General features: G+C 64.8%; 52 protein-coding genes and 2 pseudogenes (2 of these 54 running past the window's edge). 25 read left to right on the top strand and 29 right to left on the bottom strand.

The window, feature by feature from the left end; genetic code table 11:
- Positions 1-427 carry the 5' portion of an exodeoxyribonuclease III gene (locus tag BcanWU425_RS23460; protein ID WP_204510983.1) on the bottom strand. Its footprint begins 344 nt before the window's first position, so the window shows 427 of its 771 coding nt (coding positions 1-427); the start codon lies at positions 425-427; its stop codon lies off the left edge, out of view.
- A 40-nt stretch (positions 428-467) separates the two neighbouring features.
- On the opposite strand from BcanWU425_RS23460, the gene BcanWU425_RS23455 reads away from it, so the two are divergent.
- Entirely contained in the window at positions 468-686 is a 219-nt protein-coding gene (locus BcanWU425_RS23455) for a hypothetical protein (RefSeq protein ID WP_018459128.1), read from the top strand.
- Positions 687-698: 12 nt separating this feature from the next.
- Here the strand turns inward: BcanWU425_RS23455 and alr are convergent, their stop codons facing one another.
- From alr to BcanWU425_RS23440, 3 genes are all read right to left on the bottom strand, one after another.
- Positions 699-1,979: an alanine racemase gene (gene alr, locus BcanWU425_RS23450; protein WP_204513927.1), complete on the bottom strand. Its 1,281-nt coding sequence runs from the start codon at positions 1,977-1,979 to the stop codon at positions 699-701.
- 51 nt (positions 1,980-2,030) lie between these two features.
- Positions 2,031-3,539: a replicative DNA helicase gene (locus tag BcanWU425_RS23445; protein WP_018459126.1), complete on the bottom strand. Its 1,509-nt coding sequence runs from the start codon at positions 3,537-3,539 to the stop codon at positions 2,031-2,033.
- Between the two features lie 756 nt (positions 3,540-4,295).
- The gene (locus BcanWU425_RS23440) at positions 4,296-5,546 is read right to left on the bottom strand and encodes an SAM-dependent methyltransferase (RefSeq protein WP_204510984.1); all 1,251 of its coding nucleotides are present in this window, start codon (positions 5,544-5,546) and stop codon (positions 4,296-4,298) included.
- 281 nt (positions 5,547-5,827) lie between these two features.
- Here BcanWU425_RS23440 and BcanWU425_RS23435 point away from each other — a divergent pair, with 281 nt between their 5' ends.
- Together BcanWU425_RS23435 and BcanWU425_RS23430 are read left to right on the top strand one after the other, a co-directional pair.
- Complete coding sequence (locus tag BcanWU425_RS23435) at positions 5,828-6,856, top strand: hypothetical protein (RefSeq protein ID WP_204510985.1); 1,029 nt, start codon at positions 5,828-5,830, stop codon at positions 6,854-6,856.
- 26 nt (positions 6,857-6,882) lie between these two features.
- Positions 6,883-7,121, top strand: a pseudogene (locus tag BcanWU425_RS23430) (PaaI family thioesterase); the annotation flags it as partial.
- A gap of 37 nt (positions 7,122-7,158) precedes the next feature.
- On the opposite strand, the gene rplI reads toward BcanWU425_RS23430, so the two are convergent.
- The 4 genes from rplI to rpsF form a co-directional block, all read right to left on the bottom strand.
- Positions 7,159-7,764, bottom strand: a complete 606-nt coding sequence (rplI, locus tag BcanWU425_RS23425) for a 50S ribosomal protein L9 (RefSeq protein WP_007609316.1) — start codon at positions 7,762-7,764, stop codon at positions 7,159-7,161.
- 63 nt (positions 7,765-7,827) lie between these two features.
- Entirely contained in the window at positions 7,828-8,805 is a 978-nt protein-coding gene (locus BcanWU425_RS23420) for a hypothetical protein (RefSeq protein WP_204510986.1), read from the bottom strand.
- Between the two features lie 128 nt (positions 8,806-8,933).
- On the bottom strand, positions 8,934-9,173 hold the full coding sequence (rpsR, locus tag BcanWU425_RS23415; protein ID WP_007592020.1) for a 30S ribosomal protein S18: 240 nt from the start codon (positions 9,171-9,173) through the stop codon (positions 8,934-8,936).
- 5 nt (positions 9,174-9,178) lie between these two features.
- Entirely contained in the window at positions 9,179-9,694 is a 516-nt protein-coding gene (gene rpsF, locus BcanWU425_RS23410) for a 30S ribosomal protein S6 (RefSeq protein WP_085352909.1), read from the bottom strand.
- Positions 9,695-10,037: 343 nt separating this feature from the next.
- Between rpsF and BcanWU425_RS23405 the strand changes: the two genes are divergently transcribed.
- From BcanWU425_RS23405 to gmk, 9 genes are all read left to right on the top strand, one after another.
- Complete coding sequence (locus BcanWU425_RS23405; protein ID WP_204510987.1) at positions 10,038-10,742, top strand: TetR/AcrR family transcriptional regulator C-terminal domain-containing protein; 705 nt, start codon at positions 10,038-10,040, stop codon at positions 10,740-10,742.
- A gap of 3 nt (positions 10,743-10,745) precedes the next feature.
- The gene (locus tag BcanWU425_RS23400) at positions 10,746-11,771 is read left to right on the top strand and encodes a fatty acid desaturase family protein (RefSeq protein ID WP_204510988.1); all 1,026 of its coding nucleotides are present in this window, start codon (positions 10,746-10,748) and stop codon (positions 11,769-11,771) included.
- A gap of 187 nt (positions 11,772-11,958) precedes the next feature.
- The gene (gene fabD, locus BcanWU425_RS23395) at positions 11,959-12,918 is read left to right on the top strand and encodes an ACP S-malonyltransferase (protein ID WP_204510989.1); all 960 of its coding nucleotides are present in this window, start codon (positions 11,959-11,961) and stop codon (positions 12,916-12,918) included.
- Positions 12,919-13,020: 102 nt separating this feature from the next.
- Complete coding sequence (gene fabG / locus BcanWU425_RS23390) at positions 13,021-13,758, top strand: 3-oxoacyl-[acyl-carrier-protein] reductase (protein WP_085396013.1); 738 nt, start codon at positions 13,021-13,023, stop codon at positions 13,756-13,758.
- 307 nt (positions 13,759-14,065) lie between these two features.
- A complete protein-coding gene (locus tag BcanWU425_RS23385; RefSeq protein WP_006020277.1) occupies positions 14,066-14,305 on the top strand; it encodes an acyl carrier protein in 240 nt (79 codons plus the stop codon).
- A gap of 108 nt (positions 14,306-14,413) precedes the next feature.
- Entirely contained in the window at positions 14,414-15,679 is a 1,266-nt protein-coding gene (gene fabF, locus BcanWU425_RS23380) for a beta-ketoacyl-ACP synthase II (protein WP_026233736.1), read from the top strand.
- A 125-nt stretch (positions 15,680-15,804) separates the two neighbouring features.
- On the top strand, positions 15,805-17,079 hold the full coding sequence (mltG, locus tag BcanWU425_RS23375; protein ID WP_204510990.1) for an endolytic transglycosylase MltG: 1,275 nt from the start codon (positions 15,805-15,807) through the stop codon (positions 17,077-17,079).
- Positions 17,080-17,197: 118 nt separating this feature from the next.
- Positions 17,198-18,085, top strand: coding sequence for a YicC/YloC family endoribonuclease (locus tag BcanWU425_RS23370; protein WP_018459114.1), 888 nt, complete (start codon positions 17,198-17,200; stop codon positions 18,083-18,085).
- 3 nt (positions 18,086-18,088) lie between these two features.
- The gene (gene gmk / locus BcanWU425_RS23365; RefSeq protein ID WP_018459113.1) at positions 18,089-18,748 is read left to right on the top strand and encodes a guanylate kinase; all 660 of its coding nucleotides are present in this window, start codon (positions 18,089-18,091) and stop codon (positions 18,746-18,748) included.
- On the opposite strand, the gene BcanWU425_RS23360 is transcribed toward gmk, so the two are convergent.
- The 5 genes and pseudogenes from BcanWU425_RS23360 to BcanWU425_RS23335 all read right to left on the bottom strand — a co-directional run bounded on the left by BcanWU425_RS23360 (position 18,681) and on the right by BcanWU425_RS23335 (position 24,288).
- Positions 18,681-19,892 carry a hypothetical protein gene (locus tag BcanWU425_RS23360; RefSeq protein WP_231188585.1) on the bottom strand — a complete coding sequence of 404 codons (1,212 nt, stop codon included), beginning with the start codon at positions 19,890-19,892 and terminating at the stop codon, positions 18,681-18,683. The genes gmk and BcanWU425_RS23360 overlap by 68 nt on opposite strands.
- Before the next feature lie 150 nt (positions 19,893-20,042).
- Positions 20,043-20,531, bottom strand: a complete 489-nt coding sequence (locus tag BcanWU425_RS23355) for a hypothetical protein (protein ID WP_204510992.1) — start codon at positions 20,529-20,531, stop codon at positions 20,043-20,045.
- A 28-nt stretch (positions 20,532-20,559) separates the two neighbouring features.
- A pseudogene (locus BcanWU425_RS37440) lies at positions 20,560-21,905 on the bottom strand (caspase family protein).
- Between the two features lie 791 nt (positions 21,906-22,696).
- Complete coding sequence (locus BcanWU425_RS23340; protein ID WP_026233735.1) at positions 22,697-23,308, bottom strand: dioxygenase family protein; 612 nt, start codon at positions 23,306-23,308, stop codon at positions 22,697-22,699.
- Positions 23,308-24,288 carry a Bug family tripartite tricarboxylate transporter substrate binding protein gene (locus BcanWU425_RS23335; RefSeq protein ID WP_085395982.1) on the bottom strand — a complete coding sequence of 327 codons (981 nt, stop codon included), beginning with the start codon at positions 24,286-24,288 and terminating at the stop codon, positions 23,308-23,310. The genes BcanWU425_RS23340 and BcanWU425_RS23335 overlap by 1 nt, the downstream gene beginning before the upstream one ends.
- A 113-nt stretch (positions 24,289-24,401) precedes the next feature.
- Between BcanWU425_RS23335 and BcanWU425_RS23330 the strand changes: the two genes are divergently transcribed.
- Both BcanWU425_RS23330 and BcanWU425_RS23325 read left to right on the top strand, forming a co-directional pair.
- On the top strand, positions 24,402-25,394 hold the full coding sequence (locus BcanWU425_RS23330) for a LysR family transcriptional regulator (protein ID WP_018459107.1): 993 nt from the start codon (positions 24,402-24,404) through the stop codon (positions 25,392-25,394).
- Between the two features lie 166 nt (positions 25,395-25,560).
- Entirely contained in the window at positions 25,561-26,175 is a 615-nt protein-coding gene (locus BcanWU425_RS23325) for a hypothetical protein (protein WP_018459106.1), read from the top strand.
- Between the two features lie 63 nt (positions 26,176-26,238).
- Here the strand turns inward: BcanWU425_RS23325 and BcanWU425_RS23320 are convergent, their stop codons facing one another.
- Positions 26,239-26,940: a Crp/Fnr family transcriptional regulator gene (locus BcanWU425_RS23320; protein WP_018459105.1), complete on the bottom strand. Its 702-nt coding sequence runs from the start codon at positions 26,938-26,940 to the stop codon at positions 26,239-26,241.
- 17 nt (positions 26,941-26,957) lie between these two features.
- Positions 26,958-27,197, bottom strand: coding sequence for a hypothetical protein (locus BcanWU425_RS23315; protein ID WP_204510993.1), 240 nt, complete (start codon positions 27,195-27,197; stop codon positions 26,958-26,960).
- A gap of 158 nt (positions 27,198-27,355) precedes the next feature.
- Here BcanWU425_RS23315 and BcanWU425_RS23310 point away from each other — a divergent pair, with 158 nt between their 5' ends.
- The gene (locus BcanWU425_RS23310; RefSeq protein ID WP_204510994.1) at positions 27,356-28,093 is read left to right on the top strand and encodes a Crp/Fnr family transcriptional regulator; all 738 of its coding nucleotides are present in this window, start codon (positions 27,356-27,358) and stop codon (positions 28,091-28,093) included.
- A gap of 9 nt (positions 28,094-28,102) precedes the next feature.
- Here BcanWU425_RS23310 and BcanWU425_RS23305 read toward each other — a convergent pair whose 3' ends face one another.
- From BcanWU425_RS23305 to lptF, 10 genes are all read right to left on the bottom strand, one after another.
- Entirely contained in the window at positions 28,103-28,819 is a 717-nt protein-coding gene (locus BcanWU425_RS23305) for a Crp/Fnr family transcriptional regulator (RefSeq protein ID WP_085352920.1), read from the bottom strand.
- A 361-nt stretch (positions 28,820-29,180) separates the two neighbouring features.
- A complete protein-coding gene (locus tag BcanWU425_RS23300; protein ID WP_018459101.1) occupies positions 29,181-29,417 on the bottom strand; it encodes a hypothetical protein in 237 nt (78 codons plus the stop codon).
- A 71-nt stretch (positions 29,418-29,488) separates the two neighbouring features.
- Complete coding sequence (locus BcanWU425_RS23295; RefSeq protein WP_018459100.1) at positions 29,489-29,650, bottom strand: Flp family type IVb pilin; 162 nt, start codon at positions 29,648-29,650, stop codon at positions 29,489-29,491.
- Between the two features lie 90 nt (positions 29,651-29,740).
- The gene (locus BcanWU425_RS23290) at positions 29,741-30,799 is read right to left on the bottom strand and encodes an alcohol dehydrogenase (protein ID WP_018459099.1); all 1,059 of its coding nucleotides are present in this window, start codon (positions 30,797-30,799) and stop codon (positions 29,741-29,743) included.
- Positions 30,800-30,815: 16 nt separating this feature from the next.
- Positions 30,816-31,676 (bottom strand): 16S rRNA (adenine(1518)-N(6)/adenine(1519)-N(6))-dimethyltransferase RsmA, encoded by an 861-nt coding sequence (rsmA, locus tag BcanWU425_RS23285; protein WP_018459098.1) that lies wholly within the window; start codon positions 31,674-31,676, stop codon positions 30,816-30,818.
- Positions 31,673-32,689 (bottom strand): 4-hydroxythreonine-4-phosphate dehydrogenase PdxA, encoded by a 1,017-nt coding sequence (pdxA, locus tag BcanWU425_RS23280; RefSeq protein WP_085352922.1) that lies wholly within the window; start codon positions 32,687-32,689, stop codon positions 31,673-31,675. Before pdxA ends, rsmA begins: the two co-directional genes overlap by 4 nt.
- A complete protein-coding gene (locus tag BcanWU425_RS23275; protein WP_026233734.1) occupies positions 32,689-33,615 on the bottom strand; it encodes a SurA N- domain family protein in 927 nt (308 codons plus the stop codon). The genes pdxA and BcanWU425_RS23275 overlap by 1 nt, the downstream gene beginning before the upstream one ends.
- 69 nt (positions 33,616-33,684) lie before the next feature.
- Positions 33,685-36,174: an LPS-assembly protein LptD gene (locus tag BcanWU425_RS23270; protein WP_204510995.1), complete on the bottom strand. Its 2,490-nt coding sequence runs from the start codon at positions 36,172-36,174 to the stop codon at positions 33,685-33,687.
- Positions 36,174-37,271, bottom strand: coding sequence for an LPS export ABC transporter permease LptG (lptG, locus tag BcanWU425_RS23265; RefSeq protein WP_018459094.1), 1,098 nt, complete (start codon positions 37,269-37,271; stop codon positions 36,174-36,176). The genes BcanWU425_RS23270 and lptG overlap by 1 nt, the downstream gene beginning before the upstream one ends.
- Positions 37,268-38,437 carry an LPS export ABC transporter permease LptF gene (gene lptF / locus BcanWU425_RS23260; protein WP_018459093.1) on the bottom strand — a complete coding sequence of 390 codons (1,170 nt, stop codon included), beginning with the start codon at positions 38,435-38,437 and terminating at the stop codon, positions 37,268-37,270. The genes lptG and lptF overlap by 4 nt, the downstream gene beginning before the upstream one ends.
- Before the next feature lie 340 nt (positions 38,438-38,777).
- Here lptF and BcanWU425_RS23255 point away from each other — a divergent pair, with 340 nt between their 5' ends.
- From BcanWU425_RS23255 to BcanWU425_RS23225, 7 genes are all read left to right on the top strand, one after another.
- A complete protein-coding gene (locus BcanWU425_RS23255) occupies positions 38,778-40,277 on the top strand; it encodes a leucyl aminopeptidase (protein ID WP_204510996.1) in 1,500 nt (499 codons plus the stop codon).
- A 6-nt stretch (positions 40,278-40,283) separates the two neighbouring features.
- Positions 40,284-40,736 carry a DNA polymerase III subunit chi gene (locus tag BcanWU425_RS23250; protein ID WP_204510997.1) on the top strand — a complete coding sequence of 151 codons (453 nt, stop codon included), beginning with the start codon at positions 40,284-40,286 and terminating at the stop codon, positions 40,734-40,736.
- A gap of 166 nt (positions 40,737-40,902) precedes the next feature.
- Positions 40,903-41,394: a hypothetical protein gene (locus BcanWU425_RS23245; protein WP_018459090.1), complete on the top strand. Its 492-nt coding sequence runs from the start codon at positions 40,903-40,905 to the stop codon at positions 41,392-41,394.
- A 440-nt stretch (positions 41,395-41,834) separates the two neighbouring features.
- Complete coding sequence (locus BcanWU425_RS23240) at positions 41,835-44,681, top strand: beta strand repeat-containing protein (RefSeq protein ID WP_204510998.1); 2,847 nt, start codon at positions 41,835-41,837, stop codon at positions 44,679-44,681.
- Between the two features lie 29 nt (positions 44,682-44,710).
- Complete coding sequence (locus tag BcanWU425_RS23235; RefSeq protein ID WP_204510999.1) at positions 44,711-46,843, top strand: type I secretion system permease/ATPase; 2,133 nt, start codon at positions 44,711-44,713, stop codon at positions 46,841-46,843.
- Positions 46,830-48,284, top strand: coding sequence for an HlyD family type I secretion periplasmic adaptor subunit (locus BcanWU425_RS23230; protein WP_204511000.1), 1,455 nt, complete (start codon positions 46,830-46,832; stop codon positions 48,282-48,284). Before BcanWU425_RS23235 ends, BcanWU425_RS23230 begins: the two co-directional genes overlap by 14 nt.
- 167 nt (positions 48,285-48,451) lie before the next feature.
- Positions 48,452-49,417: a tripartite tricarboxylate transporter substrate-binding protein gene (locus BcanWU425_RS23225; RefSeq protein WP_204511001.1), complete on the top strand. Its 966-nt coding sequence runs from the start codon at positions 48,452-48,454 to the stop codon at positions 49,415-49,417.
- A 159-nt stretch (positions 49,418-49,576) separates the two neighbouring features.
- On the opposite strand, the gene BcanWU425_RS23220 is transcribed toward BcanWU425_RS23225, so the two are convergent.
- The 3 genes from BcanWU425_RS23220 to BcanWU425_RS23210 form a co-directional block, all read right to left on the bottom strand.
- On the bottom strand, positions 49,577-51,439 hold the full coding sequence (locus BcanWU425_RS23220; RefSeq protein ID WP_018459084.1) for an ABC-F family ATP-binding cassette domain-containing protein: 1,863 nt from the start codon (positions 51,437-51,439) through the stop codon (positions 49,577-49,579).
- Positions 51,440-51,510: 71 nt separating this feature from the next.
- Complete coding sequence (locus BcanWU425_RS23215; RefSeq protein WP_007609361.1) at positions 51,511-51,684, bottom strand: hypothetical protein; 174 nt, start codon at positions 51,682-51,684, stop codon at positions 51,511-51,513.
- A 217-nt stretch (positions 51,685-51,901) separates the two neighbouring features.
- Positions 51,902-52,165, bottom strand: coding sequence for a sulfur globule protein precursor (locus BcanWU425_RS23210; RefSeq protein ID WP_204511002.1), 264 nt, complete (start codon positions 52,163-52,165; stop codon positions 51,902-51,904).
- Between the two features lie 333 nt (positions 52,166-52,498).
- Here BcanWU425_RS23210 and BcanWU425_RS23205 point away from each other — a divergent pair, with 333 nt between their 5' ends.
- The 3 genes from BcanWU425_RS23205 (at position 52,499) to BcanWU425_RS23195 (ending at position 54,708) form a co-directional block, all read left to right on the top strand.
- Entirely contained in the window at positions 52,499-53,125 is a 627-nt protein-coding gene (locus BcanWU425_RS23205; protein WP_204511003.1) for a glutathione S-transferase family protein, read from the top strand.
- A gap of 255 nt (positions 53,126-53,380) precedes the next feature.
- The gene (gene ndk / locus BcanWU425_RS23200; protein WP_018456271.1) at positions 53,381-53,803 is read left to right on the top strand and encodes a nucleoside-diphosphate kinase; all 423 of its coding nucleotides are present in this window, start codon (positions 53,381-53,383) and stop codon (positions 53,801-53,803) included.
- Between the two features lie 44 nt (positions 53,804-53,847).
- Positions 53,848-54,708, top strand: a complete 861-nt coding sequence (locus BcanWU425_RS23195) for a TerC family protein (protein ID WP_018456272.1) — start codon at positions 53,848-53,850, stop codon at positions 54,706-54,708.
- Positions 54,709-54,743: 35 nt separating this feature from the next.
- On the opposite strand, the gene ppx is transcribed toward BcanWU425_RS23195, so the two are convergent.
- Positions 54,744-55,968 carry the 3' portion of an exopolyphosphatase gene (gene ppx, locus BcanWU425_RS23190; RefSeq protein ID WP_018456273.1) on the bottom strand. It continues 278 nt past the right edge of the window, so only the last 1,225 of its 1,503 coding nucleotides appear in the window; its start codon lies beyond the right edge, outside the window; its stop codon occupies positions 54,744-54,746.

Genomic DNA, 55,968 nt, shown 5'->3' with positions numbered 1-55,968 from the left:
CCACGGGCAGCTCCTGCTTGAGCAAGGTTCTGGCATGGCGCTTGAGCCGCGCGAACCAGTCGAGCTTGTAGTCGAATTTCGGTCCCGGCTGCGGATTGCCGTTCGGCAGGTAGATGCTGGTGACGATGACACCGCGTACCGCGGCCTCGATGTAGCGGGCTTCGTGATCGGCAGGTTTTCCCGGCAAGCGATCGCGGGTGAGAATGGGCTCGGCATTGCGGGCCAGGATGGCGACGCCGTTCCAGGTCTTCTGTCCACACCACACTGCGCCGTAACCGGCCTTTTCGATCGCGGTCGCCGGAAATTCGCCATCACTTGCCTTCAACTCCTGAAGTGCGACGACATCTGGCTTCGCCGTTCGCATCCATGCCAACAGATTGGGCAGGCGGCGATTGATGTTGTTGATGTTGAATGTCGCGATCTTCATGTAGAGCTACCGGCTCCTGCCTTCCGCTACCGGAGAAACAATGTCCAAGTTGAGCTTTGCCGTCATCGCCGTCGCCGTTGCGTTCTCCGGGGTTGCCTCGGCACAATCATCCGATCCGCGCGGCGCGTGCAAGGCGGACTATGACAAATTCTGCGCCGGCATTGCGCCGGGCGGCGGCATCGTCGCCTGCCTCAACGCCAAGCGCGACAAGCTCAGCGCAACCTGCAAGACGGCGCTGGACAGCAGGAAAAAGAAGTAGGCGGCAAGCCGCTCAGCCCGGCAGCGGCGGCGGGCTTGTGGGCTGTTCGACCGATGGCGGAGCGGGCGTCTGCTGCTCGACCGCCTGCGCGGAAGCCGGCCTGGCCAGCGGCTCCACCACGTTCCCGCCCTTGTAGATGCGGGCGTAGCGGCGGCCGAGGCTGGTCAGCACCTCGTAGCCGATCGTTCCGAAATGATGCGCGAGCTCGTCGACGGTGATGCCCTCGCCGAGCAGCGTGACCATGTGGCCGCGCCGCGCCGCGTTCGGCGGCAGATCGGTGATGTCGATCGCGATCAGGTCCATCGAGACGCGGCCGGCGACCGGACAGCGCTTGCCGGCGACGATGACCTCGGCGCCGCGGGTGCCGTCATTGGAGCTTGCGGCGCGGAAATAGCCGTCGGCATAACCGACCGCGATGATCGCGAGTTTCGTCGGCCGCCGTGCCGTCCAGGTGCCGCCATAGCCGACGCTCTCGCCGCGCTCGACATTGCGGATCTGCACGATGCGGGCCTTGAGATCGACCACCGGCTGCATCGGATTGTCGGCCTCGGGCGTCGGGTTGACGCCGTAAAGCGCGGCGCCCGGCCGCACCATGTCGAACTGGAAGGGCGCGCCGAGGAAGACGCCGGACGAATTGGCGAGCGCCGCCGGCACGCCGGAGAATTCGCTGGCGATGCCGCGAAAGGCCGCGAGTTGCTTGGCATTCACCGGGTTGTTGAGCTGCTCGGCCGAAACCAGATGGCTCATCACCAGCGTAATGCCGTGATCGCCGGCGTTGATGCGGGGGATGATAGCCTGCGCTTCCGCAAGCGTCAGGCCGAGCCGGTTCATGCCGGTGTCGATGTGGATGGCGGCGCCACCGGTCCAGCCGGTGCGGCGGCAGAACACGTCCCATTCGGCGAGCTCGTTGAGATCGCCGATCACGGGGCGGCAGTTGATCTGGGCGTAGTGTTCGCCGGTGTTCTGGAAATAGCCCCCGAGCACGTAGATCGCAGGCTCGGGCACCTCCGCGCGCACCTTACGCGCTTCCTCGATGGTAGCGACGAAGAAGGTCTTGCAGCCGGCCTTATTCAGGGCACGCGCGACCTGCTCGGCGCCGCAGCCATAGGCGTCTGCCTTGATCACCGCCGAGCATTCGGCCGGCACCGCCGTCTTCTCGAGCTTACGCCAATTGGCGATGATGGCATCGAGATCGACGGTGAGCACGCCGCCGAAGGTCGCGAGCGCGGCAGCCTGATTGGCCTCCGCGGAGAGAAGGCCGGATTGCGGGATCATTTTCGGGTCGGACGCCATTGTCATGGCGCCGTTTTACGCAAGAGGCCGGTCAGGTTCAACCCAGGGAACTCAGTAGTCGCCGCCGCCGCGGTCCGGCACCTGGCTGTCCGGCGCAAGGTCGCCGAACCGAGTGACCGACGCTTCGAAGGCCAGATCGACGGTGCCGGTGGGGCCGTGGCGCTGCTTGCCGATGATGACTTCGGCCTTGCCGTGCGCAAGATCCATGTCCAGGCGCCATTTTTCGTGCTCGGGTGTGCCCGGGCGCGGCTCCTTGTTTCCGAGGTAATATTCCTCGCGATAGACGAACAGCACGACGTCGGCGTCCTGCTCGATCGAGCCGGATTCGCGCAAATCCGATAGCTGTGGCCGCTTGTCGTCGCGTGATTCGACCTGGCGCGAGAGCTGCGAAAGCGCAATCACGGGCACGCTGAGTTCCTTGGCGAGCGCCTTCAGACTGGTCGTGATCTCGGTGATTTCCTGCACGCGGTTTTCGCTGCGCTTGCCCGAACCCGACAAGAGCTGGATGTAGTCGATGACGATGAGGTCGAGGCCCTTCTGCCGCTTCAGCCGGCGGGCGCGCGCCATGAGCTGCGCAATCGAGAGACCGCCGGTCTCGTCGACATAGAAGGGCAGCGACTGCAGCTCGATCGAGACCTCGCGGATCTTCTCGAAATCGGCCTCCGAGATGCCGCCGCGGCGGATCGACGAGGAGGGAATGCCGGTGCGCTCGGCCACGATACGCGTGGCGAGCTGGTCGGCAGACATTTCGCAGGAGAAGAAGCCGATGACGCCGCCATGGGCGGCCTTCATGGTGCCGTCGGCCTGGAGTTCTGGAACGTAGGCCCGGGCGACGTTGTAGGCGATGTTGGTTGCAAGCGACGTCTTGCCCATGCCGGGGCGGCCGGCGACGATGATGAGGTCGGAGTGCTGCAACCCGCCCATCTTGGTGTCGAGGTCGCGCAGGCCCGTCGAGATGCCCGACAGCTTTCCATCGCGCTGGAACGCTTTCGCGGCCAGATCGACCGCAAGCGTCAGCGCCTGCGAAAATTTCTGGAAGCCTCCGTCATAGCGGCCGGATTCGGCGAGTTCGTAGAGGCGGCGCTCGGCGTCCTCGATCTGCGCCCGCGGCGCGAAGTCGACCGGGGCGTCATAGGCGACATTGACCATGTCCTCGCCGATGCCGATCAGGTCGCGTCGCAATGCCAGATCGTAGATGGTGCGCCCATAATCCTGCGCATTGATGATGGTGGTCGCTTCGGCGGCGAGGCGCGCCAGATATTGCCCAATGGTCATGCCGCCGATGTCGGTGTCGGCGGGCAGGAAGGTCTTCAGGGTGACGGGCGTCGCGATCTTGCCCATCCGGATCAGGCTGCTGGCGGTCTCGAAGATGGTCTGGTGCAGCGGCTCGAAATAATGCTTCGGCTCCAGAAAATCGGAGACGCGGTAAAACGCGTCGTTGTTGACCAGGATCGCGCCCAGAAGGCTCTGTTCCGCCTCGATGTTATGCGGCGCGCTCCGATAGGCCGGGGTTCCGGCTTCGGGCGCGAGTTTGAGAACGTTCGAATCAGTCAGGGCCATGGTCGAGCGATAGCAATTTTCTGGGGCGGATGCGGGGCCGGGATAAAGCGCCGCCTCAGCCCAAAGCGGAAGCAAAAGCTCGCCGCTATCAACCGATCATTAAAATGGTGGATGATTGACCGCCGCAGCACGCGCCGCGCTTGACGGATTTTCGTGGAACCAGGTCGCGGCCTAGATGCGGTCGTTACGCACCCCGGAAAACGCCCGATGAAGTGAACCTGACGGGTTGCCGGGCAGACATATCGAGACGCGCGCAAATGACGCACGGCGAGGCGCTTTTGGCTCGGTTTAGACCAGCAGGAGGTAGACCAGTGCAACCAGGGCCGCCCCGACGCCGGTAGCGATCAGGGCGTAATCGGTGCGGAGGTCGTCCTGCACGTCGAATGAGGTTTTGGTCTTGTTGCTCATGGCGACGGTCTAAGCCAGGGCCGACGAGACTTATGTGAAGCAGATCACATCTCCCCGGATTCTTTCGGGGGTACAGCCGGAACAGGTTAGCGGGCGGGGGGTTGTCTCCTGATCTGCCACCAGGGAACGAGGCAAGCGATGCGGCCAGAACGGCAGCCCTGGAATTGGCGAAGCGAAGCAGGCAGCCGACTTTGGCTGTCGGGGCTGATCGCGGCCATGGAGCACGCTGAGCGGCCGGAAGTGCGTCGGGAACCGGTCGCCCCTGAAATCCTGAAAGCGCTGCGGATGCAATTGGCCTTAACGGCCTCTTCCCCGTCCGCTCCGGTTTCGACCCTGCGCCACTAGGACTCATTCACCAGCCAGCTTCAGCCTCGGCGTGGCGCCGGCTTCGACGGCCCGCAGTCGGGCTTCTTCACGCGCGATGTAGTTGCGCGTCATCGGCACGACGCCCTGACGGCGGGTGAGTTGAATCTGGAAGTTCATCATATGCTGCTTGCGGAACGTCATCTCGCTGGCTGCTAGATAAAATTCCCACATCAGCGCGAAGCGCTCGTCATACAGCTGCACGGCTTCTTCGCGTCGCGCCATGAAGCGCTCGCGCCATGCCTTCAGGGTTTCGGCGTAATGAAGGCGCAAAATCTCGATGTCGCAGACCAGCAAGCCCGCCCGCTCGATCGCCGGCAGCACCTCCGAGAGGGCGGGGATGTAGCCGCCCGGAAAGATGTATTTGGCGATCCAGGGATTGGTGGAGTCCGGGCCCTGCGAACGGCCGATCGAGTGCAGCAACATGACGCCGTCCTTATCCAGCAGCTCGGCGCAGCGCCGGAAGTAGGTGTCGTAGAAGCGGGCGCCGACATGCTCCAGCATGCCGACTGAGACGATGCGGTCGAACGGACCGGCGATGTCGCGATAGTCCTGAAGCAGGAATTTGGCCGATCCGGTCAGGCCCTTTTCGGCTGCGCGCGCATTGGCGATCTGCAACTGCTCGGTCGACAACGTTATGCCGGTGACGTCAGCACCTGCGATCTCGGCGAGATAGAGCCCAAGTCCGCCCCAGCCCGAACCGATGTCGAGGACGCGCTGGCCGCTCTTGACGAGCAGCTTTGCGGCGACGTGCCGTTTCTTGGCAAGCTGTGCATCGTCGAGCGTGCTCTCCGGCGTCTCGAAATAGGCGCAGCTATATTGCTTGTCGGCGTCGAGGAAGAGCGAATAGAGCCTCGCATCGAGATCGTAATGATGTGCGACGTTGCGGCGGGATCGCGGGCGCGGATTGAACTGCTTCAGGTGCCGCACCAGATAGCGCAGGTGCCACCAGGGTTTTGCCCAGTGCGGCAACAGCTCGGGTTGACCGAGCAGGATCGCGAGAGCATCAGCTATGGTGCCATGCTCGACAATGAACTCGCCGTCCATATAGGCCTCGCCAAGCCCGAGCTCGGGATTGACGAGGATCTTCCGCTCTGCGTCCGCGGTGACGAAGCGGACTGCGACCGGTTCGCCCGAGCCGTCGCCGACGGTGAACTTCGAGCCCTTCGCCGTGGTCACCGTCATCGACCCGCGGCGGATGAATTGAGACAGGAATTGACGCAACAATCGGTCCATCGGCACCCATCCTCTCGAGCGAACCCGAAGAGATGCGACTAACCCGGCCTTTCACACCCTACGCCCGGGCATCTCAGCGGTTCCTATGCGCTTGCATCTAGATCTAGGGAGGTGTCCCGGGCCCGCTATTGCGCTGTGCTCAAAGCGGATATTCCAAAACCGCTTAATCACATCCTTGCGCGCGGTGCCTGCTTCCATTCGCGGCTCAATCGGATAAAAGGTGACCCGCCGCGGCGCCGCCTGCCGGCTGCACCTCTCGGAATTCAATGGAGATGATGGGAATGTCGAGCCGAGCGCTCAGCCTCGCGACGATCTTGCTTCTGATCGGCTTCGGCGCGACCGATACCGTTTTCGCGCAGGCGACGAACCTCGAGGCCGGCAAGGCCCCATCCCAGCTTTTCGCGCAGACCTGTAATGCATGTCACAAGAGCCCGCGCGGCCTTTTGAAAACAGTGGCGCCGGGCTCCTTGCCGGGCTTCCTGCGCCAGCATTACACGACCAGCCCCGACATGGCCGGCGTGCTTGCCTCCTACCTCGTCTCCAACGGGGCCACCGACACCCGCTTCCAGGCGAAGGACGGCCATAAGGACGGCAAGGACAAGAAGGACGGCGCCAAGGATAAGGACAAGGAAGCCAATACCAATCCCGCGCAGTCTCCTGAACATCAGGGCCGCCGGCAACGTTCCCAGGAGTCCGCCAAGCCGGAAGGCGAGGGTGCCGCTCCCGCGGCCGAGGGCGCGCGTCAGAAGCGCGCCGCGCGGCCGGCCGAAGAAGGAACGAAGGAAGGTGCGAAGCCCGAGGGCCAGGCTGTCCCCGAAGGGCGCAAGGCCAAGCGTCTCGGCAAGCGCGGCAAGCCGGGAAGTGATGAGGCGCCGAAGGTCGATGCCGCGGCGCCGACGGCAGACGACAAGAAGAGCGAGCCGAAGGTCGAGTCCAAGCCTGAGACAAAGCCCGAGACTGCGAAGGTGGATTCCGGCGAAGCTAAATCCGAAGGCAGCAAACCCGAAGGCAGCAAGCCGTCCGACAAGCCCGCCGAGGCCAAGCCGGAAAGCGCCAAGGTGGAGCCGCGCGGCAGCGAAGCTCCGGCGTTGCGGCCCGATCCGGTGCCGCAGGTGATGCCGGCCGCACCGTCCGCCGCGAAGCCCCCCGAGCCAGCTGCGCCCAAGGCGGCGGAAGAGGCTGCTCCCAAGCCCGCCGCGAGCGCCGAACCGCCAGCGAAGTCGCAGGAACCGGCGCCGCCCGCGACCGCTGCGACTCCACCGGCGCCAGCCGAATCGTCCGGTCCGCCGACGCCGCCGATTTCGCGATAGGCGACCACATTTTTAGACATGCGAAGGCCGCGCTCTCGCGCGGCCTTCGTCGTTTCGGCTACAAGCTCAATCTGTTGTCGCCCGCGGTCGGCGAGAAGCGGATCTGCCGGGCGAGGGTGATCAAGTCGGGCCGTCAGGTCTCCGTCGCCGCAGCCGGCGTTTTCTGCGTCAGCGCCGGGGTCGAGACCATACGGCGACGGCGCTCGCGTCGATCGCGATGCTGAGCAAGGATTGTGCCGCCACAACGAAAAACCCGGCCGCCTGAGGCGACCGGGCTTCGAAAGCCTGCGCGAACGCGAGGCTTACTTCTCGGTCTCTTCCGCGGCCGGCGCCGGCTCGGCGTCGTCCTGCAGGGCTTCCGGGTCGAAGAACTCGCCGGCGGCTGCGATCGCTTCGGCCGCAGCATCCCGGTCTTCGTTCCGGCTCGAGATGTCCTCGCCGCGGTTGATGCGCTCGGCCTCGTCCTGGCTGCGCGCCACGGTGACACTGATCTCGACCTCGACCTCGGGGTGGATGGCGACCGTGATGGTGTGCTTGCCGATGGTCTTGATCGGCGCATCGAGCTGAACCTGCGGGCGGGACAGCGAAACGCCGTCGGCTTCGAACGCCACGACGATGTCGCGCACGTTGACCGAGCCGAACAGTTGACCGGCTTCCGAAGCTTGACGGATCACGATGATGTTCTTGCCCTGGATCTTCTCGGCGACCTTGGACGCCTCGCCCTTGGACTCAAGGTTGCGAGCCTCGAGCTCGGCCTTCATGCCGTCGTACTTGGCACGGTTGTCGGCGGTGGCGCGCAGCGCCTTGCCGCGCTTGAGCAGGAAATTGCGGGCATAGCCGTCGCGAACCTTCACGACTTCGCCCATGTGACCGAGCTTGTTGACGCGTTCCAGCAAAATGACTTCCATATTCGTTCTCCTTTGATGTGTTGAGTGAGGTGGAATTTCGAACTTGAACTTTCGGACTTGAACTCAAGAGGTCGGCAGCGGCGGTGGCTGGCGCGTGCGAAGGAAGCGTTCGCGGAGGCCGAACACGGCATCGGCGAGGCCGAGGATCACCATCGCGATGACGGGCCATCCGAACACGACGACGACGGCGTAGGTCGAGCCGAGCCAGAAGGTGCGGCTCTTCAGCGCCAGCGTCAGCGTATGCAGCACGGCAAAGCCGGTCAGCGCGTACCCCATCATCAGCGCAGCCGTCGCGATTTGCGCCGCGATCGCAAGCAGTCCGCCGGTGAAGCAGAAGGCGAGCGCGACGCAGAGCGCCACGAGCGTCATCGGCGGCAGCTCCGCGGTCATCAGGTCCGGCCAGGGGCGCCGCAACCGGCCCGACGTCGCCGTCACCTTGGTGCTGAGCCAGAGGTTGAGGGTCAGCGTCATCATCGCAACGATGGTGGCACCCGCCGGCAAGATACGCACCAGTGCGCCGACGAATTGGTCGGTCTCGCCGGAGCTCTGCGGGTCGGCGGCGCGGAGGAGGCGCATCAAGCCACGGCGCAGCGTGCCGGTGATGGTCTCCGCGTCGGTGCCGATCGTGAGCAGCGCGGCGATCGTGGTCAGTGTGGCGAAGCCCGCGATCCACAGCAGGATACGGCCGACCGGATACCACTCCAGCGCAGGCTCGGTGGGCGGCTCGGCGGCGGGCTCCGGCGCGGCGGCTCCGACCGGCCGGCTGAGCAGGACGAGATGGCCGAGCCACCAGGCCGGCAATGCGACGGTGAGGGCGAAGGCGATGCAATAGGGCAGGCCGAACAGGGCGCCGAGGCCAAGCGCGGCGGCGATGCCGCCGAGGCTCGCGCAAAGCGGTCCCCAGCCGATCGAAGCGACCATCAGCGGCAGCGGTGCGAGATAGAACAGGACGAGCGAGATCAGCGCGCCCGAAATGATCGAGGCGAACATCAGGGCCGACGCAGCGCCGGCGATCAGGGCTATCAGTCCAAAGGCCATCATCAGCTGTCCCGCTCCCTTCGAGCGGTTAGAGGCATCTCGCCCCAACCATCGGCGACCGGACGACCCGGAAGCCTTATGAGAAACTAGGTCGTACGGCCGGCGGCGTGTCGCCGCCGGCCGTATTCGTCTTAGCGAATGACGTAGGGCAGCAGGCCCAGGAACCGCGCGCGCTTGATGGCGCGGGCAAGCTCACGCTGCTTCTTCGCGGACACCGCGGTGATGCGGCTCGGCACGATCTTGCCGCGCTCGGAGACGTAACGCATCAGCAGCTTGGAGTCCTTGTAGTCGATCTTCGGAGCATTCGCGCCCGTGAACGGGCAGCTCTTGCGGCGACGGAAAAACGGGCGGCGTGCACCAGCTTCAGCCATTGTTCTTACTCCCCATCCGTCGTGGTGGTGGTGGTGGTTTCAGCGTCTTCACGCGGACGGCGCGGACCGCGGTCACCGCGGAAGCCGCCGCCTTCACGATCGCCACCACGGAAACCACCCTCGCGGTCGCCACGGAAGCCACCGCCTTCGCGATCGCCACGGAAGCCGCCGCCACGGTCGTCACGCTCGCGGTCACGGTCGGCCTTGCGCATCATCGCGGACGGGCCTTCCTCGAGCTCCTCGACGCGGACGCTGAGATAGCGGATCACGTCTTCGCTGATGCGCTCCTGGCGCTCGATCTCGGCGATCGCCGCGGACGGCGCGTCGATGTTGAGCAGCACGAAATGCGCCTTGCGGTTCTTGTTCATGCGGTAGGTGAGGGAGCGTACGCCCCAATTCTCGGTCTTGGTGACCTTGCCGCCGAGACCTTCGACGATGCCGGTCATCTGCGCAGTCAGCTCTTCGACCTGCTGCGTGCTCGCGTCTTGGCGCGCGAGAAAAACATGCTCATAGAGAGCCATGGAAGTCCTTTCCTCATGTTGGCGCATCGCCCGGCGTCAAGCCCTTAAGAGGCCTTCGGAAAGGACTCTGGGATTAAGCTCAGAAGGCGGAAACACGGGACGACGGGCCGACTGGCCCTGCCACACCAAAATCACGAATGATTTGCTGAGACCGTCCGTTCAGCTCCCGGCCGGGGTCTGCGGATGGGCGCCTTATACGGATTTCGGCTGACTTGGCAAGGTTGCAGGCGCCGTTTCGGCGCGGGGATCGCAATGCGGGCGGCCGGATCCGCCGCCGACCATCATACCGGCTTGATTTATTTGTTTGTATATCATACAAATAAATCAAGCGGAGCGAGCTCCAATGGCAGAAAAGCCGGCCCACGAGCCCCTCAAGGAGGCAGGCGATCCCAAACACGCCGCCCGCGCCACGCGGTCGGCCGGCCGCAAAATGCGCTCGCTGCTGCTTGATGCCGCGAGCCCGCTGTTTCGGGAGCGGGGGCTGTCGGGTACGGCGATCACCGACATCGCGGCCGCTGCGAACGCGTTCCCGAGCCAGATCACCTATTATTTCCGTACCAAGGAGGCGCTGTTCGTCGAATGCGCCTGCCGCGAGCTGCTGTATCTGGCGCGGGCGACCGAGCAGGCGGCGCTGAAGGCGCGCGCGCCGCGGGATTATACCCACGCGCTGGCCGAGACCGTGACGACGAGCGATTCGGTGGCCTTCTTCGCCGAGGCGCTGACGCTGACGCGGCGGCGCCAGGATCTCGCGCCGCTGGTCGAGCGCACCATCGAGCGCCTGCACAGGGAAGGTGCGCGGGCCTATGCGAGCCAGGTCGCGCGGCACGGCTGGCGCTCCCTGCGCGCGCCCGACGAGAGTTCGCGGCGGTTCTGGGCCGTCGCCATCGGCGTCATCCTTGAGGGCTACGCCATGGGCCGTTCGCCCGAGGCGCTGTGCGCCGAGATGCTGCGCGTGCTGGGCGAACAGGCGAAATCCTCTGATGACACTGCGCGGCTGCGCCTCGTCGACGCGCGCGACGCATCGAGCAATTCGAATGAGGAGGATTAGGCCATGACTGCGCTTCGCATGCGTGCCCGCGATTTCCTGACCGACGAGCAACTTGCCGACGTGCGCCGGCGCGTGACCTGGAAAGGCGTCGCGCTGATCGCGCACGCCTGGGCGCTCATCATCGCGGCAATCGCCTTGGTCGCGTGGTGGCCCAATCCGATCACTTATGTGCTCGCCGTTGCCATCATCGGCTCGCGCCAGCTCGGGCTCGCGATCCTCATGCATGACGGCGCGCATGGCTGCCTGTCCCCCGACGAGAAGACCAATCTGACCCTAAGCCAGTGGTTCTGCGCCTATCCTTTGTTTGCGGAGACGCGCAGCTATCGGCGCTATCACCTTCAGCACCATGCGCGCACCCAGCAGGAGGACGATCCCGATCTCGTGCTGTCGGCGCCGTTTCCGATCACGAAGCTGAGCTATCGCCGCAAGTTCATTCGCGACCTCACCGGGCAGACCGGCTACCAGCAGCGCAAGGCGCAATTGCTCAACGCGCTCGGGCCGAAGGACTGGCCATCGCGGCAGCGCGCGGCGCATTTGTGGGAGAAGCTTGGCCCGCAATGTCTGGTCAATGGCGCGATGTTCGCAGCGCTCACGGCGGCCGGCGTGTGGTGGGCCTATCCGCTGCTATGGCTGCTGCCGCTCCTGACCTGGATGATGGTCATCACCCGCATCCGCAACATCGCAGAGCACGCGGTCGTACCTGACAGCAACGATCCCCTGCGCAATACCCGCACCACCTATGCCAATTTCCTCGAGCGCTTGTTCATCGCGCCGTACTACGTGAACTACCACCTCGAACATCATCTCCTGTTCTACGTGCCCTGCTACAATCTGCCGAAGGTGCACCGCTTGCTGAGTGAGAGCCGGCATGCGGGCCGGATGGAGGTGCAACCGAGTTACGCCGCCGTGCTGCGGCTTGCGACCGCGAAGCCGAACCGCGATGACCGGCCGGGGCAATTGGTCAACAGCGCGCGCCGTGCGCAGGCGGGGTCCGAGGTCGATGCCAACCAGACGGCTGGCGGATTCTAGGAACCCGTCACTCCGGTTGAAGGCTGCCAGTCGAAGGCTGATCGAAGTTCCCATCTTGGCTTGACATTCCGGCCCCGGACAGTGTCTACGGCCCCCTTTGGAGCTTGATCCGGAACCATGGCCTAAGGCCGCGAGTCATCGGCTGCCGGTTCTCGCAGGGATCACGCCCGACAAGCAGGGAGCGCCGATGACGGCAGCATTCACATTTCCGGGGCAGGGTTCCCAGGCGGTCGGCATGGGCAAGGCCCTGGCCGATGCCTTTCCGGTGGCGCGCGCCGTGTTCGACGAGGTCGATGCCGCGCTGGGGGAGAAGCTGACGGCGACCATCTGGGATGGTCCGGCTGAAACCCTCCAGCTCACCCAAAACGCCCAGCCGGCCCTGATGGCGGTGTCTATCGCCACCCTGCGGGTGCTGGAGGCCGAAGCCGGGTTTTCCGTGCGGCGGGATGCGGCCTTCGTCGCCGGCCACTCGCTCGGCGAATATTCGGCGCTGGCCGCGGCCGACAGCCTGACGATTTCCGACACGGCGCGGCTGCTTCGCATCCGCGGTCTCGCAATGCAAAAAGCTGTGCCGGTCGGCGTCGGTGCGATGGCCGCTCTGCTCGGCCTCGACTACGAGGCCGCCGTGGCGGTGGCGGAGGAGGCCGCTCAGGGAGAGGTCTGCCAAGCCGCCAACGACAATGGCGGCGGGCAAGTGGTCGTCTCCGGCGACAAGGCTGCGGTCGATCGCGCCGTCGAGATCGCCAAAACCAAGGGCGCTAAGCGAGCAATGCTGCTGCCGGTGTCCGCACCGTTCCATTGCAAACTGATGCAGCCGGCTGCCGACGCAATGGCGGAGGCGCTGGCCGGGGTCACGATCAAGGCGCCGGCCGCCCCGCTGGTGTCGAATGTGCTGGCGAGCGCGATCACCGATCCCGACGAGATCCGCCGGCGCCTGGTCGAGCAGGTCACCGGCACTGTGCGGTGGCGCGAGTCGGTTGCCTATATGGCGGGGCAGGGCGTCACCCGTTTCTTTGAGATCGGTGCCGGCAAGGTGCTGACGGGCCTGGTCAAGCGTATCGCAGACGGTGCCGTCGGCGTTGCGGTCGGTGGTCCCAACGACATTGCTGCTGCCCAAGATGCATTGGCTGCTGCCAAGCAGGCCTGAAGCGCGATAATTCGTCGTCGCGCGCGAGTTCTACAGTTGACGCACGACCCTTTCGGAAAACCGCTGCGCGCGTTTCCGGATCGTGCCTTGGAGGAGTTATCGATGTTCGATCTGACTGGCAAAAAGGCGCTCGTCACCGGCGCAACCGGCGGCATCGGCGGCGCGATCGCGCAGGCGCTGCACGCGCAGGGCGCCACCGTCGCGATATCGGGGACGCGCAAGGAAGTGCTGGATGAGCTTGCAGGCAAGCTCGGCGAGCGCACCCATGTGCTGCCCTGCAATCTCTCCAAAGTCGAGGAGGTCGAAGCGCTGGTGCCCGCTGCGGAGGCGGCGATGGGACAGGTCGACATCCTCGTCGCCAATGCCGGCATCACGCGCGACAATCTCTTCGTGCAGCTCCGTGACGAGGACTGGGAGGAGGTCATCAACATCAATTTGACCTCGACCTTCCGCCTTGCCCGCGCCGCAACCAAATTGATGATGCGCAAGCGCTTCGGCCGCATCATCGCCATCACTTCGGTGGTCGGCGTCACCGGCAACCCGGGGCAGGGCAATTATACTGCGTCGAAGGCAGGCCTGATCGGGATGATCAAGACGCTGGGTGCCGAATACGCCAAGCGCGGCGTCACCGCGAACTGCATCGCTCCCGGCTTCATCAAGACCCCGATGACCGATGCGCTCAACGACAAGCAGCGCGAAACGATTCTGACCAAGGTTCCGGCCAATCGCCTGGGGACGCCAGAGGACATCGCGGCGGCCGCCGTCTACCTGAGTTCGAACGAAGCGGCCTATGTCACCGGCCAAACCATCCACGTCAACGGCGGCATGGCCATGATCTGACGCCTCATGCCGCACCGCCCCTTGGGCAGCCGAATGCGGCAAACGGCCGTTTCCGGAGCGAAATGAGGCTTGTAGTCAACGCAATTGAAGTATGATAACCGGACCTTCAACGGATGGGCAAAGAACGCCATTGCAGGTTTTTGAAACCCTGTATATTGGCGATGCGGAGCCTTGGCCGTCATTCGCCGGGCCTGCATCGGTTAGGATGGGGCCAGATCAAAGTTCGTAAGCGAAGGCAGTCAACGACCACGACGGCTCGTATCGTCCCGGGGGGTCGGGTCTACAGGGAACAACACGAGGTTATGCAATGAGTGAGATTGGCGAGCGGGTTAAGAAGATCGTGGTCGAACACCTTGGTGTTGAACCCGAGAAGGTTGTCGACGCTGCGAGCTTCATCGACGACCTCGGCGCCGACAGTCTGGACACCGTCGAGCTGGTGATGGCGTTCGAAGAGGAATTCGGCTGCGAGATTCCGGACGATGCCGCGGAAACGATTCTCACCGTCGGCGACGCCACCAAGTTTCTCGAGAAGAACGCGAAGAGCTAACGCTCTTCATTTTCGCGGGGACAACATTGAAACCGGACGGACCGCCCAACAGCGGTCAGCCGGTTTCTTGTTATTGGCCGTGAATCTTTCGATGCGGAGTTTTCGGACATGAGGCGGGTTGTCGTTACGGGTCTTGGCATGGTTTCGCCACTCGGCTGCGGAGTCGAGCCGACCTGGAAGCGCATCCTCGACGGCGAAAGCGGCGCACGCAAAATCGAGAGCTTCGATGTCTCCGATCTTCAGACCAAGATCGGCTGCACGGTCGTGCGCGGCGACGGCACCAACGACACTTTCAATCCCGACATCTGGATGGAGCCGAAGGACCAGCGCAAGGTCGACGACTTCATCATCTTCGGCATGGCCGCAGCCGGCCAGGCGCTCGACGATGCCAACTGGCATCCCGAGACCGAAGAGGATAAATGCGCCACCGGCACCATGATTGGATCCGGCATCGGCGGCCTCAACGGTATCGCCGAGACTGCGGTCCTGCTGAAGGAACGCGGGCCGCGCCGGGTCTCGCCGTTCTTCATTCCGGGCCGCCTGATCAATCTCGCCTCCGGTTATGTCTCGATCAAGCATGGGCTGAAGGGGCCGAACCATTCGGTGGTCACGGCCTGCTCGACCGGCGCTCACGCGGTCGGCGATGCCGCCCGCCTGATCGCGCTCGGCGATGCCGACGTCATGGTTGCGGGCGGCGCGGAATCGCCGATCGGCCGCATCGGCATTGCCGGCTTCAACGCCGCGCGTGCACTCTCGACAGCCTTCAACGAAACGCCTGAGAAGGCCTCGCGTCCCTACGACAAGGACCGGGACGGCTTCGTGATGGGCGAGGGCGCCGGCGTTCTGGTCCTGGAAGAGCTCGAACACGCCGAGCGCCGCGGCGCGAAGATCTATGCCGAGGTGATCGGCTACGGTCTCTCGGGCGATGCCTACCACATCACCTCGCCGTCACCCGACGGCGACGGTGGCTTCCGCAGCATGGCGGCAGCGCTCAAGCGCGCCGGCCTCACCGCGTCCGATCTCGACTACATCAATGCGCACGGCACCTCGACACCGCTCGGTGACGAGATCGAGCTCGGTGCGGTCGAACGTCTGCTCGGCAATGCCGCTTCCAAGGTCGCGATGTCCTCGACCAAATCGTCGACCGGTCACCTTCTGGGTGCGGCTGGCGCGATCGAGGCGATCTTCGCCATTCTCGCGATTCGCGATAATGTCGTGCCACCGACCATCAACTTGGACAATCCATCGGTCGAGACTGCGATCGATCTCGTGCCGCACAAGGCGAAGAAGCGCGAGGTCAACGTCGCGTTGTCGAATTCTTTCGGTTTTGGCGGTACCAACGCGTCGGTGATCTTCCGGCGTCCGGTCCAATAGTTTGTGTTTGCGACGAATCCACCGTTTTGCCGTATTCGGCGATAGTCATACAAGTGGGCGCGTGTACTTGGCCAGACAAGCGATTGTCGGGTCGCATTTGAACCGGCAGGATTCAGGTTGCTTCGATGAGTGAAAGGCCGCCCATTTCGCCCCGGAGCCCGCGGGCAGCGCTCGAGCCCGAGCAGGTCCCGCCGCCGCCGAAGCGATCGGACCGCGCGCGCAATCCGTTCGTGATCGTCGGCAACGCCATCATCACCCTGCTGCTGATTGCAATGATCGGTGCGGGCGGCGTGTACTATTACGGCCGGCAGGTGCTCGAGGCGCCGGGACCGCTGAAGGAAGACAAGATCGTCAACATCCCGCAGCGCGCCGGCAAGCGCGACATCGCCGAGACGCTGAACCGGGAAGGCGTGACCGACGTCAATCCGTGGGCGTTCATTGCCAGCGTCGCTGCGTTGAAGGCGAGCTCGGACCTCAAGCCCGGTGAATACTCGTTCCAGAAGAACGCGTCCTTGCGCGACGTCATTGCCACAATCGTCGAGGGCAAGGTGGTGCAGCATGCCGTGACGATTCCGGAGGGCCTCACCTCCGAGCAGATCGTGGCGCGCCTGTCCGACAACGACATCTTCACCGGCAGCGTGCGTGAGCTGCCGCGCGAAGGCACGCTGCTGCCCGAGACCTACAAGTTCCCGCGCGGCACCCCGCGCGATCAGGTGATCCAGCGCATGCAGCAGGCGCACAAGCGCGTGCTGACCGAGATCTGGGAGCGCCGCAATCAGGACATTCCGGTCAAGAGTCCGGAGCAACTGGTGACGCTGGCCTCGATCGTCGAGAAAGAGACCGGCAAGCCTGACGAGCGCAGCCGTGTCGCCGCGGTGTTCGTCAATCGCCTGAAGCAGAGGATCAAGCTGCAGTCCGATCCCACGATCATCTATGGCCTCGTCGGCGGCAAGGGCACGCTCGGCCGTCCGATCAAGCGCAGCGAGATCACGCAGCCTTCGCCCTACAACACCTATGTCATCGAGGGCCTGCCGCCGGGCCCGATCTCCAACCCCGGCCGCGCCTCGCTCGAGGCTGCCGCCAACCCGGCCCGTACCCGCGACCTCTATTTCGTCGCGGATGGTACCGGCGGGCATTCCTTTACCGAGACCTACGACGCGCACCAGAAGAACGTCGCCAAGCTGCGCGCCATGGAAAAGCAGATCCAGAACGACACGGTCGAGCCGGCCGAGGACGCGCAGCCGCCGGCCGGCGCCGCGCCCGGCGCCGCCGATACGCCGACGGCGACGACGCCGGCACGCCCCAACCAGCAGAAGAAGCCGCCGGCCGCTCGCCCCGCGGGTCCGCCGCCGGCCCGACAAGGCGCGGTGCAGGCCTCGCCCCCGGTGGTGCAGCGCTAGGCCTGCGCGTAGACCTGCCCCGCGGGACTTTGCGGATTACATTTTCCTGCAAAATAGTCTTAAGATTCGCGTGGCTTGATGGCCGCGCGAATCCCGTGCTTCTGGAGAAATTGACCTGATGGCGTTGTCGTCCATGACCGGCTTTGCCCGAAGCCACGGCGCGAGTGGGCCGTATACGTTCGAATGGGAATTGAAGTCGGTCAATGCCAAGGGCTTTGACTTGCGGGTGCGGCTGCCGCAGGGGTTCGACGAGCTTGAGGCTCATGCCAAGAAGCGCGCCGCCGAGCTGCTCTCACGAGGCACCGTCTACGCCAATCTGACCGTCAAGCGGGCCAATGCAGCCACCAGCGTCCGCGTCAACGAGGACGTGCTCAACGCCGTCCTCAAGGCCGCCGCCGTGATCGCCGGCAAGGTCGATGCGGTCGCGCCGAGCGTCGACGGGCTTTTGGCCATCAAGGGGGTCATTGAGGTCGCCGAGCCCGAGGGCGACGAGGAGGAGGACAAGGCCGCGCGCGCCGCCGCCGCGGATGCCTTCGACAAGGCGCTCGCCGAACTCGTCGAGATGCGCAAGCGTGAGGGGACCTCGCTCGGGCAGATCCTGATCCAGCGCGTCGACGAGGTCGAGCAGCTGGCGAAGAAGGCGGAGGCCGCGCCGGGTCGCAAGCCCGAGGCGGTCAAGGCCAGGCTCGCCGAGCAGATCGCGAGCCTCCTCGACACCTCCGACCGTTTTGATTCCGACCGCCTGATGCAGGAAGCGATCCTGATTGCGACCAGGGCCGACATCCGCGAGGAGCTCGATCGGATCGCCTCGCACATCGCGCAGGCGCGCGAGCTGATCGGCAAGGGCGGCCCGGTCGGGCGCAAGCTCGACTTCCTGGCGCAGGAGTTTCACCGCGAAGTCAACACCTGCTGCTCGAAGTCGAACGACATCGAGCTGACCAATACGGGGCTCGCCATGAAGAACGTGGTCGAGCAGTTCCGCGAGCAGGTCCAGAATCTGGAGTGATCGATGACGATTGGCGGTCACGGAACTGATGGTGTCGAGCGGCGCGGATTGATGTTCGTGCTGTCCTCGCCGTCGGGCGCGGGCAAGACGACGCTGTCGCGCATGTTGATCGACCGTATGCCCGGCCTTCGAATGTCGGTGTCGGCGACCACGCGGGCGATGCGGCCGGGCGAGGTCGACGGCAGGGATTATTCGTTCGTCGACAAGGCTACCTTCGGCGCGATGGTGAAAGCCGACCAGCTGCTGGAATGGGCGACCGTGTTCGACAACAGTTACGGCACGCCGCGTGCGCCGGTCGAGGCGGCGCTGTCAGCCGGGCAGGACGTGCTGTTCGACATCGACTGGCAGGGCACGCAGCAGCTCCGAGAGAAGGCGCGCGCCGACGTCGTCAGCGTGTTCATCCTGCCGCCCTCGGCTGCCGATCTCGAGAAGCGGCTGCATTCGCGCGCGCAGGATTCCGACGAGGTGATCCGCAAGCGCATGAGCCGCGCCAGCCACGAGATGAGCCACTGGGCCGAGTACGACTACATCGTCATCAACCACGACGTTGACGAGGCCTTCGCCGAGGTGCAGTCGATCCTGAAGGCCGAACGCCTCAAGCGCGAGCGGCAGACCGGCCTCGTGGGCTTCGTGCGAGGTCTGCAAGGTCAACTTCAAGGCTAGTAGGCTGCGTCAGCCGCGGCCCGTCCTTCGCCAACCGTTCCAGCATCGTCGTGATCACGTCGATGTCGATGGCGTTCTCGACTCCCGCGTCGTCATGGCCGGCCGGCTCTTCGTCATTCACGTCGTTGGCCGCGAGCTGCGGTGCGGCGTCGATCTGGAATTCTCCGTTGAAGATATCGGCCTCGTCGAGCTCTGCGGCCTCGACGTGGACTTGGTCTTGCGCTTGCGGGGCGAGCTCGTCGATCACATCGATCTCGCGATCGATCGCGGCGAGCTGCGCGGTCTTGAGCTGGGTTGACTGCGGACGCAGGGCATCGAAATCCACCGGGCGGGGCTGCCGAGCGTGCGGCGCGCCGGCGGGCGCAGCGTTGAGCCAGGGTGCACGGCCATCGTCGTGATCGTGCGGCTCAAAATTGTCCCAGTTGACGCGGCGCTGGTCGGCGGCCTGGACGCGCATGCGTCCACCGGCGAAGCGGTAGATGACGCTGGCGAGGATGCCGGCAAGCGCCAGCGCGCCGCCGATCACGAGCAGCAGCATCTGGAGCGAGCCGGTCTGCTTGTCGGCGGTGCTGTCTGCCGCGGCCAGAGCCATCGGAGCAGGGGACTTCGCCGGCTTCGCGGTCGGCTGCGCGGCGGCCGCGACAGGTGCAGGCGACGGCTGCTCTGTGGGCGCGGCGGACGCCGTGGAGGCGTCGGGCCAGCGCCCGGCGACGGCGGGCTGCTGTGCGTTGGCGTCAGCGGAGGGGTTCGCAGCTTGCTGCGTCGGCGCCGGTCCCGCCTGTGCAGGCGTCTTCACGGCGGCGATGCTCTGCGGCGTCAGATATTCGGCGCGCGCGTCCTCGACCGAGTGCTGCTGCGGCACGGCTGAATCCGCTGCAGGCGTATCGGGCGCAGTCTGTGCGGTTTGGGTGGCCTTGCCGCCTTCGGCGCGCAGATACCAGCACTGCCGCTTGGTCGCGCGCTCGAGGCGATAATGCCAATGCTGGCCCTGCGGCGCGGCGCCCTTTGGCGAGCCAAGGCAGTCGCTCGCGGCATTTGCCGTGCTCGGTGGCGTCGATGCATTCTGCGACACGGCGGCAAGTGGCGCGCCGGCAATGATGCTGCCTACGAGGGCAGATAAGAATTTTGCGGTGCGGTTGCCCATCCTGGTCTCCCGATTACGCATGACGCAACTCGTTACCTTCCCTTTGTCGTCAAAGACTTGGGTGGCAATGAGCCGCAAATCCGGAGAGGATGTGGCCTGAATCGGGCTTGCGCGGCGTTCGTTCCCCCGCGAAACCAGACTTTTTCGCTGCTATTGCTTGGTCGAAGTCCAGGTTCCGCCGCAGCCGTCCGAGCGGCGGAAGGAACCGGAGCCGCTGCGGGCAGCGAGGCGGCCCGAGCCGGTAAAGGTCACGCCATCACCTTGACCGAACGTGCTGACCGCGCCGCTCGCGCTGACGGTACCCGTGACGCCTTGGCCTATGACCTTGCCCGAGGAGACCACGACCGCGCCGGACGTGGTGCCGCCGCAGCCGACGCTGACGACCATCCAGGCGCCGTCGAAACTCCCGCCACCGCCTCCACCACCGCGTCGCGAGGAGCTGCGCGGCTCCTCGGCGGGCTTGCTGCGACGCGCCGAGGGGGCCGGCTCGGCGGAACGATCCGACCGCGAGCCGGACAGCGATTTCTCGTCATTGCCGATCGAGCCGCCGGCGCTGCCGGACTGCGCAACGGCGGACGGTGGAGCGCCGACGGCGGACAGGAAGACGGTCAGGGCAATCGCAGGGATGATGGCGCGCATGAGTAAAAATCCAGAATGAAAAATCGTATCAGCGGCCGGAGCCGTCGGCACAGACGGAACCGATAATGCGGCAAGCTTTGCCAGCCTTGCCGCATTCGTCAAGCGCGGCATCTTTCGCGCGCTGCACGCTGTCGCGCTGGACCAGCGACCAGGATTTGTCGGAGATCGCGAACGCGCCGCAGCGGTTGCCATAGAAAGACAGCTCGATCGGACATTTGGCGCCGGCGCAATTGCCGCGCGCATCCGCCACCGCCGCGCGCCGCGAGGCGTGGTTCCAGGAGATGCCCCATTTGCTGCCGTCGGGGCCGTAGACGATCGAGCCCCATGGCTTCAGGTCCTCCATCTTGCGCATCCGCAACAGCAGGCCTTCGGTGGCTTCGCCCGTCGGCGCCATGGAAATCCGCTGCTGGAGTTTCGTGATCGCGCGGGTCAGTCCATCAGGGCTGTCAGGATCGAAATTGAGCTCGTAGAGCCGCTCGCTGAGTTCGCTCAGCAGGGCGGCATCGCGCAAGGGGACGCGGTCCGGATCGGCGCGCAGCCGATCCGCCGGCGGCGGATCGGGCTGCATCGCTGCGACCTGCGGCGGCGCGGTTTGCGTGGGGGCGACGAAATAGAAGGTGCCGTCGATCGGCGAGGACGACACCCAGGGCTGCTGCGCGCCGGACGTGGCGCGCTTCACCGCGAGGCCGACCTGGTTGAAGGTCTGGAACACGTCGAGGCCCGCGGTCCGGACCGTCGCGGCCAAGGCCTTGGTGTAGGGGCTGTGGCCGTCGCTGCCGTCCTGGGCGACGTTGCCGGGTTGGGTTGCGTAGGAGATCAGCGTGCCCTCGGGCGCGCGCATCTGCGCGAGGCCGCCATCGGAGGCGCGCAGGCCGCGTGAGCCGAAGGGGTTGTTGCGGCAGGCGTCCAGGATCACGAGGTTGAGGCGCGTGCCCGATCCTGCATCTGGCGCAGCACGAGGTTGACATCGGTCATCTGGAAGTCGACGTCGGCCTCGCGGGTCGGATTGGCGCCGACCGGCACGAGATAGTTGGCGCCCGAGACCTGCACGCCGTGGCCGGCATAATAGAACAGCGCGACGTCGGCGCCCTGCACCTGCCGGCCAAAGCTCTGCACCGCCAGATCCATCGCGCCCTTGTCAAGATCGAGCTGGGCGCGGCCTCCGACCAGCGTAAAGCCGAGCAGGCCAAGCGTGTCCGCCATCAGGCTCGCGTCCTTGGATGGATTGTCGAGCGGCGTGATGTTCTTGTAGGCGGAGTTGCCGACCACGAGCGCGATGCGCTTCTCGGCCGATGCCGGGTGCGTTGCGACGACGAGCAGGGCTGCGACCAGCATCGCCAGCCCCGGGACGCGATTGAAAATCCTCGCGCGCATCAAAATTCCCCAAACAATATCGCCATTCTACCAGCTCGAGGCGCGGGCGAAAAGCGGTGCGACAGTGTGTACAGCGTTGGCCGGTCGCGCCGGGGAGGGCGCACGCTTGCGCGTTCCCGCGGCAGATTCTGCCCGAACCTTGCTGCCGTTCATCGCCCAACTGGAGGCCAAAGGGCGCAGGGAAGGTCGGGCGCCGGCGGCACCCGTTGGTCCGTGCGCTACAGGAATGCACACGGGGTGGACCGATAGGGTGGCCGATCGCCCGGCCTTCCCTGCGCGGATGGTTTTAACGGTGTCCTTCGTGCTCTCCCCGGGGAGCGATGCACTATTGCCCCCGTCGCCTGGCCGATCGATGATGCGCGCGCCCGGTCGGGCCGCCACATCACCGCGAGGCTTGACGCACAGACCCCGGGCGTCAGGACCACACGACTTCTCCATCCGCGGACGGTCCGGCCGAAATCATCGAGGGCTTGCGTGTGCTCACCCCCGATGACCGACAAGCCCGCTCTCCAGCGCCGTGTCGTACGCGTCGCGCGAGGACTCACGGTTGCCCGCCCTGTCGTCACGCCGCCCGCGCCGTCGCTGCCGCGTCCACCGCCACCCGGCCCGCATGTCGTGACGGTCGCGAACGCCCCTTTGGCAGGGCCAGGATGACGGGCGTATGCCACAAATCCGAAATTCGGAAAAGCGAAATATTTTTGCGCGGAGGCCTTGACGGGGGTGTTTTGCCCGACGCGTCAGCGCCGGTGGCGAACGACCCAAATCGGGCTTGGAGCCACCTGAAACGCTTGTCATCCGCTGGCAAGAACAATGTCGAAATGCGCGATCAACGCATGCCTCTCAAGGCGTGATGGCGAATTTTGCAGAGTAACGATTAACCTTTCCGGATGCGGGGCCGCATTGAGCCAGCGGTCGGTCACGTTTTCTTCTTCGCCAGCGAAATACAACTGGGTCACCAGGCAATCGAACCGCCCCTCAACGGTGAGATGAATGTGCGGCGGCCTGACCTCGCCCTCTGCTGTCGGATAGCGGCCCGGTTTGACGGTACGAAAGCTGTAGTGCCCGGCCGCATCCGTTGTGAGACGCGCGAAGCCTTTGAAATTGGGATCGAGCGGCGCCGGATTGATATCACTCGGATGACGATATTTCCCCGCCGCGTTGGCTTGCCAGATGTCAATGCGTGCATGCGGCACCGGCGCTCCCGAACGCGTGAGCACGCGTCCGCTGAGATGGATGAGCTGGCCCAGCGCCTCAGCGGTGCTGCCGCTTGGACGCGCCAGATCGGTTGCCAGATCGGGGTGCTCCGAGACCGGGTAGAACGGGCCGACAATCTGCGGCGGCGTGATCGCCAATGCTGCTGCATCGCGGCCACTCGTCTGGGCTTTGGATGGGGTCTGGCTCATCAAGGCAGCTTGATATCCGCATCCTTGACGACCTTGGCCCAGTGGGCGATGTCACTCCGGATTCCCTCACCAAATTCTGCGGCGGTGCCACCCACGGCTACGGCTCCTATCTTGTCGAGGGAAGCGCGGATCTTCGGCTCGAGAAGTACCTTGTTAATTGCCTTGTTGAGCTGCGACGTTACTTCCGCAGCCGTTCCACGCTTCGCTGCAAAGCCGATCCAATCGGCTGTCACCAGATCGGGAAAGCCTGCCTCGATCACAGTGGGAATGTCTCCCAGGGCAGCAATCCTGGTGGGGGCGGTGACGGCAAGCGCTCGCAACTTGCCGGTCGCAATGAGGTCAATAACCGGAAGCGTGGTGACAAACATGTATTGGACGTTGCCGCTGATCAGATCGGTGATTGCTTGGGAAAACTGCTGGTAGGGCACGTGGGTGGCGCGCACGCCCGCCTGCAATGCAAACATTTCGCCGATCAGGTGCGAGGGGGTGCCGAAGCCCGCGGAAGAGAAGTTGAGCTTCCCTGGCTTGCTCTTGAGCAACGCCACCAGACCGGCTAACGAGTCGACCGGCAAGGAAGGCGTTGTAACGAGCACGGTGTAGGATTTCGATATCTTGATCACCGGATCGAAATCCACATCCGCCCGTGTCTCCGCCTTCGGAAGCAGGGCCGGGGTGACCGTCATCGGAAGGCTCATGGTCAGCAGTGTATAGCCGTCCGCCGGACGACCGCTCACGTCGTTCATGGCAATGGTCTGCAGCGCACCGGGGCGATCTTCCACCACAAGTCGCCAGCCTTCATTGGCCGCGAGCTCGTCGGCGATCATGCGGCTGATGATGTCGGGCGGTGTCCCCGCGCCGGCAGGGACGACAACACGTATGAGATTGGACGGATAAGGCTGCGCGGCGACCTTGCCGGGCAGCAACAATCCCGCGAGGCTTCCGAGCAGGAAGGTGCGACGGGGTACGTGAATGTTCGACATGGCTGCTCCAATCCTTGGCGGTGGAGGGTAACGCGAATTGCAGCTTGTCCCGCGGACCTATATAAGAAAAGTTCTATTTCTCGATAGTTCTATTCCATTTCGGAAAGGGTCGCATGCTCGATGCATCCCAGATCAGCCGTCGGATCAAGCTGCGGCAACTGAACGTGTTTATCGCCGTCGTGGAATACGGGAGCATGGCGAAGGCGGCCGAGCACCTAGCAATTTCTCAGCCTGTCATATCCAAGATGATCGCAAGCCTGGAGCAAACGATCGGCCTTCCGCTTCTGGAGCGCAGCCGGCTCGGCGTTGAGCCCACGCTTTACGGCAAGGCCTTGCTCAAGCGCAGCATTGCTTTGTGCAACGATTTGCGGAGTGGCGTCGACGAGCTGCAATCGCTCGCTGATCCCGCGGTGGGTGAATTGCGCATTGGCAGCACCGAGCCCGTGATGGCCGGACTACTGCCGGCCATCATTGACCGGCTATCCCGGCAATATCCGAGGCTCGCGCTTCACATCATCGAGGGCGAACCGCCGGAGCTTCAGGATCGTCATCTGCGCAATCACGACATCGACCTCATGATAGGGCGCCTGCCGAGCCCGACACCGGCTGCCGATACCGATGTCGAAGTGCTGTTGCACGAAAGCGGTGTCGTTGTCGCAGGCTTGCACAGTCCGTGGGTGGGGCGGCGCAAGATCCGCCTCGACGAGCTGGTCAACGAGCGTTGGTGCCTGCCGCCGCGCGAAAGCTTTCCGGGCGGCTGGATTGCCAACGCATTTCACGCCTCCGGGCTGGAGGTGCCACGTGCCAGCGTAACCGTGTATTCGATCCTTATGCAGTCGGCGTTGCTCTCGTCGGAACGATTCCTGAGTTTCCTTCCGGCATCGATGTTGCACTTCAGCGCGAAGCGGCTGTCGATGAAGGTTTTACCGGTGGAAATGCCTATTCAGATGTGGCCGATCGGGATCATTGCGATGAAGGGCAGAACGCCAAACCCTGCTCAGCGGCTGCTCGTCGAGTGCGCCCGGGAGGTCGCAAAGCCGCTCGCAGGTAAGCGAAACGCGCGTCGTTCCGCTCCTGCGCGGCCATCGTCGGCTACCCCGGGGTAAGGCGCTGGCCGGGCGAGCGCAGCGAGCATTCCGGAGTGCTGCCGCGGAACGATTTCTGGAATGCTTGTCTTCGCCGGAAATGACGCCGAGGAGATGGCGGTCCAACCGGATCACCTCGGGAAACTTATGCTTCCGGCCGTCGTTTAATTGCGGCTGAGGAGACGCCATGCCGATCAAGGACCAGATCAAAAATCTCGCCAAGAAGTTCGTTGAGGATCACCCCGACGCGGCAACGCTGCGGGCGCTCGTGCGGGCTCGGAAGCCGACAGCCATCCGTTTCCAGGACGATGGCATCGTGCCGAATAACCCGCATTTTCCCGTCTTGCTCTATCGCGGCGCGGTGAACCTGAAGACCCGGCGTTTTGCTCCAGAGGTCATCATCGACACGCTGTTCGATCGTCACGGTTGGGGCCGCTCTTGGCGCGATACGGTTTATGACTTTGTCCACTATCATTCGCAGATCCACGAAGTGATGGGCGTGGCACGCGGCACGGCCAGGATCGAGTGCGGCGGGATCAAGGGGCGAATCCTGAGCGTGAAGGCCGGAGATGTTCTGGTCCTTCCCGCAGGCACCGGACACCGACTGATCGAGTCCAGCCGGGACTTCCTGGTCGTCGGAGCGTATCCGCAGGAGGGGACGTATGACGAGTGCACCGACACGCGAGAGCGTCCTGACGCCAGCAAACGCGTCGCCAAGGTCCGCAAGCCGAAGACCGATCCCGTGCTGGGTGCCGGCGGCCCGTTGCTCAAATCATGGCGGATAAAGCCATCGCGATCGTGAGGCGGGGGATCGCTTTTGCTGTGCCGGTTCGAATGTCGTTCGTTGGGACGCCGCCCGTCTTTGTCAGGTCAGATAATCCGGCGTGAAATCCGCGAGCGCGCGGAGCTCGTCGGGTTGCAACAGCTCGATCTCGCTTCCCTCCCAGGCAATCAATCGGCGCCCTCTCAGCTCCTGGATGGTGCGATTGACGTGGACGATCGACAGTCCGCAGGCATCGGCGACGTGCCGCTGCGTCATCGGCATCTGGAAGCGGCCGTTCTTGACGAGGCCCACGACCTCCAGCCTTGCGGCGAGCTCGCAGATCAGATGGGCCACCTTCGGCAGTGCCGCCTGTGCGCCGAGGCGCGCGATCCATTGTCGCGAGATCGCCGCATCGATCAGCGTCTCGCGCCAGAACGCGCGGGTCAGGTGAATGGAGCCGTCGAGCAGCTGCTTGAGTTGGCTGTGTGCGACGTAGCCGACGAGGGAAGGGCCAAGACCGACGAGGTCCGCATCCATCGGCGAGACCAGCAGCGTGTGGAGGCACGGCATGTCGCCGGGAACGTGGAAGGCGAGGATCTGGCTGCGATCGCCGACGATGCGCGCCTGATAGAGGAAGCCGCTGACGACGAAAACGCAGCGAGAGGTATCTTCACCCTGGCGCAGCAGGGTCTCGCCGTCGGAGACCTGGCGCAGCGTGGACGGCAGAGCCGCGATCTGGCGGCGTTCGTCGTCGGAGAGGCCTTCAATCGCCTGGAGATGTGCGATGAACTTGGGGTGCGGCATGGAGAGGAGGAGGTGTTTCAGTCGTCACCCGGCATCGCCGGCTCGAGCAGGCATCGTGAGAGTTTCGCGATGGTCCAATCGGACACGGGAACCGCCTGGAACTCGCGGATGGCGCGCGCAAGCTCCTGATCCGACATCGGCCGCGCCGGCTCCTTCAGCGTGCCTCGCTCGAAGGCAGCGCTGATACTGTCCAGGTGCTCGCCCGACTCCGATGCGAACAGGTGGCGAATGCGCTTCAGGATCGTCGTAGAGCTCATGCGAATGGCGGGCGCAGTCAGCGATCGAGGGACGGTGGGCTGCGACCAAGTAATGTCGCAGACCGGTAGCAACCTGTGCTTCCGACCCGCGTTCTAGTCCGCTGGATACGGGCCAGATGTATCATTTGATCGAACCGGCAGGATTTTTGGCGGGACCTATGGAAAAAGCGCATGACGTGCTGATCCGGAACTTGGGCGAGCACACCGCACTCGCCCAGGAGGATGTCGCCGAAATTCGCGGGCTGACCTTTTTGCAGCGCGAGTTCGCGCCGAACGAGGATTTCATCCGTCAGGGCGACGAACCCGAGCATTCGGCGCTGGTCGTCTCCGGCATGATCGCGCGCTACCATTTGCTCGACAGCGGCCGGCGGCAATACCTCGCGTTCCATCTGTCCGGCGACCTGCCGGACTCCCAGGGCTTGTTCATCGACCAGATGGACCATGGCCTCTGCGCCCTCGGGCCTGCCTCGGTGGCCTTCATCCCGCATCGCGAATTGTTCATTGCCTTCCGGCGACGGCCGACCTTCGCACTGTCGGTTTGGCGCGAGACCCTGCTCGATGCCGCGATCTTTCGCGAGGCCATCACCAACAACAGCGCCCGGCCGATGCACGCGCGCATGGCACACCTGTTCTGCGAGCTGTTCTACCGCGCCCGCGCAGCGCAGCTCGTCCGCGGCAATCGCTGCCGCCTGCCGCTCAGCCTGGCGCAGCTCGGCGAGACCTTGGGTATGGCGATCGCGACGGTGAACCGGACGCTCGCCGACCTCAGGCGGAGCGGGACCATGGACATGCACGACGGCGAGCTCATCGTCATGAAATGGCGCGAATTGCAGCGGCTCGGAGGCTTCAGTCCGACCTATCTGCACTTGAAGCGCCAATCGCCGCCGCATGCGTGAGACCTAAAGCTAACCGTCCGCGGCCGTGCGTCCCATCACCTCGTCAAAGTGCTTCTTCACCCAGTCGTTGCAGGAGCAGGCTCTGGCTTCGAGCGCCGGCGCATCTAGGATCAGGATGGCGCCGCGGCGTGTCGCGAGGATCCGCCTGGCCTTGAACATCTGGATGACGCGGCTGGCATAGCTGCGGGACACGCCGAGCATGCCGGCCAGCTGCTCATGGGTGAGGGGGATCTCGGGGCCGCCGACGTGCTCCTGCGCGGAGATGATCCACTTGGCGGCGCGCTGCTCGATCGAATGCGCGGCATTGCAGGCCGCGGTCTGGAGCAGCTGCGCGAACTGGCAGTCGGCGTAGCGAGAGAAGATTTGCAGAAGCGTGGCCGACCTCTGTTGGGCCTGCTCGAGCACGCGCGGCGGCAGCCGCAGCAGGGTGCCGCCCAGCTTCACGACGATGCGCGAATAGGCCAGCGAGGCGCTGCGGCCGGCGGCAATGCCCACCGCGCCCTCGCGCCCGACCAGCAGGCTTTCGACCTCGCGATCGTCCTCGACCGGCACGGCGAACGACACGAGCGTGGAACGGCAGGGAAAATGGACCGCCGCCACCTCGTCGCCGGCATGATAAAGGATGTGGCTCGCCTCGAGTTCGACCGGCTGGAGGTGCGGCGCGAGCAGTTCGAAATCCGGGCGGCTGAGCTGCTGGAGAAGATCGTTCTGGGGCCGACCGGTCACATGTCTTGCTCTGGCCGGGAATCGGCACCGGCCAGAACCCTACGTTTCCGTGACGGAGCCGACGGTTCCAAAGTGCACACAAGGCGTTTTTCAGCCGTTGAAAAATGGCCTCCGGCTTGCGGAATTCCAGAAAGTTTTGGCAAGGCATGGGACGAGGCAATGGCGCAGCCGAACCCAGCGGCCTTCAACAATGCGAGCTCTGTGCAGGAGTGCACACAGCAGGGGCGCGGCTCCAGCGTAGCGCGCTCGTCGCGGAGCGCCGCAGCCCGTGCGCTCTGCCCGACGGACCGCCGGCCTATACCTCAACGCCGCCGGGCCGGCGGGCCCGAGGGCGGCCGGGATGTTCATCACCCGAAGTTCGTCACCCGAAGCGTGCTTCGCAATCGTGCGCGGGCCGGCCTTTTTCCGCGTGGGCGCGATAGGCATCGATCGCCCTGTTGGCGAGCATCAGTTGCCGGCGCTCGCCGGTCCTGAGCTGGGCCTCAATGGCGTCGAGCAGGACGTTCGCCGTCTCGTCCGGGGAGCCGAGCTCTCCGCTCTGCTCCAGGAAACTCCAGGCGATGAAGAATGCGTTCTCGACGGTGCAGCGAATGGACATGGCTGCCAACGCGGCGCGGCCGTTGCCGTTCCGCGGGACAGACGAATGCTTTGAATTGGCGCGCGTGCCCGCTACTTCAGCGAGCTGCCGATCGAGGTGAACTTCTTGTTCAGCGTCGCGCCGAGATTGTTGACGACGGCGATGATCGCAAGCGCAATGCCGGCGGCGATCAGGCCGTACTCGATCGCTGTGGCGCCGGACTCGTCGGCGAGGAAGCGGCGGATCGTCTGCATGGTTGCCAGAAATCCAAAAAGAGAGCTGGCGAGGACCGTATTCTGCAGAGAGCGGGTTCCCCAATTTGGAACACGGGTCTGCGTCAGTTTCTAGTTCTTGAGCACGATGCGGCCGACGACCTTGCCGGCGCGAAGCTCGTCGATCCATGTTTGGACGTCGGCCATCGGCTCCTCGCGCATCGGCGTCGGCTTGATCTTGCCGGCGCGGGCGAGCGCCATCAGCTCGTGAGCCTCGGTGAGTGTGCCGACCATGAAGCCCTCGATGGTCATGCGCTTGTAGACCCATTGCACCATCGGCAACGTGAACTGGCCCCCCATCAGGCCGGAGACCACGATCTTGCCGCCGCGCGCGGCGACGGCGACCGCGAAAGCCATGGACTTCTCGTTGCCCGCGAAGTCGACGATCTCGTCGAAGCCGCCATCGGTTTCCTTGAGGATGCGCTTGACCACGTCGGGCTCGGCCGGATCGTAGGCCACCGCCGCGCCGTTCTTCAGCGCGGTTTCGCGCGCGGCACCGCTGAGGTCGGCGACCGTGATCGGCTGCTTGAACATGGCCGCCGCGAAGGAAAGGCCCATCATGCCGACACCGCCGAGGCCGATCAGCAGGAGGTTGCGCTGGCGCGGCCGGTCGACCAGGCGCTTGAGCGCGCCGTAGGCGGTGACGCCGGAGCACATCAGCGTCGCGGCCTGGTTGACGGGCAGGGGATCGTAGTCGAGCAGATATTTCGCGTCGGGCACCAGCACGTGGGTGGCGAAGCCGCCGTCGATGGAGACGCCGAGAAAGCGCTGTCTGGCGCAGAGATTCTCGTCGCCATTGGCGCAGTCGCGACACTGGCCGCAACCGATCCACGGAAACACCGCCTTCTTGCTGCCGACGAGACCGGCGAATACCTCGGGGCCGACTTCGTCGACCACGCCCGCGATCTCGTGGCCGAGCGTGAAGGGCAGCGTCATGCCGCGCGTGGTGTCGAGCTTCTTGCCGCCGCCGAGATCGGCGTAGCCGTCCTGGATGTGCAGATCGGAGTGGCAGAGGCCGCAACGCTCGATCCGCACCAGCACCTCTCGACCTTGCGGCTTCGGCGTCTCGACGATGGTCTCGCACAGCGGCGCATCGAACTTGACGAGGGACTGCCGACGCATCAACGCCATATTTCTTCCTCCGAAATTATCTCTCTGTTTCGCTGCGTATATTGGCCAATTCACGGGCCATGGCAACAAAGCCGGAAATCGGAACGGTCTCCGCGCGCCGCGTCGCATCGACGCCGGCAGCTGCGGCGAGCCGCGCGGGATCGGCGCCGAGCGCCTTCAGGCTTTGCCGCAGCATCTTGCGGCGCTGGCCGAAGGCGGCGGCCGCGACCTGTTCGAGCAGCTTGCGATCGCAGGCGAGAGGCGTTTCGCGCGGGATCAGTCGCACAACGGAAGACGTAACCTTCGGCGGCGGCACGAAGGCGGACGGCGCGATGTCGAACAGGATCTTGGTCTCGCAGCGCCAATTGGCGAGCACGCCGAGTCGGCCGAAGGCCTCTTCGTCCTCGCGCGCCACGATGCGCTCGCCGACCTCGCGCTGGAACATCAGGACCATCATTTCGTACCAGGGCGGCCAGGGTTCGGTGGTGAGCCAGCCGACGAGGAGGTGGGTCGCGATGTTGTAGGGCAGGTTGGCGACGATTTTTGCTCTTTCGCCTGATAGCAGCGGGCGCGGGTCGAAGGTCATGGCGTCGCCATGGACGATCTCGAGTCGGCCGGGATAGCGCGCAGCAATATCCTGCAAGGCAGGGATCGCGCGCTCGTCATGCTCGATGGCGATGACGCGTCTGGCGCCGAGCGCGAGCAGGGCGCGCGTCAGCCCGCCCGGGCCGGGGCCGATCTCGATGATGGTGGAATCCTCGAGTGGAGCCGCCGCACGCGCGATGCGCGCGGTGAGATTGAGGTCGAGGAGGAAGTTCTGGCCGAGCGATTTGCGCGCCGACAAGGCGTGCTGGCGAATGACCTCGCGAAGCGGCGGGAGGTCATCGATCGTGCTCATCGGGTTTTCGCAGCCGCCATCCGGCTCGCAAGCCTCAACGCAGCGATCAGGCTTGCCGGATTGGCCTTGCCGGTGCCGGCGATGTCGAAGGCGGTGCCGTGGTCGGGCGAGGTGCGGATGAAGGGCAGTCCGAGCGTGACGTTGACCGCGTCATCGAAGGCCACAGTCTTGATCGGGATCAGCGCCTGGTCGTGGTACATGCAGACGGCGCAGTCATAGCTGTTTCGCGCGGCTTCGTGGAACATGGTGTCGGCGGGGAGCGGTCCCTTCGCCTCGATACCGTCGCCCCGCAACGTCTTGATCGCCGGCGCGATCACGGTCTGCTCCTCGTGGCCGAGCGAGCCGTCCTCGCCCGCGTGCGGATTGAGGCCGGAAATCGCGATGCGCGGATTCGCGATGCCGAAGCGGGATTTGAGTTCGGTCGCGACGATGCGCACGGTCGAGACGATCAGCTCGCTGGTGAGCTGGGCCAGTGCATCGCGCAAGGAGACGTGGATGGTCACGGGCACTACGGCGAGCCGCGGCGACCACAGCATCATCACCGGCTGCGGGGTGGGGCCGTCTTCCGCGGCGAGTTCTGCGAGGAATTCGGTATGGCCGGGATGGCGGAAGCCGGCACGATAGAGCACGCTCTTGGCAATCGGATTGGTGACAACGGCGCCGGCGCGGCCCTCGCGGACATCCGTGACCGCCTGGCGGATCGAGGCGAGCGCGGCCGGCGCGCTCGATGCGTCGGGCTTGCCGGGCGCGGCGCTCGCGGGCTCGCCGGACGCAACCACGGGCAGGGCCTCGGGGAAGGCGGCCTCGGCCTCGCCGGTGGTCACCGAAGCGATCCTGACGGCAGCGCCGAGCGCCTTGGCGCGGCGGGCGATCAGCGCCTCGTCGCCGAGCAGATAGAAGGCGGGCAGGTCCAGTTCGCGGCGCTTGAGCCAGGCTGCGATGGTGATGTCGGGGCCGATGCCGGCAGGCTCTCCCAGCGTCAGGGCGAGGGGCTTGGCAGGCTGCTTGGCCATCAGCGGTTGCGATACTCGATCATCGCCGCCTTGCGGAGCTCCTCGAGATAGGTCTTCTGGGTCTTCTCGTACTTCTCCTGATACATCTTCTCGCGGACCTCGCGCTTCTTCGGCGTGTCGATCATGGTCGGCTTGCGCGAGCACAGCACCACCATCTCGATGCCTGCCTTGGTCGTCTCGGGCGCGGTCAGGTGGCCGATCGGCGTGTCGTCGAGCACCTTACGCAGCGCCTCGGGTAATTCAGCGGTGGTCTTGGTGACGACGTCGCGGATGGTGGCGTTCGGCGTGGAGCGGAACAGCGAATTGGCTTCTTCGCAGCTTCCGACGCGCGAGCGATACTGCTCGGCTTCCTTATGCCGTGTCTCCAGGAACGCCGGCGACGAGCCCCGTGGCACGATCAGCACGATCGGCTGCATCTTGTATTCGGTGCCCTCGATCTGCAGCTTGTCGCCGGTCTGGGCCTGCACGGCCTGCGCGACGTCCTTCTCGCCGACCAGCAGCTTCTCCTTGAAGCGGCCGCGCACGAGGCTGGTCCAGACCATCTCGGCCTTCATGCGGCTCTTCAGGGTTTCGGGGCGGACGCCCTTGACCTCTAGCGACTTGGTGAGCTGGTCCGGCGAGATGCGCATGCGCTGCGCCATGCCCTCGTAGGACTGGTTGATGTCGGAGACGCCGGGGTCGACACCATATTTCTTGCCTTCCTTCATCTTCACCCGGTCGTCGATCAGCTCGTTGATGACGTCCTGGCGGGCCGGTGTCTTCTGCGTCGTCAGCTGGTCGAGCTTGGAGCGCTGCTCGATGTCGAAGTCGGTGATGGGATCGCCGTTGACCATCAAGACGATGTTCTGCGCACGCAACGGCGCGCCCGCCAGCAGCAGGGCGGCGAGGATGAGGAAGAGGCGGAAGACAGGCAATGGGATCGTCATATTTGTCGCTCGCATGTCAGCCGAGGTGAACCTGCGATCGGGAACACGCGGCCGGCACCTTCAAACCGTTCACTGGAGTCCGCCGCCGGAACTGCTGGTGGTCGCTGTGTTCGCCAGCGTGCGCAGGCCGATCTGGAACATGATCGCGTGGTTCAGCACGGGCGGGGTCGAGCCTGCGGAATAGCTATACGCAGTTACATAGTTCAAGCCGAGCACAAAACAATCGTCGACGTAGCCGGCACCGAGCACATACTGGTTGATCTTGTTGGCCTCAAGGTCCCAGCGCGCCGAGCCCGTGACCACCCAATTGGCCGCGAGCTTGATCGAGCCTGACGTCAGGATGCCCTCGCGGCGGGTTAGATAGCCGAGTTCCGGCTGCGCCGCGTAATTGCCGTACAGCATGCTGACTGACCAGCGGTTGAAGTTGGCGCGGCCTTCCGCCTCGAAGCGCTGCACGTTCCAGGTCTGCTCGTCCATGCGCGAGCGAACGCTGAACGTATAGGTGCTGTTGGGCGAATAGGCGGCGCTCGCCACATAGTCGGAGCGCGGCCTTTGCAGGCCGGAATCCACGCCGGTATTGATGGAGTCCTGGACCGCGAAGGAGTTCATGCCGAACAGCTGGTAGGACTGGCCGAACAGCGTCTTGATGGCTCCGCCCCTGTCGAACTGCGTGGTGGACTGCACGCCGACATTGGCGCGGCCGCCGCCCTCGACACGGTCGTAGCCGGAGAACTTGTCGACGCTGAACAGGTTCGAGGCGTCGAACACCATGCTCTGCGCGTCCTCGTTGGGGAGCTTGCCGGCATAGGTCTCGTTCGGCCGGATGATGATCTGCGCGATCGGCTCGATGGTGGTCGAACCCCAGGGCTGAACGTTGATGAAGGGGTAGCGGTATTCGAGGCCCACGGTCGGCATCAGGCGGAGCGCCTGGGTATCGCCGACGGGCAAATAGTTCGACACGCCCGGCTGGTTGGAGACCGAGGAGTTGATCGCGTCGGCGCGGAGAATGGCGAACGGCGTCCAGATTTCACCGAACGGATCGGTGAAGGACTTGCGCCACTGCGCTTCCGCCGTCAGGCGGGTGTAGGTACCCGGGAAGCCGCGCAGCAGGCACTGCGACGGCGTACGCGCGAGCGGATCGGCCGACACCGTCGTGCACAGGCTGTTGGTGTTGGCGAGCGTCGTGATCGGATCGAACACCGCGGTGTCACGCGACAGGTTCACGAAATTGGTCTTGTAGCTGAACTCGCCGCCGAAGACTGGATAGTTCAGCACGTTCGAGTAGTCGATCACGGGGTAGACGACCGGCACCTGGTTCTGGTTGCCCGAGTAACTCAGCCAGTACATCGTGCGCGCGTCGAAGAAGCTGCGATTGCCGACACCGGTCAGGTAAAGCTGCGAGAGTGCATCCGTCGGCAGATACAGGAACGAGCCCAGCGGATCGCGATATTGCGACAACCGATAGTCCGAGAAGAAATAATAGTCGGACATCAGGACACCGTCCCAACCCCAGACCCATTTGTCGTTCAGCGCGAACTGACCCTTGGTGTCGACGGCGCCGCGGAACTGCTTGTCGCCGGGCTGGCCAGCGAGCGCGCTCCGATCGAGCTGGTCGATGCCGTAGACGCGGATCTGATAGGCGCCGTCCATCAGGCGCTGGCGAAATTCGGCCTGGAACAGCACGCCCTGCCTGGACGTGATGCGCGGGTTGAAGGTGGCGTCCATGTCGGGCGCGATCGCCCAGTAGAACGGAACCTCGACGCCGTAGCCGAACGGCGTATTCGACGTGAAGCCCGGCATCAGGAAGCCGGTCTTGCGCTTCACGGTCGGGTCGGGCGTCGAGAAATAGGGCATATAGGCGATCGGCACGCCGAAGAATTCGAGCTGCGCCGTCTCGAAATACAGCATCTTCTCCTGCTGGTCGTGGATGATGCGCGCACCCTTGACCTGCCAGAGCGGCGGCTTCTTCGGATCGTCCTTGCACGGCGCGCAGGCCGTGTAGACGCCGTTCTCGAACACCGTGTAGTTGCCGCTGGAGCGATCGGAGCGGCTCGCCGCCATGCGGGTCTGGTCGGCCGTATCAACGCGCAGCGAATCGACGAAGCCGTCACGGTAGTCGTCGGACAGGTCCAGGATCTCGGCATAGGTGATCTTGCCGTCGGCATCCGTCATACGGATGTTGCCTTCGGCATGGAGCCGCTTGGTCTTCTGGTCGTAGATGACCTTGTCGGCCTCGACGCTGGTGCCGTTGTAGAACAGCTGGACGTTACCGACCGCGGAGACGCGCGAATTGTTGTAGTCGTAATCGACCTCGGTCGCCTGAACCAGCATCTGGTTGTCGTTGACGGCCTTCGGCGGCTTCGCACGCGGCGGCAGCGGATTGTAGGTGAAGCTCTGGGCGAATGCCGGCGTCACGGCGGCAACGTCCATCACGCCACCGAGCGATGCCACGGCGGCGACAGCAAGCAGGAATCTGCGAATGGACAAGCCACACCCGTTCGCGCGCACCAATGTGCGCCGCGTCAAACGAGACACGGGCCCTCGGTGGACGGCCGTCACTATCCGTCCTCCTGATACAGCAAGGCCAAAAAGCCGGTGAGGCCGCCCACCACCACGGGCAACCACGCCGCAGCGATCGGATGCATCAACTCAGCCTTGCTCAAATCTTCAGTCACTTTCGACAGAACGTAGAGCAGAAAGCCTGCGCCCACGCCACTCAAAACCATCTTCTGCACGCCGCCCATCCGGAAGAAGCGCAACGACACGGAGGCCGCGAGCATCACCATGGCTGCAAGCAAAAACGGCTGTGCCAGAAGCTTCTGATACTGGAGTCGGTATCCGGCTGTCGCGAAGCCCGAGCTTTCGGATGAGCGGATGTAGCTCGGTAGTTGCCAAAAGGACACAGTCTCGGGTGTGGAAAAGCTGTTGCGGACCTGGGCCTCGGTCAGCGTGGTCGGAATCTCCAGGCTGGCCTGATCGACCGGCGGCGAATCCAGCGAGAAGCGGCGGACGCCCTTGAACAGCCAACGGCCGGCCTCGAGCGTCGCCTCGCGCGCCTCGACCCGTTCCTTGAAGTGCTGCTCTGTGTCAAACCGGAACAGCGTGAGTCCGGTGAGCCGGATACCCTGCTGCTCGCTGCGCGCCGCATTGATGATCGTCTCGCCGTCGCTGGTCTTCTGGTTGAGCCAGAAGCCGGAGGCGTCCTGAATGCCGCCGCCGGGCGCCGAGCCGAACAGCTCGGCTTCCATGCGCTTGGACAGCTCGCGCAGATTGGCCGACATCGGATTGTAGGCGACGGTGGCGATCACGCCGATCAGGAGCGCGCTGCCGAGCGCCGGCGAGATGAATTGCCATGCGGAGACGCCGGCGGCGCGCGCGACGACGAGCTCGAGCCGGCGGGAGAGGGCGAGATAGCAGGTCATGGCGCCGATCAGCATGCAGAACGGCGTCAGCTTCTCCAAAAGCTGCGGCACGCGGAACAGCGAGGTCTCGGCCACCATGACTGCGGAGGCGGATGCGAGCCCTGAGGTCTTGCGCACCATCTCGATGTAATCGACCAGCACCAGCAGCAGGAAAATGCCGGCGAACACGCCGAGCGCCGCGACCACGAAACGGCCGGCGAAATAGCGCCCGAGTGTGTTGGTGAGCATGCTCATGCGGTGGCCGGCCGTCCGAACAGCCGCGCGATGCGCGCGTTCGACCTGTTGATGGCCTCCATGAGGCGCGGCGGCGGTTCGACCACAAGGCCGCCAATGATGATCGCCAGCCCGACGCCGATGGCACCAATGACCATGGCATATTGGACCAGCACCGCGCCCGGCGATTTCACCGCCATCACCGAGCAGGCGAAGCCGGCCATGCGCAGGCCGAACACGGCAAGAATCGAGGAGCCGATCGAGAAATTGCGGCTCTGGCGCGTGGTGCGAGGCGCACCCAGAAACGCAAAGGTCAGCACGGCAAAGGCGAAGGGATAGATCGGCGCCAGCAGGCTGTCATGCAGGGCCGAGCGGAACTGGCCGGGAATCTGCTTGTAGACGGGATCGTCCTCGGACGGCGAGAGCAACTCCCAGAGATAACGCTCGCGGATGCCGAGGGTGACGTCGCGGCCCTGGCCCGAGAACTTGGACATGTCGAAGCCGTAGCGGCCGAACGCCACCAGCGCGGGATCGCGCTTGCCGGCCTCGAAGCGCTGGAGATTGCCAGTCTCCAGCACCAGGAACGATCCGGTCTCGTTCTTCACGACTTCGCCGTGCTCGGCGACGATCGAGACCCGCTCGTTCGGATCGCGGCGGTCGTCGATGAAGATGCCGGCGAGGATGCCGCCGGGCTGGCGTTCGCGAATCCGGATCGTCAGGTTCTTGTCGAGCTGGGCGAAGCGGCCGGGCTGCAGGATGTTGGTGAGCACGTCGGCGGTGATCTCGGCGTCCCACTGCTTGATCCGCCGCATGCCGTCGGGAGCGAGATAGGCCGCGATGAAGGCGACCAGCAGCGCCACCACGCAGGTGGCGTAGAAGAACGGATAGAACAGCCGGAATGGCGAGAAGCCGGCGGCATTCATCACGATGATCTCGGAATCGGTCGCGAGCTTGTTCAGCGTATGCGAGATCGCGATCATCAGCGCGATCGGCGAGATGATCAGGACCAGCGCGGGCACGACGAGGCTGGTGATCCCGAGGAAGGTCAGGATGGTCTGACCCTGGCTCGTCATCAGGTCGATGCCGCGCAACGCTTGCGTAATCCAGATCACGCCCGTGAGGCTGACCAGGACCAGCGCAAACGACGCGAGCGTCGTGCGGAAGATATACCTATCGATTGACCCCATGCGCTACCGCACGAATCCCACCAAGTCCCCAATGCCGGCCGGAATTCCGGCTGTCCAACCAATCCCCGCAAGGGGATCCCCAAGGTCGGCCAACCATCTCATCCGCCGGCTTACTCTCTCAGTACCATCCCTTTGATCCGTCAACAAAATGGCTGCCCCGTGGCACCCTCAATATATGGTTAATATTTCCCTCGTTGTGGCCCCTCGGCCACGGGGGGTGCTTGGCATCTGCCGGGCCGGTGGCCCATAGTGCGGCACGCTCAGTGAATCGCCGTTCAGCTCCGGCCCGTGGCCGGGACCGCCGATCGGTAAAAAGCGCAATGTTTTTGAGGAGTTACTCATGTCCGATGCCATTAAGGTCGGCTTCGTTCCATTGTCTGCCGCCGCCCGTGGCATCATGGTCGTGTTCTGCGACGACAGCCTGAAGCTCGGCCCGGCGACCGCCAAGGCGCTCGGCGGGGCCACCGAACTCGTGAAGCGGGCGGCCACCGCCGCCGCCTTCAAGGGCAAAAGCGGCGCGGCGCTCGACATCCTTGCGCCCGAAGGCGTGAAGGCCACCCGCCTGATCGTGATCGGCGCCGGCAAGGCGACCGGTCTGAAGGCGAACGACTTCCTCAAATTCGGCGGCGTGGCGGCGAGCAAGCTTCCGGCCGGGGCGGCGGCCATGACTATCATGGCGGAACTTCCAAACGGCGCCATGACCAGCGAGCAGGCGGTCGCGATCGCCTCGGGCCTGCGGCTGCGCACCTACAACTTCGACCGTTACAAGACCAGGAAGAAGGATGGCGAGGAGGGCGGCACGCGCGCCGACGTCTCGTTTGCGGTCGGCGACGTGGTCGCCGCGAAGAAGGCGTTTACATCGGCGGCTGCGATCGTGGACGGCGTGATCATTGCGCGCGACCTCGTCAACGAGCCGCCGAACGTGCTTTTTCCCGAGGAGTTCGCGCGCCGCGCAGGCCTGCTCCGCAAGCTCGGCGTCAAGATCGAGGTCCTCGACGTCAAGGCCATGGACAAGCTCGGCATGGGCGCTCTGCTCGGCGTCGGCCAGGGCTCGGCGCGGCCGAGCCGCACCGTGATCATGCGTTGGGACGGCGGCAAGAAAGGTGAGGCGCCGGTTGCCTTCGTCGGCAAGGGCGTCTGCTTCGACACCGGCGGCATTTCGATCAAGCCGGCCGGCAGCATGGAGGACATGAAGGGCGACATGGGAGGCGCTGCCTGCGTCGTCGGCCTGATGCATGCGCTCGCGGCCCGCAAGGCCAAGGTCAACGTCGTCGGCGCCATCGGCCTGGTCGAGAACATGCCGGACGGCAACGCGCAGCGCCCAGGCGACATCGTCACCTCGATGTCGGGCCAGACCATCGAGATCATCAACACCGACGCGGAAGGCCGCCTGGTGCTTGCCGATGTGCTCTGGTACGTCGCCAAGAAAACCAAGCCGAAATTCATGGTGGATCTGGCGACGTTGACCGGCGCCATCGTGGTCGCGCTCGGCACCGAGCATGCCGGAATGTTCTCCAACAATGACGAGCTTGCCGAGCGGCTGCTGGCGGCCGGCATCGAGAGCGGCGAGAAGGTCTGGCGCCTGCCGCTTGGCCCTGAATACGACAAGCTGATCGATTCCCAGTTCGCCGACATGAAGAACACCGGCGGCCGCCATGGCGGCTCGATCACCGCGGCGCAGTTCCTCCAGCGCTTCGTGGATGGCACGCCCTGGGCGCATCTCGACATCGCTGGGACCGCCATGGGCGCGCCGAAGACCGACATCAACCAGAGCTGGGGAAGCGGCTATGGCGTTCGCTTGCTCGACCGTCTGGTCGCAGATCACTACGAGCGCAAATGACCCGAGATGACTGAAGTCCTCTTCTACCATCTGCAAAACATGACGGTGGAGAACGTGTTGCCGCCGCTTCTCGAGAAATCGCTCGAGCGCGGCTGGCGCGTCGTTGTGCAGTCGAATTCGCCGGAGCGCGCCGATGCGCTCGACGCCCATTTGTGGACCTATCGCGACGATTCCTTCCTGCCGCACGCGACATGGCGGGTGAGCGACGCTGCCGATCAGCCGATCGTGCTGGCGGTCGAGGAGGACAATCCGAACGGTGCCAATGTCCGCTTCCTCGTCGACAACGCCGCGCTGCCGCAGGACGCGCAGGCCTATGAGCGCATGGTGCTGCTGTTCGACGGCGACGATCCGGACGCGCTTGCGTTCGCCCGCAGCGCCTGGACGGATTGCAAGGCGCGGGGATTTGATGTCACTTATTGGCAGGCTGACGAGCGGGGCCGGTGGCAGAAGCGGAATTAGCGGTCGCTCGCAATTAATGATAATTTGCACTTTTCGGGTGATGATGGCTTTTGTCACCTTCGTGCCGCAAAGTGATGTTGCTACAATTGCTTAGGGCCGATCCTTCACTCGGGGATTTTAGTTTATCGTGCGACATCAAAAGCTTCCCAGCTCGCTCATAATTGCGTTGGCGGCCGTAGCCCCGCTGGTTGCGGGCTGTTCGGGCGGGACCGATCTGTTGTCCAGGGATGCCCAGTGGTTCAACACGCCCAGCCGCCTGTTCATCAAAAGCATCTCGATTGAGTCGCCGCCGCTGACCCCCGACAAGCCGGTTGGGGCCGAGGATCTGGTCAGCGCCGACGGGGCTTGTGCCGGCATGGCGCCGCCGCCCGGGCCGGCTGATGCGAATGCGTCGACGACCGCGCCGGCTCCCATGGGCGGCACCGTCGCGCTCGGCCACACCGAATGCGATGTGGTGCGCGGCATCGGCGCGCCCTCGAGCGTCAACCTCTCCGGTGATGCCGCCGGCAGGCGCGTTGCGGTCGTGACCTGGACGACCGGTCCGCGCGCTGGCATCTATACCTTCACGGCCGGTCGCCTGTCCTCGATCGAGGGCACGCCGGAGGCGCCGGTCATGCCGAAGGCGACCAAGCCGAAGCCGAAGAAGAAGTCGGCGTAACACAAGTCGACCTTTTGGCCTGAAGCTGGTTGCGGCTGTCGATGCGATCAGCCGCGCACTCCTATCCCCATCATCAAGCGGCTTTGCATTCCTTGATCGCGGTTGCCGAGGCGTGAACCGTGATCTCTCCCGTTCGCGCTCGCCGGCGATCTTGTTCGCGAGTTTCGACATCGCGGATGCCGACCTTCGCCCAAAGTGCCTTCATTGCCTCGAGCTGCGTTCTTCCGCGCGCGTTGAAAATCACGGGGGCGTTACGCGTGATCCGTGATCAGGCGGTTCGTGATGAGCAAGCCTTCGCATCCGCTGTCGGAAACTGCCCCGAAGCAAAACTGGAGGAAATCTCCAGAATAATCACGCGCGTCTCAAGCAACGGTTCAAGAATGTCATGTGCGCGAATGCTACGCGTCGAACGGAGGGGCTAGGTCGGAAGGATCATTTGGATGTCCATTACCTCTGTGTTTTCCCCGGTTACGGGGCAACTCATCATTTTCGGCGACAGCGCGAATAACGGCCTCGTGATAAGTCGCGACAAGTCCGGCCGCATCCTGGTTGATAACGGGCACGTGAAAACGGTTGGTGGCGAACCCACGGTCGACAACACCACCGCGATCGACATCTTCGGTCAAGGCGGTGACGACACGATCACCGTCGACGAATGCCACGGACCGATGCCGGCGGTGCACATCTTCGGCGGCGACGGCAATGACAGGATCACGGGCGGCTCGGGAGCCGACCTCCTGTTTGGTCAGGCCGGCAACGATTTGATCAAGGGCGGCGGCGGCAACGATCTGCTGTTCGGCGGAGCGGGTAACGACGTCCTGGACGGCGGCAGCGGCGACAACCAGCTGTTCGGCGAGGCCGGCGACGACGTCATGATCTGGAATCCCGGCGGCGGCACCAACCTGTTCGAAGGTGGTGAGGGCAACGATACGGCTCAGGTCAACGGAAACAACGCCGCCGAGACGTTCACAATCACGGCGAACGGCACCCGCGTGCGGCTCGACGGGACGGGCGCGGCGCCGTTTTCGCTCGACATCGGCACGACTGAAAATCTCGTCTTGCACAGCGGCGGCGGCGACGATGTCATCACCGCGGGCAATGGGCTCGGCAGCCTGATCTCGCTGACGCTCGATGGCGGCGCCGGCAACGACCGGATCATCGGCGGCGACGGCAACGACCTCATCATCGGCGGCAGCGGCGACGACATCGTCAATGGCGGACGCGGCAACGACGTCGCCCAGCTCGGGAGTGGCGACGACACTTTCATCTGGAATCCCGGTGACGGCAGCGACACGGTCGAGGGCGGCTCGGGCAGCGACAAGCTGCTTTTCAATGGCGCTAACATCAACGAGACCATCAACATCTCGGCCAATGGCGGCCGGGTGCGCTTCACCCGCGATGTCGCCAACATCACGATGGATCTCAACAGCGTCGAGCAGATCGAATTCGATGCGCGTGGCGGCGCCGACAACATCACCGTCGGCGACCTCACCCGGACCGGCGTCAAGCAGGTGCTGGTTGATCTCGGAGCCGTTCCGGGAGGGACGCAAGGCGACGGCGCTGCTGATACGGTGACCGTCAACGGCAGCAACGGCAATCAGCACATCGAGGTCACAGCCGCGGGCACAACGGTCACGGTCACGGGGCTGCCGGAGGTCGTGACGATCGCAAATGCAGAGGCCGGCAACGACCGGCTGGTCGTGCAGGCGCTCGGCGGCAACGACGTGATCGATGCATCCACGCTCGGCGCGGCGATCGGGCTGACCATCGACGGCGGTGCGGGCAACGACACCATCACCGGCAGCCAGGGAGCCGACACCCTGATCGGCGGCGACGGCAACGACAAGGTCATCGGCGGCCGCGGCAATGACGTCGCGCTTCTCGGCGCAGGCGACGACATCTTCACGTGGAATCCCGGTGACGGCAGCGACACTGTCGAAGGCCGCACGGGAACCGATACGCTGGTGTTCAACGGCGCCAATGTGGCCGAGACCATGTCGATCTCGGCGAACGGAAGCCGTGCGCTACTCACCCGTGACGTCGGTGCTATCGTCATGGACCTCGCCGGCGTCGAGCACGTGCAGATCGCGGCGGCAGGCGGCGCCGACAACATCACCGTCAACGATCTGACCGGGACAGGAATCACGCAGGTTGCCATCGACCTCAGTGCCGGCCCCGGCAGCCAGAGCGGCGATGCCGCGGCGGACCGCGTGACCGCGAACGGCACGACCGGTGACGACAACATATCGGTCGTGACCGCCGGCGGATCGATCGTGGTCAACGGCCTCGCTGCGCAGGTGACGATTGCGCATGCGGACGCCGGTGATGTGCTCGGCATCAACGGCGGCCAAGGCAATGATGTCATCGATGCGTCTTCCATCAAGGCGGGACAGTTGTTCCGCCTCAACATCAATGGCGGCGACGGCAACGACACCATCACAGGCAGTGCCGGCAATGACATTGTGAACGGCGGACGCGGCAACGATTTCGCCAATCTCGGTGCGGGCGACGACACCTTCATCTGGAACCCCGGCGACGGCAGCGATACCGTCGAAGGCGGGAAGGGCACCGACACTCTGGCATTCAACGGCGCCAATATCAGCGAGAACATCAACATCTCGGCCAATGGCGGCCGGGTGCTGTTCACGCGAGATGTTGCCGCCATTGCGATGGACCTGAACGGGGTCGAACATGTCGACTTCAATGCTCTCGGCGGTGCCGACAACATTACGGTCGGTGACCTCTCCGGCACCGGCGTCAGCCAGGTCGACCTCGATCTCGGCGCCAATGACGGCGCCGCGGATACCGTGACCATCAACGCAACCGGCGGCAACGACGTCATCACGGTGACCGAGCACGACGGCATCATCACGGTGTCGGGGCTTGGCCAGGACATCAACATTACCGATGCCGGCGCGGGCGACAGGATCGTCATCAACGGTCTCGATGGCGACGACGTCATCACGGCCTCCGGTCTGCACGGCGGCATCCAGCTCGTTGCCAATGGCGGCAACGGCGACGACGTGCTGATCGGCAGCCCCGGCAACGACACGCTGGCGGGTGGTGCCGGTGATGACGTGCTGATCGGCGGCGGGGGCCTCGACGTCCTCGACGGCGGCACCGGCAACAACGTCGTCATCCAGGGCGGTGCGTTCGCGGCCGCGATGCTGCTCAACCAGGCCATGGCGGCCAGCTTCGTCCCGGCAGGTGAGGGGAACGGCGAGATGCCGCTGCCCGATCCGCACGCGATGCAGAACCAGGTGCTCGCACCGCCGCAGCACGCCTGAAGCCGACTGCATCGGCCCGGAGAACGCTCATGACGACGAACGCGGTCTCCACCGATACGGGGCTCGATGCATTGCTGACACTGCTGCATCTGCAAGGTGTTGCGGCCGATCGCGAGCAGCTCAGGCACCGGCTGGGCGCGGCAAGCTTCGGCGCAGCGGATATCGTCCGCTGCGCCAGGTCTCTCGGACTTAAAGCGCGAACCTATCGAACGCAGTGGAGCCGTCTGTCGGACACCCCGCTGCCTGCGATCGCAATGCTGCGGGACGGCGGCTTCATGGTCATCGCAAAGGCCTCCGCCGATAAGGTGCTGGTGCAGTCCCCGGAGGCGCAGCGTCCGGTACTGATGGATCGCGACGAGCTGTGCGCGATCTGGGACGGCGGTTTGATCCTGATGGTTCGGCGCGCCGGCCTGTCCGACCTCGGGCGGCACTTCGATATCACCTGGTTCATCGGCGCGATCGGCAAATACCGGCGGCTGCTGGGCGAGGTGCTGGCGGCTTCGTTCTTCATCCAGCTTTTTGCGCTGGTCTCGCCGTTGTTCTTCCAGGTCGTGATCGACAAGGTGCTGGTGCACCGCTCGCTGTCCACGCTCGACGTCCTCGTCATTGGCCTCGTCGTCGTCTCCCTGTTCGACACCGTGCTCGGGATCCTGCGCAATTACCTGTTTGCGCACACCACCAACCGCATTGACGTCGAGCTCGGGGCACGCCTGTTCCACCACCTGCTGGCGCTGCCGATGGCGTGGTTTCAGGCCAGGCGCGTCGGAGATTCCGTGGCCCGGGTCCGTGAGCTCGAGAACATCCGCAATTTCATCACCAGCTCGTCGCTGACGCTTCTCATCGACCTGGTCTTCACCTCGGTGTTCCTGGCGGTGATGTTCGCCTATTCGGCGCAGATGAGCTTCATCGTGCTGGCATCGTTCCCGTTCTACATCGCGATCTCGGCCGTGGCGACGCCGCTGTTTCGCCGCAGGCTGGACGAGAAATTCCGCCGCGGCGCCGAGAACCAGGCCTTCCTGGTCGAGAGCGTCAGCGGCATCGAAACGCTGAAGGCGATGGCGGTCGAGCCGCAGATGCAGCGCCGCTGGGAAGAGCAGCTCGCAGGCTATGTCGCCGCGAGCTTCGGTGTCACCAGCCTCGGCAACACGGCTAGCCAGCTGGTGCAGCTCGTCAGCAAGGTCGTCACCGCCGCCATTCTCTATGTCGGCGCCAGACTGGTGATCGGTGACGCATTGACCGTCGGCGAGCTCGTTGCCTTCAACATCTTCGCAGGGCGGGTGTCGGCCCCGGTGCTGCGGCTCGCGCAGGTCTGGCAGGATTTTCATCAGGCGCGACTGTCGATCGCCCGGCTCGGCGACATCCTCAACAGCGCGGCGGAGCCTGCTTACTCCGCGGCCCGCGCGGGGCTGCCGCCGATCCGGGGCAACATCCGCTTCGAGCACGTCTCTTTCCGCTACCGGCCCGATGGGCCGGAGATCCTGCACGATGTCTCATTCGACATTCCAGCCGGACAAACCGTCGGCATCGTCGGATCGTCCGGTTCGGGCAAAAGCACCTTCGCCAAGCTGGTGCAGCGGCTCTATGTACCGCAAGGCGGCCGCGTGCTGGTCGACGGAATGGATCTGATGACGACCGACCCGGCCGGACTCCGTCGGCAGATCGGAATCGTGCTCCAGGACAACATGCTGTTCAACCGGTCGGTGCGCGACAACATCGCGCTGGCCGATCCAAGCCTGCCGATGGATCGCATCATCGATGCGGCGAAGCTGGCGGGCGCGCATGATTTCATTCTGGAGCTCCCCGAGGGCTACGATACGGTGGTCGGCGAGCGCGGCTCGACGCTCTCGGGCGGGCAGCGCCAGCGCATCGCGATTGCCCGCGCACTGGTGGGCAATCCCCGGATCCTGATCTTCGACGAAGCCACCAGCGCGCTCGACTATGAAAGCGAGCGGATCATCCATGACAACATGAAGGAGATCGCGAAAGGCCGCACCGTCCTGATCATCGCGCACCGTCTGTCCACCGTCCGCGGCGCCGATCGCATCTTCACCCTGGAACGCGGCCGTCTGGTCGAGGACGGCACGCATGATGCGCTGATCAAGACCGGCGGCCGCTATGCCGCCCTGCATCGTCTCCAGGGAGGCATTTATGAGGTCGGCTAACACTGTGCCGGCCGCTCGTCCGGAGCAGACCGTGATCCCGTTCCGGAATGGAAAGGGCCGGCGCGCCGAGGAAGTCGCCTTCCTGCCGGCAGCGCTGGAAATCACGGAAACACCGCCATCGCCGATCGGCCGCGCCATCGCCCTGGCCCTCATGCTGCTTGTCTGCGCGGCGCTGGCCTGGTCGGCTTGGGGCACGATCGACATCGTGACCTCCGCAACCGGCAAGGTCGTGTCGAGCGGGCGAAGCAAGGTGATCCAGCCGTTCGAGACCGGCGTGGTGCGCGCCATTCACGTGCAGGACGGGCAATCGGTCAAGGCGGGCGACCTGCTGATCGAGCTCGATCCGACGGTGAACGCCGCAGAGCGCGATCGTCTGCATGACGATCTCATGGCCGAGCGGCTCAACGTCGCGCGCCTCCGCGCCGCATTGGCGGGCGGCGAAGGGGTATCCGCTGATCTCGTCGTACCAGAGGATGCCGATCCCATGCTGGTTGCGACGCAACGGCAGCTCCTCGCCAATCAGGTCAGCGAGAACAGGGCCAAGCTCGCGGCGCTGGCACGTCAGGAAGCGCAGAAGGAGGCCGAACATCAGACGATTGCGGCGACGATTCACAAGCTTGATGCGTTGCTGCCGATCACCCAGCAGCGTGTCGAGATCCGCAAGACGCTGATGGAGAAGGAGATCGGCTCGAAGCTGACCTACTATGAGACCCTCCAGCTCCAGATCGAGCAGCAGGAGGAGCTTCGCGTCCAGAGCAGCCGCTTGAAGGAGGCCGAGGCGGCCGTCGCCGCGATCCGGGAGACCCGCATCCAGGCCCTGGCCGAGTACAGGAAGAGTCTCTCCGACGAGCTGGCTAAGAGCGAACAGAAAGCCAATGGCGTCGCACGCGATCTGATCAAGGCGCAGCAGAGGACGAGGCTTCAGCAACTGACGTCGCCGGTCGACGGCGTCGTGCAGCAGCTTGCGGTCCACACCGTGGGCGGCGTGGTCACGCCCGCGCAGTCGCTGCTGGTAATCGTGCCGACCGATACGCGGCTCGAGATCGAGGCGATGATCTCCAATCGCGATATCGGATTTGTCGAGGCCGGGCAGGGTGCTGCCATCAAAATCGACACTTTCAATTTCACCCGCTACGGGCTTCTCGCAGGCCAGGTCGTGAGCGTCTCGCAGGACGCCATCATCCGCGACCGGCCGCAGGAGCGCGGGAGCGACCGTCCGCTCGCGACCCAACGCGACAGCAGCGAGCCCAGCGGGCAGGAGTTGAGCTACAGCGCCCGCATCTCGCTCGATCGCACCCAGATGCAGGTGGACGACCGCCTCGTCAGCCTGTCGCCGGGAATGGCGGTGACCGTCGAGATCAGGACCGGTTCGCGCACCATCCTGAGCTACCTGCTATCGCCGCTGCAGCGCTACCGGCACGAGATCATGCGCGAGCGCTAGTTCCCGCATGATGCCGACGAAGCTTCGCGAGACGCGCTGAGAACCAATCGGGCTTTTCGGCAGCTACACCATGCCGCGGGCGCGCCACTCCTGATGAAGTCATTTTGGTGTGGCCCCGCAGCCCGGAATGCGTACATAGGAGCAAGCAAAAAAATTTGGAGGAAAGCATGCGGCTCATTGCCCTCGTATCGGCTCTGGTCCTGCCGTTTGGCGCGGCGCTCGCCCAGGACTATCCGATCAGGCCCGTCACCATGCTGGTGCCGTTCGCCGCCGGCGGACCTACGGACACGATTGCTCGCCTGACCGCGGCCGGCATGGCGAAATCGCTTGGCCAACAGGTCGTCGTCGAGAACGCGCCCGGCGCCGGTGGTACCATCGCCACGACCCGCGCCTCGCGAGCCCAGCCCGACGGATACACGCTGCTGATCCATCATGTCGGCCTCTCGACGGCCGCCACACTGTACCGCAACCTCAGCTATGACACGAAGACGGCCTTTGCGCCGATCGGGCTTGTGACCAATGCGCCGATGACCATCATCGCGCGTCCGGATTTTCCGGCCGACACGCTGAAGGAATTGATCGCCTACGCCCAACAGCAGGGCGACAAGCTGACCTATGCCAATGCCGGACTCGGCGCGGCGTCGCATCTCTGCGGCATGCTGTTCATGACAGCGATCCAGAAGCAGCTCACCGCGGTGCCCTACAAGGGCAACGGCCCCATCATGAACGACCTTCTCGGCCGGCAGATCGATCTTACCTGCGACCAGGCGACGAATACCACCGGCCCGATCATGTCGAAGCAGGTCAAGGCCTATGCGATCACCACCAAGGAGCGGCTGAAGAGCCTGCCCGATCTGCCGACCGCCGACGAGGCCGGCCTCAAAGGGTTCGAACTTGGTGTCTGGCACGGCATCTATGCCCCCAAGGGAACGCCACCGGCGGTCGTTCAGAAGCTGACCGCGGCGCTCCAGTCCGCCCTTAGGGATTCCACGCTGATCGCCCGGTTCAACGACATCAACACGGAGCCGGTCCCGCAGGAGAAGGCGACGCCGGAGGCGCTGGCCGCGATGCTCGCGAGCGAAGTCGACCGTTGGGCTCCGATGATCAAGGCAGCGGGCCAATTCGCGGACTGAGCCATTCCTGCTCAATTCGTGCCGACATCGCTGCGTGAGCGGGCTAAGTCACCACGGTAAAAAACAGTCCATTCAACAGCCAATCACCCGGTAGCAAAATACCGGTACTGTGCATGGGGTTGTTTTTGCGATTTTAATGTCGGGCCGGTCGCGGAGGCGTCAGCCCGCCGCCTCGTCGAACTGCGTGCTCGCCTCGAGCCACTGCTCCTCGGCGCGCGCCAGCGCGTCGGCCGCATTGGCGCGCGCTTTCGACAGTTGCGCGGCCTGCTTGGGATCGCGGGTGAAGATGTCGGGCAGGGCCAGCGCAGTGTCGATCTTGCTGATGATCGCGCTGACGCGGGCGATCTCGGTCTCAGCTTCCGCGATACGTTTCTTCAGCGAGCCGCGATTGTCCGATCTCGGACGCTGCGGCTTCTCGCTCGGCGCGTTGCGCTCTCGCGGGGCGGGCTCGCCATTGCGCGCGGACAGCACCAGGCGGCGATATTCGTCGAGGTCTCCGTCGTAATTAGTCACGGTGCGGTCGGCGACGATCCAGAGTTGATCGGCGCAGGACTCGATCAGATAGCGATCATGCGAAACCATGATGACGGCGCCGGGGAATTCGTTGATGGCTTCCGCAAGCGCGGCGCGGCTGTCGATGTCGAGATGGTTGGTCGGCTCGTCCAGGATGATCATGTTGGGGCCGAAGAAGGTCGCCAGTCCCAGCAGGAGCCGCGCCTTCTCGCCGCCCGACAATTTTCCGACCTTGGTATCGGCCGCCTTGCCGGAAAAGCCGATCGCACCGGCGCGGGCGCGTACTTTGGCTTCCGGCGCCTCGCCCATCAGCTTGCGGACGTGGTCGTAGGTCGAGGCATCCTCGTTCAATTCGTCGAGCTGGTGCTGGGCGAAATAGGCAATCGAGAGCTTGTCGGCGCGGGTCACCTTGCCCGAGAACGGCGCGAGGCGGCCGGCGAGCAGCTTCACGAGAGTCGACTTGCCGTTGCCATTTGAGCCGAGCAGCGCGATGCGGTCGTCATTATCGACGCGCAAGGTGACGCGGTTCAGCACGGGCGTGGTCGGATCGTAGCCGACCACGACGTTGTCGGCGGCGATGATCGGCGGCGACAGGATTTTCTCGGGCGCGGGAAAGCTGATCTCGCGTACGTCCTGGGTGACCAGCGCCGTGATCGGCTTCAGCCGCTCCAGCATTTTCACACGGGACTGCGCCTGGCGGGCTTTCGAGGCCTTGGCCTTGAAACGGTCGACGAAGGCTTGCAGGCGGGCGCGTTCGGCTTCCTGGCGCTTGACCGCTTTGGCATCGAGCATCTCGCGCATGGCGCGCTGCTCCTCGAAGGAGGAGTAGGTGCCCTTGTAAAGGGTGAGCTTGCTGCGATCCAGATGCAGGATCTGGTCGACCGAGCTTTCCAGCAGGTCGCGATCATGGCTGATCACGATAACGGTGCGCGGATAATGCGCGAGGTGATCCTCGAGCCACAGCGTGCCTTCGAGGTCGAGATAGTTGGTGGGCTCGTCGAGCAGCAACAGGTCGGGAGCCGCAAACAGCGTTGCGGCGAGCGCAACGCGCATGCGCCAGCCGCCGGAGAATTCGGCGCAGGGGCGGAGCTGGTCGGCGGCGGAGAAGCCGAGACCGGAAAGGATGGCTGCGGCGCGGCTCGGCGCCGAATGCGCGTCGATGTCGACCAGCCGGGTCTGGATCTCGGCGATCTGGTGCGGGTCGGTCGCGCTCTCGGCCTCGGTGAGCAGTGCGTCGCGTTCGAGGTCGGCCTTGAGCACGACCGAGATCAGGCTCTCGGGGCCGTTCGGCGCTTCCTGCGCCAGGCTGCCGACGCGCCAGCGGGGCGGCAGGCTGACCGTGCCGTGCTCGGCGGCGAGCTCGCCGCGGATCACCTTGAACAGGGTCGATTTGCCGGTGCCGTTGCGACCGACCATGCCCACGCGGGATCCGGGCGTGATCTGCACGGAACTCTGGTCAATCAGAAGGCGTCCGGCGAGGCGGATGGAGAGGTCGGTGATGGAGAGCATGCGGCCTTGTCACCGCACCCGCGATCAAACGCAACCCGTTTTTCTGTGTTTGCAAGCCGGTGCTTGTCAACTCAGTGCGAATCGCGCTCGCGCTGCTTCAGCTCATTGAGGAGTTGCTCGAGGTGCGTCGGCAGCCTGGCTTCGGGCCGCAGGCTCTGCTGGAGCCGTTCGCCCACCGCATCGCGGATCGAGCGGCTGGTGCGCCGGTCGATTTGCTCGCTATCGTCGGCGAAAAGGCTAACCATCGCAGAGTTCCGTGTTCTCAAAGAAGCGACACGGTACCAAGTCCTTGGCCCCCAAATGGTTTCGCCACTCGCGGCGATTGCGCGGCATTCTAGCAAAAATTGTGTGAAGCCGCGCAATATCCTCTCCGAATACAAAGCCCCGGCGCTGGGGGACGCCGGGGCTTCGCCTGGAAGGTACCTTGGGGGCTCAGGTATCTTTGGAAAGGTGCTGTCGGGCTCAGTAGCAGCGGTTGATCATCCGCCAGCGGGGTCCCCAGGGGGTTGGGACCAGCCGGCGCACATAACAGCCGCCATAGCCGTAGGAGACGACGGGGCCGCGGGCATAAAAGCGCGGTCCACCCCAGCCGTTGCCGTGGTGCCAGCCACCGCCGCCGTGCCAGCCGCCGCCGCCACCATGCCAGTGCGCGGAGGCGGAGGTCGGCGCCAGCGCGGCACCAAGCGCAACCGCGGCGACGGCGGCGAGGGAAAGTTTCCTCAACATGGTGATCTCCTCAAATCTGTTGGCGCGGGGCTATCGCGTCGATGGAAAGGCCGCCGAAACGGTCTGCCTCTGAAAGAGGCTTTGGTTTCGATGGACCCGAGGTTATCCGAGCGAGGCTGAACCAAACCCTGACGAGGCCTTCAGAATGGGTTCATCTGGGTGAAATCATTGTAATCCACGTTGGACTTCCAACCCTGAAAGGGGACCCACCACGCGTCCGCAATGGATGGGAAGGAGACCACGCTGAAGCTAAGCTTCGCGTCTGCCTTGAGTGCTACGGTCATATAGACCTGCCATGGTCGATCCTCAGTCACACCAGGAAGGGGCCTTCGCGTGATCACCGTTTGGGGCGGACAGACCTCGCGATCGATCCGGGTCGTATGGGTGCTGGAGGAGATGGGCCTTCCCTACCGCGTGCGGCAGGTGGACATGCTGGCCGCCAAGCAGGACCCCGAGTTCCTGGCGGCCAACCCCGCTGACTACATCCCGGCGATCCAGGACGGCGACGTCGTCATGGTCGAGTCGATCGCGATCATGGAGTACCTGATGGCCCGCTACGGGCCGACGCCGCTGGCGCCCGCGCCGCAGGATCCCACGTTCCCCGCCTACCAGCAATTTCTGCATCTGGGCGAAGCCGGTCTCGCGACCCTGATGATGCCCGTCGTCGTCAGCCGCTTCATCGCGCCCGACGCCGAACGGGAGAACTGGGGCGCGACCTGGTGCCTGCAGTCGTTCCAGAAGCGGCTAAAGCTTGTCAGCCAACGGCTTGCCGACTCGTCCTACCTTGCCGGCGAGGCTTTCACAGCAGCCGACATCTCGGTGACCTACGCCCTGAACCTGGGCCAACGGAACTGCGGGATCACCCTCGGCGACGCCGAACAGGCCTATTTCGCCCGCACCACCGGCCGCGACGCCTACAAGCGTGCCATGGAGCGTTCGCACGAAGGGGTGAACACCTGATTCCCGTTTCGTCCGCGAATCGAGACACGAGAGGTCAGCACTCAACGTCATGGGGTCGAAAGCGGCCCTAAGCCCGACGCCGACCTTCGGACGCCCAGATCGCCGCCATCTACAAGTATCGGTTCAGGTGAACACTCGCCCTCGGCCTGCGGCGAAGCCCCCGCGAGCCCGTTTGGGCGGTCGCTTGCCGTATCGCGAAGGCGCCGATATAAGCCCGGCAACTCCGAACCACTGTTTCTCTTCAAGGACAACATCATGGCCATCGAACGCACCTTCTCGATCATCAAGCCCGACGCCACCGCGCGCAATCTCACCGGTGCGGTTAACGCCGTGATCGAGAAGGCGGGCCTGCGCATCGTCGCGCAGAAGCGTATCCGCATGACCAAGGAACAGGCCGAGACCTTCTATGCGGTCCACAAGGCGCGCCCCTTCTTCGGTGAGCTCGTGGAGTTCATGACGTCGGGCCCCGTGGTCGTCCAGGTGCTGGAAGGCGAGGGTGCCGTCGCCAAGTATCGCGACGTGATGGGCGCGACCGATCCGTCCAAGGCGGCTGACGGCACCATCCGCAAGCTCTACGCAAAGTCGATCGGCGAGAACTCCGCGCACGGCTCGGATGCGCCGGAGACCGCCGCGATCGAGATCGCGCAGTTCTTCTCGGGCAACGAGATCGTCGGCTGATCCGTCAGCCGATAAGGTAACGAGACGCGGCGAAAGGACGTAGTGTGAACTGGCTCTGGCAGATCTTCGATCCCGCTACGATCGGGGCATTCTTCACCCAGTTCCGCGTTGAGATGGCCGAACCGACCTTTTGGGTCGCGGTCGGCAAGATCATCTGGATCAACATCCTCTTGTCCGGCGACAATGCGCTGGTGATCGCGCTTGCCTGTCGCGGCCTCAAGCCGCGGCATCGGCTGTGGGGCATGATCCTCGGTGCGGGCGCCGCGGTGCTGCTGCGGATCATCTTCACGGGCATCGTCGCGAGCCTGATGGAGTTGCCGTACCTCAAGCTGGTGGGCGGCCTCGCGCTGATCGTGATTGCGGCCAAGCTGCTGGTGCCGGAGCAAGAGGACGAGGACGGCGTCGAGTCGGCGTCGCATCTGTGGCAGGCCGTGCAGATCGTCGTCGTTGCCGACATCGTCATGAGCCTGGACAACGTCATTGCGGTGGCCGCGGCCGCCAATGGCAGCGTGCCCTTGCTGGTGCTCGGTCTTGCCATCAGCGTGCCCTTGATCGTCGCCGGCGCGGCGCTGATCATGGCGCTGCTCGCAAAGCTGCCGGTTCTGGTGTGGGCCGGCGCGGCGCTGCTCGGCTGGATCGCGGGCGAAGTGATCGCGACCGATCCCGGCATCGCGCCGAGGCTGCATGCGCTGTTCGACGGTCCGTTCGGCGCTTCGCTCGACAACATGCTCGGCGCCTTGCGCATCCCGCCGCAATTCGCCCATGGCGGCGGAGGCGGCGACTATCTCTGCGCAGCTCTCGGCGTCGTTGTCGTGCTGGTCGTCGGCTCCATCTGGCGCCGCCGCAGCATGAGCGCGGCCGCGCTCGAGTCCTCCGAACGCCACGTCAAGGCCTCGGCGGAGTAGATCTATCTTTTGAGCATGATCTCTTGGGAAAAGCGCTAGCGTCGGACGATCGAGCCGGCGCGGTTGATCAGGCGGGCGAGCGCGCGGAAGCGGCTGCCGACTCGATCCGCGACGAGATCGCCGAGGCGGTGCTCGAACACCAGCAACAGCTTGCGGCCCATGCTGCGGAAATGCGTCGCGGGCAAGACGCCCGGACGCGCCGCCGAGATCAGATGTGCGACGCGGAAGGCCGCGCCCAGCAGGCGGGCGCGTTCGAGCTGCGCCGGCGTCAGCAGCTCCTGCATGGCGACCGGCGGCTGGTTCTCCTCGCTGAGGCCCGCATAGCGATAGAACACGGACAACCCGACGAAGGCGCGCTCGGTGTGGGTGATCGCGCCGAAATTACCGTTGACGACGAGGCTCAGCGTCTGCTCGCCGCGATGGTCGGGATGCACGCGCCACCCGATGTCGGACAGCAGGCACGCGGCGTGGCGCAGGCGGCGGTCTTCTTCGGTCTCGCGCAGCTTCACCACGCGCGCGAGGCGGTCGGTCCAGGCGATCAGCTCGCGGGCGTGCTTTGCCGAACGCGACAGCAGCTGGTTCAGCTCCTCGGCCGCGCAGATCAGTCCGTCCTTGTTGCGCTCGGACTCCGGCAGCTTCTCGTGCAGCAGGCCCTCGCGCACGCCGAAGGTCGAGAACACGATGGTCTTCGGCTTCGCCACCCGGATGATGTGCTCGAGCACCAGCGCCGCATAGGTGAGGAGCGGACGCCGGGCATCGGCGACGATCTCGATGTCGGCGAGCATGCCGGCGGCCGCAAGCCGGCGGAGACGACGCGAGAAATCGAGCGCCTCGGCCGCCGAAATCGAATAGCCGTGCATCACCTGCAGCGGATAGCCGCTCTGGATGATGTGGATGCGCGCAAGCGCGCGCCAGGTGCCGCCGACCGCGTAGAAGCTGCGGCTGCTCCCCGCCTTGAGCTGCGGCACCCCATCGAGCGCTTCGCGCACGATGCGGTCGGCGCGTTTCAGGGATTTATGCGCGAGGTCCTGCAGCGCGAGGCCGCCGAGCGGCAGCGTCACGCCGCTGCGCACGGTGTTTTTGCGCACGTCGATCAGTTCGAGCGAGCCGCCGCCGAGGTCGCCGACGATGCCGTCAGGATGATGGATGCCGGAGATCACGCCAAGCGCCGACAGCCGCGCCTCGCGCGGGCCCGACAGGATCTCGATCTTCACCGCGCAGATGCGCTCGGCTTTCGCGATGAAGTCGGCGCCGTTGGAG

Source organism: Bradyrhizobium sp. WU425 (assembly GCF_021052305.1).
GTDB lineage: Bacteria > Pseudomonadota > Alphaproteobacteria > Rhizobiales > Xanthobacteraceae > Bradyrhizobium > Bradyrhizobium canariense_D.
This window is presented reverse-complemented; position numbering and strand designations above follow the sequence as displayed.

Bases quoted from the DNA above. Each gene is read 5' to 3' on its own strand.
- BcanWU425_RS23400 (WP_204510988.1), top strand. From the start codon at position 10,746: ATGACTGCGCTTCGCATGCGTGCCCGCGATTTCCTGACCGACGAGCAA.
- BcanWU425_RS23215 (WP_007609361.1), bottom strand. From the start codon at position 51,684: ATGGTTAGCCTTTTCGCCGACGATAGCGAGCAAATCGACCGGCGCACC.
- BcanWU425_RS23225 (WP_204511001.1), top strand. From the start codon at position 48,452: ATGCGGCTCATTGCCCTCGTATCGGCTCTGGTCCTGCCGTTTGGCGCG.
- alr (WP_204513927.1), bottom strand. From the start codon at position 1,979: ATGGCGTCCGACCCGAAAATGATCCCGCAATCCGGCCTTCTCTCCGCG.
- rpsF (WP_085352909.1), bottom strand. From the start codon at position 9,694: ATGGCTCTCTATGAGCATGTTTTTCTCGCGCGCCAAGACGCGAGCACG.
- BcanWU425_RS23330 (WP_018459107.1), top strand. From the start codon at position 24,402: ATGCTCGATGCATCCCAGATCAGCCGTCGGATCAAGCTGCGGCAACTG.
- BcanWU425_RS23235 (WP_204510999.1), top strand. From the start codon at position 44,711: ATGACGACGAACGCGGTCTCCACCGATACGGGGCTCGATGCATTGCTG.
- BcanWU425_RS23230 (WP_204511000.1), top strand. From the start codon at position 46,830: ATGAGGTCGGCTAACACTGTGCCGGCCGCTCGTCCGGAGCAGACCGTG.
- BcanWU425_RS23240 (WP_204510998.1), top strand. From the start codon at position 41,835: ATGTCCATTACCTCTGTGTTTTCCCCGGTTACGGGGCAACTCATCATT.
- gmk (WP_018459113.1), top strand. From the start codon at position 18,089: ATGACGATTGGCGGTCACGGAACTGATGGTGTCGAGCGGCGCGGATTG.
- BcanWU425_RS23315 (WP_204510993.1), bottom strand. From the start codon at position 27,197: ATGAGCTCTACGACGATCCTGAAGCGCATTCGCCACCTGTTCGCATCG.
- BcanWU425_RS23340 (WP_026233735.1), bottom strand. From the start codon at position 23,308: ATGAGCCAGACCCCATCCAAAGCCCAGACGAGTGGCCGCGATGCAGCA.
- BcanWU425_RS23300 (WP_018459101.1), bottom strand. From the start codon at position 29,417: ATGTCCATTCGCTGCACCGTCGAGAACGCATTCTTCATCGCCTGGAGT.
- BcanWU425_RS23250 (WP_204510997.1), top strand. From the start codon at position 40,284: ATGACTGAAGTCCTCTTCTACCATCTGCAAAACATGACGGTGGAGAAC.
- BcanWU425_RS23355 (WP_204510992.1), bottom strand. From the start codon at position 20,531: ATGCGCGCCATCATCCCTGCGATTGCCCTGACCGTCTTCCTGTCCGCC.
- BcanWU425_RS23455 (WP_018459128.1), top strand. From the start codon at position 468: ATGTCCAAGTTGAGCTTTGCCGTCATCGCCGTCGCCGTTGCGTTCTCC.
- BcanWU425_RS23325 (WP_018459106.1), top strand. From the start codon at position 25,561: ATGCCGATCAAGGACCAGATCAAAAATCTCGCCAAGAAGTTCGTTGAG.
- BcanWU425_RS23220 (WP_018459084.1), bottom strand. From the start codon at position 51,439: ATGCTCTCCATCACCGACCTCTCCATCCGCCTCGCCGGACGCCTTCTG.
- pdxA (WP_085352922.1), bottom strand. From the start codon at position 32,689: ATGGCCAAGCAGCCTGCCAAGCCCCTCGCCCTGACGCTGGGAGAGCCT.
- fabF (WP_026233736.1), top strand. From the start codon at position 14,414: ATGAGGCGGGTTGTCGTTACGGGTCTTGGCATGGTTTCGCCACTCGGC.
- BcanWU425_RS23295 (WP_018459100.1), bottom strand. From the start codon at position 29,650: ATGCAGACGATCCGCCGCTTCCTCGCCGACGAGTCCGGCGCCACAGCG.
- fabG (WP_085396013.1), top strand. From the start codon at position 13,021: ATGTTCGATCTGACTGGCAAAAAGGCGCTCGTCACCGGCGCAACCGGC.
- lptG (WP_018459094.1), bottom strand. From the start codon at position 37,271: ATGAGCATGCTCACCAACACACTCGGGCGCTATTTCGCCGGCCGTTTC.
- BcanWU425_RS23405 (WP_204510987.1), top strand. From the start codon at position 10,038: ATGGCAGAAAAGCCGGCCCACGAGCCCCTCAAGGAGGCAGGCGATCCC.
- BcanWU425_RS23435 (WP_204510985.1), top strand. From the start codon at position 5,828: ATGTCGAGCCGAGCGCTCAGCCTCGCGACGATCTTGCTTCTGATCGGC.
- BcanWU425_RS23320 (WP_018459105.1), bottom strand. From the start codon at position 26,940: ATGCCGCACCCCAAGTTCATCGCACATCTCCAGGCGATTGAAGGCCTC.
- BcanWU425_RS23420 (WP_204510986.1), bottom strand. From the start codon at position 8,805: ATGATGGCCTTTGGACTGATAGCCCTGATCGCCGGCGCTGCGTCGGCC.
- rpsR (WP_007592020.1), bottom strand. From the start codon at position 9,173: ATGGCTGAAGCTGGTGCACGCCGCCCGTTTTTCCGTCGCCGCAAGAGC.
- mltG (WP_204510990.1), top strand. From the start codon at position 15,805: ATGAGTGAAAGGCCGCCCATTTCGCCCCGGAGCCCGCGGGCAGCGCTC.
- BcanWU425_RS23275 (WP_026233734.1), bottom strand. From the start codon at position 33,615: ATGACGATCCCATTGCCTGTCTTCCGCCTCTTCCTCATCCTCGCCGCC.
- rsmA (WP_018459098.1), bottom strand. From the start codon at position 31,676: ATGAGCACGATCGATGACCTCCCGCCGCTTCGCGAGGTCATTCGCCAG.
- BcanWU425_RS23335 (WP_085395982.1), bottom strand. From the start codon at position 24,288: ATGTCGAACATTCACGTACCCCGTCGCACCTTCCTGCTCGGAAGCCTC.
- rplI (WP_007609316.1), bottom strand. From the start codon at position 7,764: ATGGAAGTCATTTTGCTGGAACGCGTCAACAAGCTCGGTCACATGGGC.
- BcanWU425_RS23360 (WP_231188585.1), bottom strand. From the start codon at position 19,892: ATGGGCAACCGCACCGCAAAATTCTTATCTGCCCTCGTAGGCAGCATC.
- ndk (WP_018456271.1), top strand. From the start codon at position 53,381: ATGGCCATCGAACGCACCTTCTCGATCATCAAGCCCGACGCCACCGCG.
- BcanWU425_RS23310 (WP_204510994.1), top strand. From the start codon at position 27,356: ATGGAAAAAGCGCATGACGTGCTGATCCGGAACTTGGGCGAGCACACC.
- BcanWU425_RS23385 (WP_006020277.1), top strand. From the start codon at position 14,066: ATGAGTGAGATTGGCGAGCGGGTTAAGAAGATCGTGGTCGAACACCTT.
- BcanWU425_RS23440 (WP_204510984.1), bottom strand. From the start codon at position 5,546: ATGGACCGATTGTTGCGTCAATTCCTGTCTCAATTCATCCGCCGCGGG.
- lptF (WP_018459093.1), bottom strand. From the start codon at position 38,437: ATGGGGTCAATCGATAGGTATATCTTCCGCACGACGCTCGCGTCGTTT.
- BcanWU425_RS23210 (WP_204511002.1), bottom strand. From the start codon at position 52,165: ATGTTGAGGAAACTTTCCCTCGCCGCCGTCGCCGCGGTTGCGCTTGGT.
- BcanWU425_RS23370 (WP_018459114.1), top strand. From the start codon at position 17,198: ATGGCGTTGTCGTCCATGACCGGCTTTGCCCGAAGCCACGGCGCGAGT.
- BcanWU425_RS23255 (WP_204510996.1), top strand. From the start codon at position 38,778: ATGTCCGATGCCATTAAGGTCGGCTTCGTTCCATTGTCTGCCGCCGCC.
- BcanWU425_RS23290 (WP_018459099.1), bottom strand. From the start codon at position 30,799: ATGGCGTTGATGCGTCGGCAGTCCCTCGTCAAGTTCGATGCGCCGCTG.
- fabD (WP_204510989.1), top strand. From the start codon at position 11,959: ATGACGGCAGCATTCACATTTCCGGGGCAGGGTTCCCAGGCGGTCGGC.
- BcanWU425_RS23445 (WP_018459126.1), bottom strand. From the start codon at position 3,539: ATGGCCCTGACTGATTCGAACGTTCTCAAACTCGCGCCCGAAGCCGGA.